A 54,512-nucleotide genomic window follows, 5' to 3' on the forward strand; every position below is an offset into this window, starting at 1 on the left:
CGCACTCAACGCCGCCATCTGGCACAACTGGAACACCGGCGCACCCGTAAAACGGTCCCTGACCGCCTACGACCACTAACCCGAATTTCACATCAGCGATCTAGGGGTGCGTAGGTACACCCACCCCACATGGAACACCTACCGGGCGCTGCTCTCTGAAATTCACGCCATCCAGGCCGGTCTCTAGCGCTCCCCTGCCCGTCCTCGATGGCAGCCGGGCCCGACGTCAACGAGAAGCGGGTCCACGAACGAGCATCCACACCGCCACCATCTCGCACCAGACCTCACGCAGCCGAAGGCCCCAGCCAAGATCGAAGGTTGTTCAACACCCACTTGCTGCCGAGGTGGGCTGCTGCCTGGTCTATCGGTCGAAGCCCTGGCCCAGCTGCGGGCCGTGTTCGTGAGCGGGTGGCGGCCGGTAGGCGACGGGCCCGGTCCGCTCGGTCCGCTCGCGCGGCGTTTGGCCGGTGATTGATGCGAGCCGGGCCGCGGCCGCTGGGGTGCAGGATGCGGGCGGCGTGTTCGCTCTCGCGCTGGTCGGGGGTCAGGTCCAGGCGGTGCAGCTTCTCGCGCTGGAAGGCGATGCCGTACCGCTCGGCCGCCACGCGCCGGATGCGGGCCTTGGCGAAGGCGTCGGCGACGTGCGCGTGCCGGTGCAGGTCCTTGCCGCCGGCGACCGCCGACCAGCGGCCGTCTTCGCGGCCGCGCGACCTTTTCCGCGGTCCCTCATGCCGTGTGTTGGCCAGGGCCGGGCTGTCGGTGGTGGCGGACGTCGCCCGGGTCTGGGCGCTGTGTCGGCCGCTCTGGCGCGAGGTTGCCGCGACCGCGACCCGGGTCGTGAGGAGAGCTGCCCGCGCCGCGGGCGCCCTTGACTATGTGAAGAACCTTGGCGTTCGGCGCATGTCCCGCCGGTCGTCAGTGGTCATCGTCATCTTCGTCTTCGTCGTCCTGGTGCTCGTTCTTGTCGGCCTGTGACTGCGCCTCGCGGTCCAGGCCGTCACGCGAGCTGGGGCTGTCGGGGTTCCTGGCGGCCGCTGACTGCACTCGGGCGGCGGATTCCTTGTCCCAGGGAGTGTGTTTGCTCATGACTCCGGACTACCCCTGCGACATTCGGCAACGGGGCAGCCTGGGACCATCCGGACGTCAAATCAGCGGCGTGGTTTGAGGCGGTCGAGGCCTCCGGGGTGGGCGTTGCCGAGCGCGACGACGGCGTCCAGGAGTGCGCCGTACAGGCGGGCGTGCTGCCAGTGCTGGCGGCCGAGGGTGTCGTCATCGAGTTGGCGGGCGAGCTCGCGCAGGTGCTCGATCCATGCGGCCGCGGCGGCCGGCGGCCGGGTTTCGGCGGGCGTGACGGGCGGCGGGGGAGCAAGGCGTGCGGCGGGCGGGGGGGTGGCGTGGCCATCGGGCGGGGCAGGCCGGCATCGATGTCGCGGCCCATGCGGCCTACCGCGGTGCGCACTTCCCAGGCGCGGTTGCGGCAGCTTTTGCCGCAGTAGGTGGGGGGCCGGTCACGTCCGCTGTAGGTCAGGTCCGCGTGGCACCAGGCGCACGTGCGGTTCATGGAGAACGTCATCGGGGACACCGTGCCGGCGGCTCTTTTCGTCCCGGACGAATGGGTGAATACCTTGGCATACGCCCGTGACCCGCGTGGTCCGCTGTGCTGGAGAGGTCAGGAGCACACGGTGGCCGCCGAGCGGCGTGTCACCCCGGAATCGATGAGGAAGCAGTGCACATTCTGGATCTTCTCACCAGCGTCTTGCAGCTGGCAGCCGCCGGAGCCGGCCTGTACGCCGGCGCGGTGCTCGCCCTGAAGGCCGCCGCGGCACTGCCGCTCGGCCCGCCGCGACCCGGAACCCGGGGGCCGATCGCGGTGGTGAGCCGCCCAAGCACGATATGGACCTACTGTGACAGCCGAGCCGAAGACCCCTGGCCGCAGGCTCAGGCCGAAGTGAGCGCGGAATCCGCCGGACGGCGGGTCAGCGCCCAGGCCGTCAGCGACACCCCCGGTTGAGGTACGCGCCTGAGATTCGCGCCAGCACCACGATGAGCACCGCCAGCACGGCCGCGGTCGCCACGCTGTTGGCCAGCAGCTGCGCCCCGACGTCGGGCGAGAGGCGGGTGGCCATGACGCCGGAGCAGACGACGACCGTCACCAGGGCGCCGGTGCTCAGCAGTGCAACCAGCGCCCGCCGCGCCAAACCCTGCGGCGCGAGCGTCACGAGGTAACGGCCGGAGCCGGGGGCCGCGAGACTGGTGGCTCGTCCTGTTGGGGGGCCGCCAGCGGGCGCCAGCCGGCATCACCAGCGCCACGGCCAGCGCGGTCACCGGCGCCCACCACGACGGCGCGGTGAGGCAGGCTTGCCCGGCGCGCCAGACCCCCAGCAGGACCGTCTCGCCTTCCGGGGTGGGCACGCCGAGCGCGGAAGGGATCTGCTGCAGGCCGATGACACAGGCGATGCCGATGGTGAGGCCCTCCACCACCGGAGCGGGCACCAGCGCCATATACCTGCCCGCGCGCGCCAAGGCCAGGGCGATCAGCATCAGCCCGGCCAGCAGCCCGACCGTCAGCACCCCGCTCGCGCCGTGCGCGTGCACGATCGGGAACAGGACCACGGTCATCGCCCCGGCCGGGCCGGAGACGGGGTAGGACCTGCAACGGAACCGTTTCGTACGGTATGCGCCTTCCCCCAGGTCAAGACGGGCGCGTCACAGGGGTCGGCGAGAGTCGTTAGCGTTCGTTCCGGTATCCGATCCGGCCGTACACGGAGAAAAGATCTTGGCCGCTGTCAGGTGATGACGACGGCGGGAATCATCGCAGTGGCGCGCGTCACCGAGCTGCGCACCGGAGAGCTGTCGCTCTAGGTTCGGCCGTGAACGTGGTGTCCTCGGGTGATGGGAGGAGGGTTGGTGGGCGGCGGGGTTCCAGGCGGGCCGTCACGGTGGTGCCACACCGTCAGCCGGTCACGAGGGCTGGCCTGCAGTAGTGCGGTGCCCAAGGGGGTTCGTGTGTGCAGCACCGATTGCCCGCGCCGCTGGGTGGTGATGAGCCCGGCCTCGCGCAGTGTGGCGGCGTGGCGGCTGGCGGTGGGCGCCGATAGGTGGAGTGCTTCGGCGAGCTGGGTGGTCGTCAGGGGATGGTCGGGGGCTTGGAGCGCGGTTGCCCGTGCGTTGCCGATGAGTCGTGCCAGGGGGCGTGGTTGCTGGATGGCAGGGCGTCTTGTCCGGGTGGGTGTGGTAGCCAGCCGAGGGGCGGTGGCGCGGGGTAGGCAACGATCAGAGGGTTGACCGGATCGGCGGTCGCGGTCGGCTGGCGTGCGCAGAAAACCGATGGCTGCAGCGTCAGGGGGCGGCCATCGGGCCGGAAGTCGAAGTCGAAGGCGGAGGGCATGGCCAGCCTTCCGTTGTGCCAGTGCAGGTGATGGCGTGGGTAGCTGGCCAGGAGCCCTTCGATGCCGCCGTTCAGGACTGCATCGGCCCGGCGGCCGCGTTCAGTGGTGAAGGCGTCGTGCAGTTGCCCGGTGTAGGGGGCGAGCGCGATGCGGTGATAGCGGTACAGCAGGTCGCCCAGTCGTTTGAGTGTGGCGACGTCGCCGTTGGCGATGTCGCTCGCATCCTGAGGGACGGTTCCGTTGAGCTGGGCCATCAGCCTCATCTGGTGGCGCAGGGTGGTGCGAGGTGTGGACAGCACCTGATCCAGGCCAGTGCCCAGATCGACGACTTCGTTCGTGGGGCTGAGGAAGTCGGGCCAGTAGCCCTCGGCCGGAAACAGCCCGGTTAGCGCGGCCATGCTTGGACCCAGCCCGGCGCGGGTGAGCGCTCGGCGCACCGCGTGCCGCCAGGGATCGAACAGGATGGGTGCCTCACGGGTTTGCAGCAGATGCAGGCTGAAGGAGATCTCCCAGAACGGGTGAGGACCGCCGGCCAGCCGAAGCCGGGTCGGGTCCTCGGCTGTCAGGTGGAATCGCAGCATCCGGATCTCCCTGCGAGGCGTCGATAGCCGGGCAAAGACGGCAACGACGATCACAGTAGAGGACTTCACGGGCCGGCGGACCTGTTCGGTGGTGGTGGTCCGGTCCTCGGTAGGGTCGGCCATTGTCAGGCTGCCCGGGTGACGCGCAGACGGTGATCGGGGGGTTGCCGCTGCTCCTCCGATTTCCCGACATCGTGATGAAGGGATCATTTGTTCAGAAATTCTGTCCACTATCCGGGGAGATCGAGGAGCTCCACGGCCCGCTCCCTCATCTCGACCTTCCGGATCTTGCCGGTAACCGTCATCGGGAACCGTTCGACCAGGTGGACGTAGCGGGGGATCTTGTAGTGGGCCAGGCGGCCAGCGCAGAACTCCCTGACCGCCTCGGCCGTCAGCGGCTCCGCGCCGGGGCGCATGACGATCCAGGCCATGAGCTCCTCGCCGTACTTGCTGTCCGGCACGCCGATCACCTGCACGTCCGCCACGTCGGGATGGGTGTAGAGATACTCCTCGATCTCGCGCGGGTAGACGTTCTCGCCGCCGCGGATGACCATGTCCTTGATCCGGCCGACGATGTTGACGTAGCCCTCCTCGTCCATGGTGGCCAGGTCGCCGGTGTGCATCCAGCGGGCGGCGTCGATCGCCTCGGCCGTCTTCGACGGCTCGTCCCAGTAGCCGAGCATCACCGAGTAGCCGCGCGTGCACAGCTCGCCCGCCTCGCCGCGGGGCACCACCAGCCCGGTCTCCGGGTGCACGATCTTGACCTCCAGGTGCGGCATGACCTGCCCGACCGTCTCGGTACGCCGGGCCAGCCCGTCATCGCGCCCGGTCATCGTGGACACCGGGGAGGTCTCGGTCATGCCATAGCAGATCGCCACCTCCTCCATGTGCATCTCGCCGGCCACCCGCTTCATCACCTCGACCGGGCAGGGAGAGCCCGCCATGATGCCGGTGCGCAGGCTGGACAGGTCGAACTCGGCGAAGCGCGGGTGGCCGAGCTCGGCGATGAACATGGTCGGCACGCCGTACAGGGAGGTGCAGCGCTCGCTCTCCACGGCCCGCAGCGTGGCCTCGGGGTCGAAGCCGGGCGCGGGCAGCACCACGCACGCGCCGTGCGAGGTGGCCCCGAGGTTGCCCATGACCATCCCGAAGCAGTGGTAGAGCGGCACCGGCAGGCAGACCCGGTCGGCCTCGGTGTAGCCGAGGCCCTCGGCGACGAAGTAGCCGTTGTTGAGGATGTTGTGATGCGAGAGCGTCGCGCCCTTGGGGAAGCCGGTCGTGCCCGAGGTGTACTGGATGTTGATCGGGTCGTCGAAGGAGAGCGTGGCCGCGCGCTCGCGCAGGGCGGCGCGGTCGGCGCCGCGGCCGCTCGCCACCAGCTCGTCCCAGCCCGGCTCGCCGATGAAGACCACCTGGTCGAAACCGATCTCGGCGAGCATCGCCCGGTAGTCGCTGGTCTTGAACGCCACCGCGCTGACCAGCAGCCGCATCCCCGACTGGCGGACCACGAAGTCCAGCTCGTGACCGCGGTAGGCCGGGTTGATGTTGACCAGGATCGCGCCGATCTTGGCGGTGGCGTACTGCGTCAGCACCCACTCGGCGCAGTTCGGCGCCCAGATGCCGACCCGGTCGCCCTTGGCGATGCCCCTGGCCATCAGGCCGAGCGCGACCTCGTCCACGGCGGCGTCGAACTCGGCATAGGTCCAGCGCCGTCCGCTCGCCACGTCGACCAGGGCCTCACGGCCGGCGAAGCGGGCCGCGGCGCGCTCCAGATTGTCCCCGATGGTCTGGCCCAGCAGAGGAAGCGCGGAGACGCCTGACGCGTGTGAGTCACCCATGACGGAAGCATCCGGCAGGCTCCTGCCCGGCGCTACCCCCGTTCGGGGGTGGCCGTGCCATGCTGGAGTAATGGTGGCACTGCGGGCGGCGCTGGCCCGGATGCGGCACGTCACCGGTCTGCCCGTGCTGTTCGGCGGCACCGTGACGGCGGGCCGTACCGTGCGGCTGACCGAGCTGGCCGGGACCACGACCGGCGCGCTGCGCGGGCTGGCCATCCGGGCCGGCAGCGGCCTGGGCGGCCGGGTGCTGGTCACCGCACGGGCGGGCAGCGTCGAGGACTACGCCACCGACACGCGCATCAGCCACGAGTACGACCAGCCGGTCGGGGCCGAGGGCCTGCGGGCGATCGCGGCCGTCCCGGTGGTCGTGGGGGAGAGCGTCGGCGGGCTGCTGTACGGCGGCATCCGCGAACCGCTCACCCTCGGTACCCGCGTGCTCGACGCCATGGGCGGGATCGCCGCCCGGCTCGGCGTGGAGCTGGCCGTACAGGCTGAGGTGGAACGGCGGATGGCCGAGCTGGAGACTGCCGCGATCACCCGCGCGGCCCGCGAGCGGCCCACCGGGCCGGAGCGGGAGAACCTGCGCGAAGCGCACGCGGAGCTGCGCTCCATCGCCCAGGAAATCACCGACCCGGCCCTGCGCGAGCGGCTGCGGGACGTGTGCGAGCGGCTGAGCGCGCCGGACGGGCCGCCGCCCGCGCACAACCCGCTCTCGCCCCGCGAGATCGACGTGTTGTCGCTGGTCGCGGTGGGTTGCGGCAACGCCGAGGCCGGCGAGCGGCTGGGCTTGCGGCCCGAGACGGTCAAGAGCTACCTGCGCGGCGCGATGCGCAAGCTCGGCACCCACACCAGGATGGAGACCGTGGTGGCGGCCCGGCGCGCGGGCCTGCTCCCCTAAGGGCTCAGGGACCAGCGTAGCGGGCTGTCCCCGATGGTCTCCGCGACCTCCTCCACCTCGAAGTCGATCATCCGCTGCTCGCCGCTCCAGTCGGCGCGGGCGCGCCCGGCCAGCCGCAGCGTGTGCCCCCGCTCCCAGTCCACGAACAACAGCCCGGCGGCCGGTTCCAGCTCCAGGTTCCCGAGCGTCAGGAACATGAAGTTGCCCCGGTAGTCGGCCCAGCGCAGCCGCCCGGGCTCCGGCACCTCCACGAAGCCGGGCGGGCCGCCGCGATGCGAGACGTCCGCGCCCTGGCCGTCCGCGCGGGTGGCGATGAAGAAGGTGTCGGCGCTCTCGATCCACCGCCGGTGCCCGTCGGTGAGCGCCGCGTGCTCCACGGTACGGCGCGCCGCCGGCTCGGCCACCGAGGTGATCTCCCTGGTCACGATGTACTTGGGGCAGTTCGCGATCACCTGGTCGGTCTCGATGACCAGCCGGTCACCCTCCTGCCTGGCCGTGCCGTTGACCCGCATCCGCCGCCGTGTCCATGGCTCGATCGCCAGCGTCCCGATCTCCCCGCCGGCCTCGAACGGCGGCTCTCCGTGTACGGCCAGCGAGGTCGCCCCGAGCGGCTCGATGAACCCGGGCAGGCCCGTCATCAGCCCGACCCGCGTGCCGGCCCCGACGACGAGCATCCGCTGGCGGCGCAGAAACTCCCTGGCCACCTCGGGCAGCTCGGGACGGGCGCGGGCCGAGCCGAGCAGCTTGGTGATGCCCGCGCGCCGCTGCGCGCTCACCTCACCGGGATGAATGCCCATGGCTAGAAGAATCCGCAGGTCGGGGCGTCCTCGTGCGGGGCGGGGGCGGTGACGCCCTCGGTCACGTAGATCTCCAGCCGGGTGCCGTCGGGGTCTTCGAAGAACAGCCCGCCGGACTCGCGGCCCGTGCCGTGCGGGACGATTCCGTCGTGCCGGATGGCCACGCCGAGCTCGCGCAGCCGGGTCTCGATCGCCTCCAGTTCCTCGATGCCGGGCGCCTCGAACGACAGGTGGTGCAGCCCGGGACGGCCGCCGTCGAAGCGTCCCGAGCTCTGCTCCCACAGCGTGAGCACGAGTTCCTCCGGCCTGCCCAGCCGCGCGTAACGCCAGTCGCCGCCGTCGGTCTTGCCGTAGAGGGCGAGGCCGAAGACCTGGCAGTAGAAGTCGATCGAGCGGTCGAGTTCGGTGACGTTGAGCCCGACGTGCCCGGTCTGGAGTGCGGTCGCCACAGAGCGACTCCCTTCTAATGGTTGTGCCGCAATTCAAGCATTAGCCGCTAATGGGTGCAAGTGCGGGGTAGCATTAGCAGGGTGGTGCACATCGCCGTCGCCTTCGCCAACACCGTCCGCGTCTCCACGGGGGACGCGCTGGCCACCGCCGCCGGTCTGACCGCGTGGCTGCGTGAGCGGCGCTCCGAGCTGGAGGTACGCCTGGACGAGGCCGACCTTCTGGCGATCGGTGACGAGGAGGCCGCCGCCGCCCGGCGGGCCCGCGACGCCGTACGCGCGCTGATGGGGGGCGCGCCGGAGCCGGACGAGCACGTCCGCGCGCTCAACGACGCGGTGCGGGCGGCGCCGCGATGGCGTGAGCTGACATGGGGGGAGCCGCCGTCGGTCACGGCTCGTTCGGCCCAGCCGCCCGTCCTGGCGGCCGTCGCCGAGGTGGCCGAGCAGGCGATCCTGCTGCTGTCCGGCCCCGACCGCGACCACGTACGCCCCTGCGGGGCGCCCGGATGCGTGCAGTTCTTCCTGAAGGAGCACCCGCGCCGGGAATGGTGCTCGACCGGCTGCGGCAACCGCGTGCGGGTGGCCCGCCACTACGCCCGCACCAAGGGCGCGTAATGCGCGTGGGAGTCCTGGGCCCGCTGGAGGTCACCGACGGCGCCGAGACAGTGGAGGTCGGGGGCGCCCGGCTGCGCGCGCTGCTGATCCGGCTCGCTCTGGACGCGGGCAGCGTGGTCGCGGTCGAGGCGCTCACCGGTGCGCTCTGGCCGCAGGACGGCCCCGCCGACCCCGTGCACTCCCTGCACTCCCTCGTCTCCCGGCTGCGCCGCGCCCTGCCGGCGGCGGTTCTGCAGGTTCCCGGCGGGTACCGCCTGGACCTCCCGCCCGACGCCGTCGACGCCCTGCGTTTCGAACGGCTGGCACGTCAGGGCAGGCGGGCGCTGCGCGAGAACGACCCGGAACCGGCCGCGGAACGGCTGCGCGCGGCACTGGCGCTCTGGCGCGGCGACGCGCTGACCGACGTCGCCGAGACGCCCTACGCGCTGGCCGCCGCCGCGAGGCTCCACGAGCTCAGGCTGGCCGCGACGGAGGACCGGATCGCCGCCGAGCTGCGGTTGAGCGGCGACCACGCTCCCCTCGTGGCCGAGCTGGAGGAACTCCTCGCCGCCCACCCCCTCCGTGAACGGCTGCGCGCCCTGCTCATCGAAACCCTGCACGCCTCCGGCCGCCGGGCGGAGGCGCTCGCCGCCTTCGAGTCCTTCCGTGTGACGCTGGCCGAGGAACTGGGCGCCGACCCCGGACCGGAACTGAAAGAGCTCCACCTCGCTCTCCTGCGCTCCGAACGGCCCGTACGCGGCAACCTGCGCACGCCGCTGTCGAGCTTCGTCGGCCGCGTCGAGGAGCAGGCGCACCTGGTCCGGCAACTGAATGAGCGGCGGCTGGTCACGCTCCTCGGCCCGGGTGGCGTCGGCAAGAGCCGGCTGGCGACGCGGGCCGCGAGCGAGTTGGCCGCCGGGTTCCCAGGCGGCGCCTGGCTGGTCGAGCTGGCCTCGGTGACCGACCCGGCGGCGCTGCCGCAGGCCATCGTCACCACCCTGGGCCTGACCGGCCCGGGCAGGCCGGGCGACCAGATGGGACGGCTGGCCGACGCGCTGCCCGCGAGCCCGACGCTCATCGTGCTGGACAACTGCGAGCACCTGATCGACGCCGCCGCCCGCCTCGTCGAGGACCTGCTCGGCCGGTGCCCGCAGCTTCGTGTCCTGGCCACCAGCCGCGAGCCGCTCGGTCTGCTCGGGGAGGCGCTGAGCCCGCTCGCGCCGCTGCCCGCCACCGACGGCGTGCGGCTGCTCGCCGACCGGGCGGCGGCCGTGCGGCCCGGGTTCACGCTGAGCGAGGAGGACCGGGCGGCCGCCGAGCGGATCTGCGCGCGCCTGGACGGGCTGCCGCTGGCGATCGAGCTGGCGGCGGCACGGCTGCGGTACGCGAGCGTGGAGCAGGTGGCCGCCGGGCTGGGCGACCGCTTCCTGATGCTGACCGGCGGCAGCCGTACGGCGTTGCCGCGCCATCGCACGCTGCGCGCGGTCGTGTCGTGGAGCTGGGACCTGCTGACGCGGGAGGAGCGGGCGGCGGTCGAACGGCTCGCGGTCTTCCCCGGCTCGTTCACGCCCGAGGCGGCGGCCCGCGTGTCGGGGTGGACGGCGGTGGAGGACTTCGCCGACCGTTCGCTGCTGCAGTTCGTGCCGGGGCCGCAGCCGCGCTACCTGATGCTGGAGACCATCAGGGAGTACGGGCTGGAACGGCTCGCGGAGTCCGGGCGGCTGGCGGCGGCCAGGGCGGCGCATGCCGCGTACGTCGCCGAGCTGGCCGAACGCGCCGAGCCTGGGTTGCGCGGGGCCGATCAGCTCGCCTGGGTGCGGCGGCTGCGGGCCGACCGGGACGATCTGCGGGCCGCGGTGCGGTTCGCCGCGGATTCCGGGGACGCGGCCACGGCGGCGCGGCTCGGGGCCGGGCTGCGCTTCTTCTGGACGATCACGGAGGATCCGGGCGAGGCGGCCGCCCTGTTGCGCGGGGTGCTGGACGTGGCGGCGGATCCGGGTGTCGCGGCGGCGTACCTGCTCAATCTGGTTCTGGCCGCGGACGGGGGCCGCGCCAAGGGCGAGGCCGACGGGCTGCTCGCGCTCGCGGCCGGGTGCGAGCAGCCCGCGACCAGGGCGGTGATCGAGGCCCTGGTCGCGCTGATCACCGGTGATGCCGCGCCCGGACTGGCCGCGATCGACGCCGGTCTGCCCCGCTCGGCGGCGTGGGATCGCGGGGTGTTGTGGTTCGTGCGGTCGTTCCTGGACGGCAGCCTCGGTGACATGGAGGCGATGCGCACCGATCTCGGGCAGGCGGCGACGGCGTTCCGCGCCTGCGGCGAGCACTGGGGACAGGCGAGCGCGCTGAGCTATCTGGCCTTCGCCCGCACCACGCTCGGCGAGTTCGAGGCCGGCGCGGCGGCGCTGGAGGAGTCGATCCGGCTGGCCGGCGACCTCGGGACCGGCGACGGACAGCGGGTCTGGCTGGCCATGGTCCGCAGCCACACCGGGCAGACGGCCGCGGCCCGCGCGGAACTGCTCGACGTCCTCGGCGGCAACCCGCCCGCGAGCCAGCTCGGGCTCGCCCGAATCCAGCTCGCCAACCTCGCCCGCCACGACGGCGACCTCGACGCCGCCGGGCGGCACCTGGCCGAGGCGGCCGAGAGCCGGGATCCGCTCTTCCTCCTGGCCCGTGCCGAGCTGGCGGTGGCCAGAGGCGAGGACGCCGGGACCGACCTGGCCGAGGCGTTCGCGCTCGCCCTGGAGCTCTGGGACATGCCGCTGGTGGCCATGGCCGCGGTCGCCGTGGCCTCCTGGCGGCTGGCCACCGACGCCACGGAGGCGGCCGGGGTGCTCGGCGCCGCGCACGCGTTGCGCGGCGGCCCCGACGCCCGCCACCCCGACGTCGAACGGCTGGCCCGCGCCCTGCGCGCCGAACTGGGCGAGCCCGCCTTCCACGCGGCGTACGAGCGTGCCCGCCGCCTCGACCGCGCGATCGCGATCGCCCGCGTCAAGGCCGCGCTCGCTCACCCGGGCTGAGCGCTCCTGCGAGGGATCTGTGGGGGGTCTGCGAGGACCGCCCGGCACGGTGGTCCCCATGACGTACGCGTTCCAGGCGGAAGGCCTGGTCAAACGGTTCGGGAAGACGACGGCGCTGGCCGGCGTCGACCTGGCGGCCCCGCCGGGCACGATCCTGGGCGTACTCGGCCCCAACGGCGCGGGCAAGACGACGGCCATCCGGGTGCTGGCCACCCTGCTGCGCCCCGACGCGGGCCGCGCCGAGGTGGGCGGCCTCGACGTCGTCCGGCACGCGCCGCGGGTCCGCAAAATGGTCGGCCTGACCGGCCAGTACGCCTCGGTGGATGAGGACCTGACCGGCACGGAGAACCTCGTCCTGCTCGGCCGCCTCCTCGACCTGCGCAAACCGGAAGCCGAACGGCGCGCGAGCGAGCTGCTCGAACGCTTCGGCCTGACCGAGGCCGCCGGCAAGCGGGCCGCAACCTACTCCGGCGGCATGCGCCGCCGCCTCGACCTGGCCGCCGGGCTCGTCGGCGAGCCGAGCGTCGTCTTCCTCGACGAGCCCACCACCGGCCTCGACCCCGGCCGCAGGGAAGACCTGTGGCGCATGATCCGCACCATCGCCGACGGCGGCGGCACGGTCCTGCTCACCACCCAGTACCTGGAGGAGGCCGACGCCCTGGCCGACGAGATCTGCGTGATCGACCACGGCCGGGTCATCGCCCACGGCACCCCGGCCGAGCTCAAGCAGATCGTCGGCGGGCAGACCATCGTGGTGCGCCCCAAAGACCCGGCCGAGCTGGCGCGGGCGGCGGAACTGACCGCCAAGGCCACCGGCCGCGAGCCCGCGAACGTGGCCGCCGGAGTGCTGACCGTCGCCGTCGACGGCGGCGCCGCCTTCACCGCGGTCGTCGGGGCGCTGGCCGAGGCCGGCGTCGAGGTCGCCGAGCTGTCACTGCGCCTGCCCAGCCTGGACGAGGCCTTCTTCGCGCTCACCGGAGCCGCGTGATGCCGTTCGCCCTGCTCCGGCACAGCCTGCTCCTGGCCGGGCGCGGCCTGCGCAAGACCCGCCGCAACCCGGGCATCCTGTTCGACGCGTTGTTCCTGCCGATCGTGTTCCTGCTGATGTTCGTCTACCTGTTCGGCGGCGCCGTGGCCGGGTCGCCTGAGGCGTACCTGCAGTACATCTTCCCCGGCACGCTGGTGATGTCGACGCTCATGGCCGGCCTGCTGTCCACCGGCGTCAGCCTCAACGTCGACATCAAGAAGGGCGTCTTCGACCGGTTCCGCAGCCTGCCCATCGGCCGCTCCGCGCCGCTGATCGGCTCCGTCGCCGGCGATCTCATCAGGTACGGCGTCGCGCTCGTCACCCTGTTCCTCCTCGGCTACCTCCTGGGCTTCCGGGTCCGGACCGATCTGGTGTCGGCGCTGGCCGCCTGCGCCCTGGCGGTCACCCTCGGCTTCTGCATGAGCTGGATCAACGTGCTCGTCGGAGTGCTCATCAAGGAGACCTCGGTCGTGCAGAGCGTCGGCTTCCTGGGGATCTTCCCGCTGGCCTTCGGCACCAACATGGTCGCCCCCACCGAGACCCTGCCCGGCTGGCTACAGGCCTGGGTCAACGTCAACCCCGTCACCCACGCCATCGACGCCACCCGCGGCCTGCTCCTCGGCGGCCCGGTCGCCACCGCGGCGAGCACCACCCTCATCTGGTCGGCCGGTTTCCTCGTCGTCTTCGTCCCCCTCGCCGTCATCGCCTTCAGGAGGCGCAACCAGTGAACGTCATCGAATCCCGCTCCCTCGGCCCCATGGACCCCCTCGACGACCTCGACCCCCTGCTCGACCTGGTCGGCGACGCCCGGGTGGTGGCGATCGGCGAGAGTTCCCACCACGTGCGCGAGTTCTACCTGCTGCGCCACCGCCTGCTGCGCCTCCTCGTCGAACGCCGCGGCTTCACCGTCTACGCGCTCGAAGCCCCGTTCACCGACGCGCACACCATCGACGCGTGGGTACGCGGCGGCCCCGGCACCGTCGAGCAGGTCGCCTCCGCCGGGATCGACCACGGCATGGGCGACTGCCGGGAGATGCACGACCTCCTGAGATGGATGCGCGACCACGAGCGCCCGCTGCGCTTCGCCGGCTGCCTGGCCGGCGTCCCGCGCACCGCCCTGCGCGCGGTCGCCGCGTACATGAAGGAGGCGGACCCCGACGCGTTCCCCCTGGCCGAACGGGCCTTCCGGCTGGCCGGCGGGGACCGCGAGGTACCCAGCATGAAGGCCATGATGGACCACGCCCGCCGCCCGATCGAGGTGCAGGACGAGCTGACCGTGGCGATCAGCCGCCTGCTTGTACGCATGGAGACGATGGCCGCATACCAGCGCGGCCAGGGCCGCGCCGCCCGGCACGCGGCCGCGTTCCAGCATCTGCGCAACGCCTGGTACCTGGACCACGGCGGGCGCGACCTCGCTGGGCGCGGCATGGCCGTGGGCACCGCGTGCCTGGACGCCTTCGGCGCCGAGAGCGTGCTGCGCCTCGTCGAGGACGGCGCCCGCGTCGTGGTGGCGACGCACAACACCCACATCCGCAAGACGGTGATCGAGCACGAGGGCGACTTCGGGCTTTTCCCGCAGGGCTACCACCTGGCCGAGGCGCTCGGCCCTGACTACGTCTCCATCGCCGCCACCAGCCTCGGCGGCCGTACCTCCGCCGGGCGGGTCGCGCCCGAGCACCCGCTCGGCTTCGAAGCGGTCGACGTCGACCTTCCCGCTCTGGCCGAGGGCAGCGTCGAGACGATCTTCGACGGCCGCGCGCCCCTGGCCATCGCCGACCTGCGCTGCCACGACCCGGAGGCGTTCACGCGGATCAGGATGCTGGACCACTTCATGGACGTCCCCGTCGTCCGGGCCTACGACGCGGTCGCCTGCGTCCCGGAGACCCGGTCCGTCCAGACCTTCAGGCAGGCGTGAAAGTCATCGAGCGCCCGCGGCGCCTCCGGCCAGGCTGATCCCGAGCGTTCAACCAACCTCTGGAGTGCCGATGACATCGCGACAACGCCGGCTGGCCGTCGGCGTCATGCTGGCCACGTTATGCACGTCGCTGCTGCAGGCCCTGCCGGCCACGGCGGGCACGCCCACGATCGACAGGCGACCGGTGTCACCCGGGATCGTGCTCGCCGCGGCCGACTGGGATCGGATCCGCGCGGACCCGTCCCTTGCGGCGAGCCCTTCAAAGGAGATGGTCCCGCTGCTGCCGAAGCGCGGCATCGCCGCCGTGGCAAGGGAGTCGCGGCTCAACGCCGCCCGCATGGAGGCGAACGGCCCACGAGCGGCGGCGATGCCGCTGGCACCCCCACCGATCCGCGAGAGCCCTGACCCCAAGGCGCTGGCCGACTGCTTCACCCCGGCGGCGGAGCGCAGCGGCGGCCACATCCTGAATCGCTTCGTGTTCTGCCAGCGCATCAAGGCGGAGATGCCGGTCGACGTCTTCCAGAACGGCCGGGTGGTCCGCCTCGGAACCACGAAGTTCACCTACGAGTTGATCACCCAGGGCGACAATCACCAGCGCAGGACCCGTATGTTCGGCCGCATCCAGAAGGGTTCGGTCCGTCACGAGGGGACGTTCGCGTGGCGGGTGATCGCGCCCGCCTGGCCGTTCTACCTCGTCGGCAGGTGCGAGCAGAGCGGCGTCGCCTGCCCGGTCGCCCACGCGCCGGTGGTGTTGCCGTTCCGCCAGTGGGACGACGAAACCGTCTGGTGGAAGTGGGACACCATCAACCAGGCCGGCAACGCCGAGGGCCGGGACCGGATCACCCTGCACGACGCGTGGCTGGAGTTCGGCTCCGCCATTTCCGGCGGCATCGTGACCCGGCCAGGCCACAGCGCCCCCCGCATCGTCCGCTGCGACTCGGCGGACTACTTCCGGCTCGGCGGCGGCCACTACGAGGCGGCGTGCGTCTTCGCCGAGACGACTCCGCGCCTGACGTGGGAGATCGGGAAGGCTCCCCACGCGGAAGTGGCCCTTCACATCGCCAACGCCCAGGACTTCCCCAACGCCACCTGGCCCCGCCTGGTGCCCGATGGGCAGCCCCCGCCCCGAGACAAGATCATCCCCGGCAAGTACAAGCCCGGCGACCCTGACGCGCCCGGCCTGCACCGCATCAGGACCGAGCAGTCGGGGACGATACCGCCCGACCCCGAGCACAGGAGAAACGGCGAGCGCAAGACCGGCGCCTGCTACGGAGAAGGTCCATACGCCGCCGAGTACTTCGGCCTGGGCCTGCCCGTCCCGCCGCGCCCCGGAGAGCAGTGTGACGAGTACCCTCCGGCCTCCACGTTGGAAGGCGCCGACCATCCTGAGTACGACTTCTCCGTCCGGGCGGTGCTCACGGACGGCAACAGCCGTGCCGGCATCGCGCTTCGCGACTACTACGTCCATGACCGGATGCTCCTGTGGGACGTCAGCCTTCCCCTGGAGCGAAACGACCGCTTCTACTTCGAGATCCTGATCCAGCGGCCTCATTGATCCAGCCAGGACTTCCAGTCGATGCCGGGGTCCTCGGTGAACAGGTGGTGGGAGGCGATCATGGGGCCGTGGAAGCCGCGGATGAAGCGGTACAGGGCGGTGGGGGTGCGGACGGCGACGTTCTGGGAGTTGACGAAGTAGACGACTCCGTCCTCGCCGGCCAGCCGTACCCGATCGCCCTTCTGCGCCGGGCGGGGCAGGCCGAGCTTGGTGGCGAGGGAGCGCCAGGCCTGCTCCCAGCCGGGCACGGGCGGGCCGAAGACGGTGAGGGGGGTGGCGGTGCGGCCGGGGAAGTGGGTCAGGTACTCCACCAGCGTGGCGAAGAACAACTCCAGGCCCGCCGACATCGCCTCGAACTCGTCCTGCCAGTCGTCGCCCGGCAGGAAGCCGCTGGTGACGGCGCGCAGGACGGTGGTGCCGCCGGACTGGGCCTCGATGAGGAACTCGTAGGCGACGAAGCGCCCGTCGGGGGCGATCTCGGTGCCGTGGGCGAAGCGGGCGCCGGGATCGGCCCCGGTGATGTGGGTGGTGGGGGAGTAGTCGCCGAAGACGGTGGTGACGGCGCCGCCGGCGACCTCGTTGCGGCCCATGAACCAGGAGTCGATGCCGGGCCCGGTGGAGATGGCCGCCCAGATCTCCTCGGGCGTCGCGGGCACCTCGGCCAGGTGCTCGATCTCGAACTCGTGGCCCATGCTCACGACTCCCTCATGCTGGGGTGGACGGCGACCACGATGCGATGATCCCGCCCTGATTCGGCCTCTTCATCGTGGTATTTCGAGACCAGCGTGGTGACGGCCTGCGTGAGCTCCTCCGCGAACGCCGCCCGCGCGGCCGGGCTGGCGAAGCGCACCTCGCCGTCCAGCGCGAACGTCGCCACCCGCTTGCCCGCCCTGGCCGAGCCCGTGATGAGCGCGCCCACGTCACGGACCAGCCGCGCGGCCAGCGCCAGCAGCCAGCGCGCCGACAGCCGGTCCGGCGACTGGGCCGGATCGGGCTGCACGGCGGCCAGCGCGACGGGGGAGATCACGTAGGAGGCCGCGGTGGCACGCAGCAGCCGCTCGGTCGCGTTGCCCTTGCGCCGTTCCTCGACGAGTTCGACCAGGCCGTGCCGTTCGAGCGTGCGCAGATGGTAGTTGACCTTCTGGCGCGGCAACCCGACACGGGCGGCCAGCATCGCCGCCGAGGCGGGCTGGGCGAGCTCGGCCAGGAGCCTGGAACGCATGGGATCCAGCGACACCTCGGCGGCGGCCGGGTCCTCGATCACGGTCACGTCGAACATGCCTCTACGATCTCACCGACAATTAAATCTGACAAGACGGTGAAGATTGTCGGTGCTACCAGGCGTACGCCTCCGGCGCCGGCCCGCCGGGACCCGGGAAGATGGCGTCGAGCGCGGCCAGCCGTTCCTCGTCCAGCCGGATCGTCAGCGCCTTGAGCGCGAGCGTCAGCTGCTCGACCGTCCGCGCGCCCGCGATCGGAGCCGTCACGCCCGGCTGGTGCAGCAGCCACGCCAGGCCGACGGCCGCGGGATGCTCCCCGATCTCATCACACAGCCGCTCGTAGCGTTCCACCCGGTCCCGGTCCTCGCGCAGACCGGCCTCGGCGCGGCCCGCCTTCCCCCGCGCGATCTCCTGCTTGCGCAGAATGCCGCTGAGCAGACCGCCGTGCAGCGGACTGTACGGCAGGACGCCGATCCCCAGCTCACGGCAGGCGGGCAACACCTCAAGCTCGACCGTGCGCCGCATGAGGCTGTAGATGCTCTGCTCGACGACGAAGCCGAACTCGCCCAGCCGTTCGGCCACAGACTGCCCGCGGACGATGTGCCAGGCCGCGTGGTTGCTGGTGCCGAAATACAGGACCTTGCCCTGCCGGCGCAGCAGCGACAGCGCCGCCCAGATCTCCTCCCACGGCGTCGACCTGTCGACGTGGTGCAGCATGAAGATGTCGAGGTGGTCGGTGTTGAGCCGGCGCAGCGACTCCTCGCACGCCCGGCGCAGGCGCCGCGCCGACAGCCGGATGTCGTTCACGCCCGGCCCCATCGCGCCGTAGGCCTTGGTGGTCAGCACGATCTGGTCACGGCGGGACGGCGTCTTGGTCAGCCAGGTCCCGATGATCTCCTCGGTCCTGCCCTTCTCCGGCTCCAGCCCGTACACCTGCTTGTTGGCGTCGGCGCCGTAGACGTCGGCGGTGTCGACGAGGTTGATGCCGCTGTCCACGGCCAGGTCGAGCAGCCGGTGGGAGGTCGCCTCGTCGGTGAGCGGGCCGAAGTTCATGGTGCCGAGGGCCAGCCTGCCGACCTGGAGACCGGAGCGGCCGAGGTTCGTGTATTCCATGGTCAAGCTCCGAAACGGGTGGGGGAGAAGGCGGACAGGTCGAACTCCGAGCCGCCGTCGAGGGCGAGCTGGGCGCAGATCTGGCCGACGGCGGCCGCGTGCTTGAAGCCGTGACCGGAGAAGCCGCCGGCGAACACCACCCGGCCACCGGCGCCGACCGGGCCGATGACGAAGTCGCCGTCGGGACTCTTGGAGTTCATGCAGGCCATCGCCTTGCTGACCTGCGGGACGAGGCCGGGGAAGGCGGTCGCGCAGTACTCCTCGATCGGCGCCAGGTCCTCGGGCGCCGGGTCGCGCCAGTTGTCCTCCGGCCGGTCCAGCCACGCCTTCTTCGCCTGCGGGCCGCTGATGCCGACCTTGACGCCGGCGCCGTCCACGTCCGGGATGCCCCAGCCGTGCGCCTCATGGCTCTCGCGGACGAACGTGGGGAAGCGGCCGGGCCGATACTCCGCCGCGTCGCCGCGCGCCCTGAACCACGACAGGCACGAGCGCTGGGTTCGCAACGGCAGCGACACCTCCGGCAGGAGATCGAGCGTCCAGGCGCCGGAGGCGAGGATCACCTTGGCCGCCGTGAACCGTTCGCCGCCCACGGTCACCGCGACCCGCCCGTCCTCCACGCGCAATGCCGAGACGGGCACCCCGGTGCGGATGTCGGCGCCGGCCCGCCGGGCGGCCCGCACCGCCGCCGTGACGCACGCCTCCGGCCGCAACACGCCCGCGCCCGGCTCGAAGATCGCCACGTCGTCGTCCAGCACGGCATGCTGCGGATAGCGCCCGCGCATGTCGTCGGGCGTCAGCCACTCGTAGGCGACCTCGCCCGCGGCGGCGCTGGCCAGCGCGTCCTCGATGAGCTCGCCGCCGTCGGTGCCGATCACCAGCCCGCCGGACGGCTCGAACAACCGCTCGCCGTCCCGCTCAAGCTCCTTGATCAAGTCGAGGGTACGGCGGGCCAGCGGCACGTACTCCTTGCCCTCGAAGAGGATCTGCCGGTAAATACGGGACCCGCCGTGCGAGGACCCGCGCGCGTGGCCGACGGTGAACTGCTCGACGCCGAGCACCGAGGCGCCGCGCGCGGCGGCCTGCCAGGCGGCCATGGAGCCCATGGCGCCCAGCCCGATCACGATGACGTCAGTCATGGATGTGCTCCCATCTGTCACAACACCTTGGACAGGAATGTCTGGGTACGCAGATGCCGCGGCCTGGCCAGGACCTCGCGCGGGTCACCCGACTCGACCACCACGCCGTCGTCCATGAAGACGAGCGTGTCGCCGACCTCCCGGGCGAAGGCCATCTCGTGGGTGACGACGATCATCGTCATGCCCTCGCGGGCCAGGCCCCGCATGACGTCCAGGACCTCGCCGACCAGCTCGGGATCCAGCGCGGAGGTCGGCTCGTCGAACAACATGAGCCTGGGCCGCATCGCCAGCGCCCTGGCGATGGCCACGCGCTGCTGCTGGCCGCCCGACATCTTGGCCGGATAGCTGTGCAGCTTCTCGGCCAGCCCCACCCTGCGCAGCAGGTCCTCGGCGTGCGCGGTGGCGGCCGCCTTGCTCTCCTTCTTCACCAGGCAGGGGCCGAGCACGACGTTCTCCAGCGCGGTGAAGTGCGGGAACAGGTTGAAGCTCTGGAAGACCATGCCGATGCGGGCGCGCTGGCGGCAGACCTCCTTGTCGCCGAGCTCGTGCAGCGCCTCGCCGCTCTGCCGGTAGCCGATGAGCTCGCCGTCCACCCAGAGCCGGCCTCTGTTGATCGTCTCCAGGTGGTTGACGCAGCGCAGGAACGTGCTCTTGCCCGACCCCGAGGGGCCGACCAGGCACATCACCTGCCCTTCGTCCAGGGACAGGTCGATGCCTTTGAGCACGTGGTTGCGCCCGAAGTGCTTGTGCACCCCCTCGGCGCGGACCAGAGCGGACATCAGCGGTCCTCCTTGACGTGGGCGCGGCGGGCGGCCAGGTTGCGGCGCAGGCGGGAGCCGTACGAGTCGCCGGGGTCGCGGTCGGGAGAGAAGCGGCGCTCGATCCGGGTCTGCACGGAGGTCAGGATCGAGGTCGCCAGCAGGTACCAGATGCTGGCCACGAGCAGCAGCGGGATGGTCTGGAAGTTGCGCCCGTAGATGATCTGGACGCTGTAGAGCAGCTCGGGGATGGCCAGCACGCTGATCAGCGAGCTGGTCTTGAGCATCGCGATCGTGTTGTTGCCCGTGGGCGGGATGATCACCCGCATGGCCTGCGGGAGCACGATCCTGCGCATCGTCATGCTCTTGGACAGGCCCAGCGAGCTGGCCGCCTCCAACTGCCCCTTCGGCACGGACACGATCCCCGCCCGGACGATCTCGGCCATATAAGCGCCCTCGTTGAGCGCCAGCCCGAGCACACCCGCGATGAACGGGGTGATCAGCGTGTTGGCGTCGAGGGTGGCGAACGTCGGCCCGAACGGCAGGCCAAGCTGGATCGTCGGGTAGAGCGCGCTCAGGTTGAACCAGAAGATGAGCTGGACCAGCAGCGGCGTACCACGGAAGAACCAGATGTAGGCCGCGGCCGTCCACGACAGCACCTTGTTGTCCGAGCCGCGCATGACCGCGAACAGCACGCCCAGCGCGATGCCGAGAACCATGGCGATCGCGGTGAACTGCAGCGTGAGCAGCAGCCCGTTGAGCACGCTGCCGTCCAGCAGGTACCTGGCCACGATCTCCCACCGGTAGCGGGGGTTGGTGACCAGGGACGTCACGAGCAGCGCGAGCAGGCCCAGCACCACCACCGTGGCGGCCCACCGCCACGGGCGCCGCACCGGGATCGCCTTGATGTCGGCGTCGGGCCGCCGGCTCTTCGGCACGGTGCCGGTCGCCATCGCTAGGCACACCCTTCCTTGATCGCCTGCGGGAAGATCTCGTCGCCGTCCTGCACCTGCGCGGGGTCGGTGAAGATCTCCGACTTCTCGATCGCGCCGTCCACGACGCCCCACTTGCCGGCGATGCGGGTGTAGTGGCCCTGCTGCAGCAGCCTGGTCATCGCCTCCTGCAGCACCGCGTTCATCGCGGAGTTGCGCTTGGGTACGGCGATGCCGGACAGGCTGTGCGGCGTCCGGTAGGTCCCGGTGACACAGAGCGCGCCTTCCGACTGCTTGGCCGCCCACTCCACGGCCGGCTTGTCGGCGCTCACCACGTCGGCGCGTCCGCTGGACAGCGTCAGCACCGCCTGGTTCTGGTCCGGGATCCTGATGATCTGGACGGGCTTCTTGCCCGCGCCCTTGCAGTAGGCGTCGGCCTTCTCCAGCCGCTCCACCTGCGAGGTGCCGCTCTGGACGCTCACCCGCAGGCCGCAGACGGTGTCCTTGAAGTCGTTGACCTTGATGCCGCTGCCCTTCTTCACCAGGAAGCCGCCGCCGTTGAGGTAGTTGGAGACGAAGTCGACGACGCCCAGGCGTTCCTTCTCGATGCCGAACCCGGCGATCCCGATGTCGTACCTGCCCGCCTCGAGGCCGGGGATGATGTTGTCGAAGGAGGTGTTGCGCCACTCCACCTTCAGGCCGAGCAGCCTGCCGATGGCGTCGCCGGTGTCGATGTCGAAGCCGACCAGCGTCTTGTTGTCCTCGGCGAAGAACTCCAGCGGCGCGTAGGGCGCGTTCGTGCCGATGATGAGCGTCCCGCGGTCGCGGATCTCCTTCGGCACTCCGGCGGCGAGCTTGTCGTCCTTGGCGATGTCGACGGCTTTTTCCGCCAGGTCCGGCGCTGCGTTGACGCCGCAGGCGGTGAGCGGCAGCAGGGTCACGAGGGCGACGACGAAGATGCGGTTGTTCATGGTGTCACCAACTTGCTGTGCGCGGTTCAGGGGCTGGGTGTGCCGGCCGACGGCGCCCGCCGTACGGCGGAGTCGTGGCCGGTCAGTGAGAGCGCGCTCGCCGTGCGAACCGTGAGGTCGCCCCCGATCAGGACCAGCTCCGCGGCGTGGATGGCCGACGACTGTCCCGACGTCGGCACCTCCTCGCCGAAACTGTCCCGTCCGGTCTGCGCGTAGTAGAGGATGGCCGCCCGGTCGTGCGCGACCGGATGGATGTACGGCTGCCGCGGTGCGTGGCCGGGCACGGTCAGGGCGCCCCGGTGTTCCCACCGGCGCAGGTCGGGCGAGCGGTAGACGGCCGGGCCACCGCGGGTCTCGGCGACCATCCACCCCTGGCCGCCCAGCGTGAACACCGCCGGGCCCTCGTGCCAGCCGGCCAGCGCCTGCTCCTCGACCTTCCACCCGTCGAGGTCGTCGCTGACGGCCAGCCAGACGGAGCCGCCGCGGTTCTCGTCCTTGAACCAGAGCCCGAAGCCGCCCTCGAGCAGCGGGTGCACGTACGGGTCGACGGCGTGGTCGGTGCCGAGGTCCACGCGTCCCGCGTGCGACCAGGTCCACAGGTCGGGGCTGGTCAGGTGGTGGATCTGGCGGTGCCACGGGCTCGGCCTGCCGTGAGTGTCCCAGGCGGGGTCGTCGGGCACGCCTCTGATGAACGTGACGAACATGTGGTGCAGGCCGTCGTGCCGGATCACGTCGGGGCCCCAGAAGGTGTTGAGACCCGGTTCGACCGGCAGGTCCAGGGTGCCGCGGTAGAGCCAGCTCGTACCGCCGTCGGCTGAGCTGGCGGCGGCTACCCGGCCGCCGTGGCAGCGGCCGATCCTGGGCGCTCCGCCGATCCGGGTGTTGGCCCTGCGGTGGACGAACACGCACCACCAGGTTGACTCCGCGCTGTTCCAGACGAGCACGGGATCGGTGGCGCCGTCGTGGATCGGGTCGGTGATGAGGGTCATGGGGTGCCTGCCGGGTGGTTCGGGTCGGTGACGGGTGAGGGTTCCAGGGGGAAGTGGGTGACGGCGTAGGCGTGGCCGTGCTCGACCGCCGACTCCACCGCCTCGCGCAGGGAGCCGCGCAGGTTGTCGCGGACCGCGTCCTCGTTCCACGCCATCCCGTCCAGGCACCGGGTGGCGAACAGCAGGGCCACGCGTTCCAGGCGGCGCAGGCCGCGCAGGAGTTCCGCGGTGACCACCGGGCCCCAGGGGGTGACCTCGAGCTCGCCTGCCGCGCAGGCCAGGTGGACGGTGTGGGCGCCGCCTTCCAGCTGGAAGGAGACCTGCATGACCAGTTCCGGGATGACCGGGTTCACCTTGCCCGGCATGATCGAGGAGCCTGCTTGCATGGGCGGCAGCCGTACCTCCGCCATGCCGCCCACCGGGCCAGAGGACAGCAGCCGCAGGTCGCTCGCGACGCGGGCGAGCACCCGTCCGCCTCTGGCCATGGCGTCGGCGACGGAGGCCAGAGCCTCCAGCGAGGCGATGCCGTCGGACAGGTTCGCTGCGGGTTCGAGGGCGAGCCCGGTCTCCTCGGCCAGCCGTTCCAGGGCCGGCGCCGCGTAACCCGGCGGGGCGCCCAGGCCGGTGCCGATCGCGGTCGCGCCGAGCGGCACACCCCTCAGTTCACCGGCCGCCGACTCCAGCAGCCTGGCGGCCGACAGCACCGCGCTCGCCTGCCCGTCGTGGACAAGTCCGGCCGGTACGGGCACCGCGTCCTGCAGGCAGGTGCGTCCCAGCCTGTCCAGGGACCGGTACCGCGCGGCCTGCCTGCGCAGCGACTCGGCGACTACGCGCAGGGACCGCACGGTCGCCTGGGCGGTGGTCAGGACGGCGATGTTGAGCGCGGTGGGCATCACGTCGTTGGTCGACTGCGACCTGTTCACATGGTCATGCGGATCGACCCGCACATCTGGGGTGGTTGCTGGTGCCGTGGCGAGGAGTTCGGTGGCGCGGGTGGCCAGGACCTCGTTCATGTTCATGTTGGTCGAGGTGCCGCCGCCCCCCTGCACCACGTCGAGCGGGAAGTGCTCGTGCAGGTCGCCGGCGGCGACCTCCGCGGCCGCGGCCATGATGGCGTTTCCGATCTCCTCGGGCAGCACGCCGAGCTTGACGTTGGCCCATGCCGCCGCGCTCTTGACCTGCGCGAGCGCGGTCAGCAGGGCGGGGAACTGGCGCAGCGACTCGCCGCCGAGACGGAAGTTCTCGCTGGCCCGCGCCGTATGGATGCCGAACAGGTCGCTCGAGGAAAGTCTGATCTCGCCGAGGAGGTCATGTTCGACACGGTTCTGATCCATAGCATCACCCCTCACTTGAAAGGTTGCCTGGTAGGTAGACAGCCAGACTCCATGGGGAAAGAGAGCGTGTCAATCCCTAAATATGCAGACAACAGACACTCTTGACAGGATTTCGGGCGTGAGGCAACCTGCCAGGCAACCTGACCTGTTCGCCGAAGGAGTGCCTGTGACCTTCCAGACGTTCGAGCTTGAGAACTGGCAGTCCGACCACGAGCAGACCGTGCGCTTCAACCTCGCCGACTCGACCGTCGACCCCGTCACCGTGGCCGACCTCGTCGAGGACGGCGACGACCTTGAGCGGATCATGTCCGTGCCGCTCTACTACCCGGAGGTCAACGGCGAACGGTCCCTGCGCGGCCTCATCGCCGGTCTCCACGACGGCATCGGCACCGACGACGTGCTGGTCACCGTGGGCGCGTCCGAGGCCAACGCCGCGATCGTGGACGCGCTCTGCGAGCCGGGGGACCGCGTCGTGGTCATGGAACCCGGCTACCGCCAGGTCTGGGGCCTGGCCCGCAACCGCGGCTGCGACGTGGCCGCGTTCGAACTGCACGCCGACCGCGGCTGGGCGCCCGACCTGGAGCGACTCCGCCAGGTCGCCACCCCCGGCACCAGGCTCATCTACGTGTGCAACCCCAACAACCCGACCGGCTACATCCTCACAAAAGAGGAGATGGCGGAGATCGTGCGGATCGCCGAGGACTGCGGCGCCTGGCTCGTGGCCGACGAGGTCTACCGGGGCAGCGAACGCCTGACCGACGACGAGACGCCGTCGTTCGTCGGCATGACCGACAAGGTCATCGGGGTGGGCAGCCTGTCGAAGTCCTATGGCCTGTCCGGACTGCGCATCGGCTGGGCCGTATGCACCCATCCCGAACTCGCCGACCTGTGGCGCCGGCACGAGTACGTCGCGATCGCGACCGGCCGCCTCGACAACCTCCTCGCCGAGTGCGCGCTCAGGCCCGCGGCCAGGCGACGGCTGTTCGAGCGCAACCGCGCCTGCGTGCGCAGAGGCTACGACCTGTTCGCGGCATGGGCGAGGCGGCAGGACGGCAAGCTCACCGCGCTCCCGCCGATGGCCTCCGCGCTGGCGTTCGTCCGCTATGACAGCGACCTGTCGTCCGTCGAGGTCGGCGACCTGTTCCGGCGCGAGGCGAGCGTGCTGGTCGCGCCCGGCGTGTTCTTCGGCAGGGAAGGATGGTTCAGGATCAACATCGGCATGGACACCGGCTACCTGGCCGAGGCCCTCGACGCGCTCTCACCCGTCGTGGCCGCCCTGCCGCCCGCCTCAGGAAGGTGAAGACGTGGAACTGCTCCTGCTCGCGAACGAGTACTCCGTCTGCCGGCTGCCCGCCACCTCCGCCCCACCCCCGCCGCCGGTGGCGGCCGAGTTCTACACGCTGACGGTCACCGCCGAGGAGGTCTCGGTGGTGTGCCGCTCCGGTGCGGAGCCGCCCGGGGCGAAGGTGGAGAACGGCTTCAGTGCGCTGCGGGTGGCCGGCGCGCTGGACTTCTCGCTCGTCGGCATCCTGGCGTCGCTGACCGCGCCGCTGGCCGAGGTGCGGGTTTCGGTGTTCGCACTGTCCACGTTCGACACCGACTATCTGCTGGTACGCACCGCCGACCTGCCCGAGGCCAGGGCGGCGCTGGAAGCCCACGGCCACGTGATCGGCACCGGCGCCTGATCGCGCTCCGGCCTCGGCCGGCGGCTCAGGTGAGATCGGTGGGCGGCCTGCCGAACCAGCGGGTGAGGCGCTCGTCCAGGTCCTGCTGATCGTCGCCGATCCAGGCGACGTGCCCGTCGGGACGGAGCAGGACGCACGGGACATCCAGTTCCGCCGTGGGATCCGCGAGGTAGTCGACCCGGTCCGACCAGCCGCCGACGGTCAGGCGTTCGGTGCGGTCCAGTAGCAGGCCGCGGCCGCGATGCAGCAGGCCGTAAAGGCGGCCCTGTTTCACGTCGATGTCGCGCATGCGGCGGCCGAGCAGATCGGGGCCCTCGCCGAAGTCGTAGCGGATGCCGGTCGCGGTGATCTTCTCGATCAGACGGCGGTTCACCTCGTCGAAGTCCATCAGTTCGGTGAGCAGCCTGCGCACTGCCTGCGGGCCCGGTTCGGCGGACAGCAGTTCCGTCTGGGCGCGGGTGTTGTCCAGCACGGCCTCGGCGACCGGATGGCGTTCGGCGTGGTAGGTGTCCAGCAGTGATTCCGGCGCCCAGCCGCGGACCTGTGCGGCCAGCTTCCAGCCGAGGTTGAACGCGTCCTGAACGCCCAGGTTGAGGCCCTGACCGCCGATGGGCGGATGGATGTGCGCCGCATCGCCGGCCAGCAGCACCCGACCGGCCCGGTAGCGTTCGGCCAGCCGGGTGGCGTCTCCGAAACGGGACAGCCAGCGCGGAGAATGCACGCCGAAATCGGTGCCGGCGATGGCGCGCAGCCGCTGCTGGAAATCCTCGAGGGTGGGCGGTTCCGCGCGGTCACTGACTCCCGCGGCGGGAACCACCACGCTGTAGACCCCTTCGCCGAAGGGCCTGAGCCAGAATCGCTGATGGGTCCGGCTGATCTCGGCTACCTTGGCGGCGATCTCCTCCTGCGGCACGCCTGCTTTCATCTCACCCATGAGCGTGTCGGCCCGTGAGGGCTCGCCGGGGAAGCCGACGCCGAGCAGCTTGCGCACCGTACTGCGCGCGCCGTCACAGCCGACGAGATAGCGCGAACGCAGCCGTTCCCCGCCGGCCAGCTCGACGGTCACACCCTCGTCGTCCTGCTCGAACCCGGCCACCACGCAACCGCGCCGGACCTGTGCGCCCAGGCCGATCGCATGTTCCTCAAGCAGGTTCTCGATGACCGGCTGCGGGATGCCCAGCAGATAGGCGTACGCGGAATCCAGGCCCTTGGGCGCGGGTTTGGGGATGGCGGCGAAGATACCGCCGACCGGACGCTGTCTTCCATGCCGGAGCATGCGATCCAGCAGTCCGCGCATCGCCATCAGTTCGAGACTGCGGATATGCAGGCTGACTATGCGGACGTAAGACGTGGGTTCGGTTTCCTTCTCCAGAACGAGTACCCGTACGTCGTGCAACCGCAGTTCGGCGGCCAGCATCGCACCGGTCGGCCCGCAACCGGCGATGATGACGTCGTAGGCGATGACCTGCTGAGAGTGCATAGGTGTTGCCTTTCGGGAGTGCCTTGTTGGCGCGGCGCTCCCGGCGACACCTACGTCAATCGCCCGACCGTGACGGCAGGGGGGAGCACCCACATCGCTACAGCGTTCATGGGTCTCACCTCCTCGGGCGGCGTCACGATCAACAGCAAGCTACCGGCCCGGGGATGATCCCGTCCAACCCTTTTCCGGCGCCCCCAAGGGGGCGGCGATACTGGGGGTGTGAAGTACGTGTCCAGAGTGCCGCGACCGCCGCTGGACGGGCTGATCGACGACCTTTATTACCTGGAGGGTGCGTCGCCGTACGCCCGGCTGATGTTGCCGCCGATGCCGGCGGCGTTGCTCATCGTCAACCTCGGGGCGCCGTTCCGCATCCGCGCCGGCACCGAAATCGAGACGGCCGAATACGCGGACGGGTGCGTGGTCACGATGCCCACCCGCGCCTTCGAGTTCGGCTATCCGCCGGGGACCCGGTCGGTCGGCGTGCACTTCAAGCCGTGGGGGCCGGCGCCGTTCCTGCCGATGCCCGCGGCCGAGCTGTGTGACCGGCCGGTGACGTTGGAGCAGGTGTGGGGCCGCCCCGCCGTCGCCGAGTTGCGGGACCGGCTGGCGACGGCGGCCGGGCCGTACGAGATGCTGACGTTTCTTGAGGAGGAGCTGATGCGACGGCTGCGCGAGAGCGCCGGCCTGGGGCTGGTCCGCCATACGAGCGGCGTCATCGCGGCGGCCGGCGGGGCGGTGGCGATCGGCGACCTGAGCACGGCAGCCGGTGTCAGCAGCACACATCTGGCGCAGCGGTTCAAGGAGCTCATCGGCGTCACGCCGAAGCGGCTGGCCCGCACCTGGCGCTTCACCACCACCGTGTTCGCGATCGACCCCGCCGGACCGATCGACTGGGGCGAGCTCGCCGGTGGCGCGGGCTACTTCGACCAGGCCCACTTCGGCCACGAGTTCCGGGCGTTCACCGGGCTCACGCCGACCCGGTACGTCGAAGTCCGGCGGCGGTTCCTGCGCGAACATCCCGGCCACGTGCTGAACGGCTGGCCGCTGCCGGCCGATTGATTTCTTACAAGAGCGGCGGCTCACGACACGCTAATTTTGGGGGCACCCCAGAGCAGAGGAGAGCCCCGTGGGCAAGGTGGTCATGTACAGCTCGGTGTCGGTGGACGGTTTCGTCGCGGACGAGAATGACCAGCCCGGACCGCTGTTCGACTGGTTGACCAGCGGTGACGTCCCGCTGGACGAGAGCGGCGAGGTGAAGGTGTCGCAGACGTCCCACGACTACACCCGGCCGTACTGGGACCAGATCGGGGTGACGATCGTCGGCCGCCACGTCTTCGACATGACGGACGGCTGGGACGGGAAGCCTCCGGGCGGGATCGACCACGTGGTCGTCGTGACGCACCGGCCGGCGCCCGAGGGCTGGGACCCCGAGGCGCCGTTCCACTTCGTCGACGGCGTCGAGGCGGCCATGGCCAAGGCGCAGGAGCTCGCGGGTGAGCGTGTGGTCGAGGTCGCCGCCGGCGACGTCGGTGGCCAGGTGCTCGCCGCGGGCCTGATCGACGAGGTGCGCATGGACGTCGTACCCGTCGTGTTCGGGTCCGGCAAGCGCTACTTCGGGTCGGTCCACGCGCAGCACCTGCTGGAGGACCCTGACGTGGTGATTCAGGGCAACCGGGTGCTTCACCTGCGCTATCAGGTGCGCCGTTGAGCGGCTGCGTCATGTACGCGTCGTAGGCAGCACGGGCCTCCACATACTCCAGCGCTTTCGAGGGCGGCACGGCAGTTTCCGCCAGCGGGGCGGGCACGTCCACATCGATGCGCCAGGCCGCCGCCGAGCCGGCTCGCGACCGGCTGAGCTCCGGCCTGGGCGGGATCGATCAGGGCCAGCAACGCATCGGACGTGCCCTGAACGATCGCGTGCGGCGCATTGGCTGGAATGAGCGCCGCCGTGATGGCGTGCGCCCGGCCGTCGGCGCCGGCCAGGATCAGATCCTTCCCCATGAGGAACTGCACGGCGTGGTGGGCGTGCAGACCTCCAGCGCCGAGCATGCCGCCGTAATACAACCGGCCCGGCTTGATCGCCGCCCACCGGTCTGGAACCTGCGGCATGGCGCACCTTTCGAAGCTCAGGAGAAATCCAGGCAGGGCTGCTGAGGGATGGACCTGCCTTGAGTCGGCCCGCACCTGCGAGACCTGTCGCAGCCGCGCCGGCTGGTGCTCATTGGTGTCGCCCGTTTCGCTCTGGCGGAGCTACGCGGCAGGCGCGTCCGTTCGCCTTCGGCTGTGGTCGCGCCGCCGTAGGTGGGGCACAGCTGGGCCGCTTGCCCGGTCGCTGCGAGTAGCTGCTCGGCTGAGGTGAGCAGCTCCATCAGCTCGGGGCGGGTCCGCCGCCGTGATGTCGGCACTCACGCACGATCCACCATGCCAGGGGCACCCACACCCAGAACCCAGCGGCGAAGGACACCAGAAGCGATGAGAGTCTCGACGTTGCGGCTGCTGGCCGACGCCCGCCGCACCAAGAAAGGCGGTGAGCGGGCAGCTGCGGCCGGTCGACGGCAGTCTCGTCATCGGCCCGGTGGCCAAGCGCCGTTCATACCCCACATCCGGTATCACCCGGACAGTGCGCCCACGTCCGTCAGTAGTGGGTAGGACGCTGGCCAGTGAGGGGTTACGGCCCTTGTTCTTGCCGGCGGGAATGACCAGCTTGCGCGCGATCTCCGTCAGGTTCATTCCCGGCGCCGGCAATCAGGTATGCCAGGATCACTCAAAGGGACGGAGGGTGCGCCGTCGACGGCGGACCGATCCAGCACGTTCTCGATCTCTGATGCGGCGCCGTCGAGATACCTGGTCGTGAATGGTGCTTGGAGATGGTCAGGCGGACGGGGAGCCGATGATCTCGCTGCGATAGTGGAGGAGGTGCTGGCGCCATACGTCCGCCGCCTCTTCAGCTCGGCCGGCCGCGATGTGCTCGAACACCAGGCGGAACTCGGCCACATGCCCGCCTCGCGCACCCGGCGCGGACAGGGCGCGGCGGCGCAGCTCCGACCACAGCGGGCCGTCGAGGTGACGAAGCGCCTCCTCCAGGGACTTTTCGAGGATCGGGTTACGGGCCGCGCGGGCGATGGCGCGGTGTAGGGGCAGGTCGCTGACGTACGCGCCGGTCCGCGCGTATTCGTCCTCCAGCTCGGCCAGCGTTGACTCCAACGCGTCGAGGTCCTCGGGGTAACGCTTCTCGGCGGCCAGTGCCGCCAGGGCCGGTTCGATGGCCAGCCGGGCCTCGAACACCTGTGGCGGCAGCACCTCAACGCCCCAGGTGGCCACGACGGCGGACGATCCGGTGACGATCGTCCCCCTGCCCTTGTGCGACTTGGCCAGCCCGGCAAGCTCCAGCGCGGCCAGCGCTTCCCTGATGGTCGGGCGGCTGACGTCGAAGTTCTGTGCGAGCTCGCGTTCGGGCGGTAGCTTGTCGCCAGGCTTGAGGTGCCCGTCGCGGATGGCCACGACGAGCTGGTCGGCCACCTGCACCGCCGCGCTCTTCTTGACCACAGGGGTCACCTCGAACTTCGAGCCGCCCGTCGCCATCGCCTGGAACCCCTCGTCGTGTGGTCGCTGTTGTTTGATCGCCATCTTAGCGTGCGGCTAGGCAACCTGACACCTTCTTGACGAGCTGACCCTCCCGGCCGGTCCGATGCTGCGGGCCGGACGCACCCATTCGATGCTCGGCATCCCGGGGTCCGGGCCCTTGTGTGGCGGCGATCTGAGGCCTGGAGCGCCGCTCGGTGCGCGGCCAATCTCGGGTCCGCGCCGGACCGAAGGTTGCCTGGCCGCACTCGGTCGTGTGGCTGTGCACGTTGTGTGGCCAGGCAGGCAGGCCAACGCACCTGCTTGGCCCGCTACTGCTTGTGCCACGGTGCCGGGCCAAAGCCGGCCACGGGGTTGCGGCGCGGGGTGGTGGGTTGGGTGGTTGAAGCCGAGGGACCGAGCCGGGGCAGCAGGCGCATGTGTCGGAGCGTGGCACGGGGCGGGCCGGGACCGGTGGTGGCTTGGGCGCGAAGTCCGATCAGGATGTGGCGACGAGGCTCGGGTTGGGATGTGGGGGTTCTGGCTCAGGCCGGGTGCGCGGGCAGTTCGGGTGGGTGTGGGCGGGCAGGGCTGTTTGAGCAGGGCCTCAGCGGTCCAGGTTGGTGAGCATGGTGCGGGTGATGCGGTCGAGGGTGGCGGTGTCTTCGGGGGAGAGGGTGGTGGCCAGGCGGGCCAGGGTGGCGGCGTGTTCGGTGAGGGTTTCGTCGATGACGCGGCGGCCCTCCTCCGTGAGCGTGATGCGGAAGCTGCGCCGGTCGGCGGCGTCGAGGGTGCGCTCGACGAGGCCCGCGGCCTCCAGGCGGTCGAGGCGGTTCGTCATTCCGGCGCGCGACATCATCAGCACCGCCGCCAGTTCCGACGGGATCAGCGTGTACGGCGGGCCGGATCGCCGAAGCGCCGCCAGCACGTCGAACTCGCCCTGCCTCAGCCCGTGCCGCGCGAACACCTCCTCGACCGCCGCCTCGATCCGCCGCGTCACCCCGGCGAGCCGCCCGAACACCCCGATGGGCGAAAGATCCAGATCGGGCCGTTCCCGTTGCCACGCGGCGAGGATGCCGTCGAACACGTCCATGCCGCGCAGTTTATTCGAGGCCCGATAGTCGGAAGCCGAAGCGTTGAGAGACTTTGCGGCTTGTTCTGAGAGAGGGCCGGGCATGAACGTCCAGGGCGCTGCTGAGGCGAGGTTTGAAAGGGATGTGCCCGCGTGGGGCGTCCGGGCGAACGACGCCCCGCACAACGCGGCGGCCTGACGACAGCGATCACCCCGCCGCACGCGGGTACCCCGCACGCGCGTCCTTCTCCCGCAGTCCCGCCATCTCGGCCCGCGACAACACCGCCGTGAACACCCCGGGACCGCTGGCCGCCTGGGTGAGCCGGGTCCCGTCCGGATGCCAGGCGCCGCTGCCCCCGCACGACACCCACCCGGGCCCGCTCCCGGCGTGATTGGCCACCACGGCGAACATCCGATGATCCATCGCCCGTGCCCCGAAATGCAGATCGATCCGCCGCGTCTCCTCCAGGAGGTACAACGCCGAACCCGCATAAACCTCCGCACCCCGCCGAGCCGCGTCCTACGCATGTGCAGGCACACCGGCGTCGTAACAGATGGCCAGCCCGACCCGCCACCCGTCCACGTCGAGCAGCGCACCCGGCCCGGCGGCCCGGAACAGCTCCCGCTCACGTCCGTGCAGATGGCACTTCCCGTGCACGTGCACCCGCCCGTCGGGAGAGAACGCCAGCGACGCGAGCCACGGCGTCCCGTCGGGGTGCCGGTAGGCCGCACCGGCGACCGCCGTCAGCCCACCTTCCCGTACGGCCCCGCGCACGACCTCCAGCCGAGGGTCATCCTCACTCACCCAAGCGCCAGAATCGTGAAGAAGATCCAGGTCATAGCCGATGAGAGAGAGCTCGGGAAACATGATCAGGCTCGCACCGGACGCGGCGGCGCCCTTGATCGCGGCAGCGGCGTCACTGGCGTTGGCGGTCACGTCGCCGGGTACCGAGGAGGTCTGGGCGAGCGCGACGGTCAAGATCTCATAGGACACGCGGGCATCCTACTTGCCGCCTTGGAACGGTCCATAGGCGAGATTTCGTGATCCGTCCTACCCTCACCAGGTGACTCCAACGATGCCCCAGAACGAGACCACCGTCCCGGTCCTGCCGTGCGTGTCCCTCGACGAGACACTGGAGTTCTACCAGGCGCTCGGGTTCGAGGTCACCTACAAGATGACCAAGCCGTACCTGTACCTGGCACTGCGGTGGAGCAACGTCGAGCTCCACTTCGGCAAGCCGCCCGAGGGCATGGATCCGGCCAACGAGGACGGCGGCGGCTGCCTCGTGATGATCGACGCGGCGGCGCCGTACCACGCACATTTCAGCGCCGCGATGCGCGGCGCCTACGGAAAGGTGCTGGCGTCGGGACGGCCGCGCATCACCCGCTACCGCAAAGGCGCCACCCGCTTCACGCTCGTCGACCCGTCGGGCAACTCGATCATCTTCATCCAGCGTGACGAGCCCATGGAGCTGGAGTACGGCGGCGACAAGAGCCTGCCCCGCCTGGCCAAGGCGATCGACAACGCGCGCATCCTGCGGGAGTTCAAGAACGACGACCGGGCCGCCTTCCGCGCCCTGACCTCCGCCCTGCGTCGGCACGCCGACGACGCCCCGGCCGTGGACCGGGCGCTGGCCCTGGCCACGATGATCGAGCTGGCCATCGCCCTGGACGAGCGCCACAGGGTCGACGACCTGGTCATCGACCTGAAGGCGCTGTCGCTGACGCCGGAGGAGCAGGCCCGCGTCGCCGCCGAACTCCAGGAGGCCGACTCCCTGGACTCCTGGCTGGGCGATTAGAGGCGTGGTCGCACGCGGCTGTTGTGGAAGCTGGTGAACAGCCAGCCCTCGTCCGTCCGCACGGCCACGCGGGTCTGCTGGGACAGATCCTCGGTCCTGCACTGGGTGGCACCGTCGCGCAGGACGCAGTTGCCGACCGTGATCATGATGGCGGTGCCGGGGGCGGGGAAGCGGATGTGGGTGTGCTGGGCCTCTGACATGCGGGTGCCCTTCATGAAGCCGTCGAAGCCCTCCTGCATGCTGAGCGCGAGCGCCTCCCGGGTCTGGATCAGTTCGCCGTTGGCCGCTATGAAGTCGGCGTCGTGGGTGAAGGTGCGGGCGAAGGCCTGACCGTCGCCGTCGGCCCAGGCGGTCAGCTGCCGGCGTGCGAGGTCCTTGATCGCGTTCTCGTCGTCCATCGTCATGAACCCGACCTTGCCGGGTGGCGCTCTCAGATCGCTCTCAAACGGCTTCCGCCCACGCCTGCCGTACCTGATCGGTGATGTTCAGATCGTGGGCCAGGGCGAGGGCCTGGGTGCGGGCGGCGTCGGCCTCCTGGTGGTGGCCTGCCCTGGTGTGTTCGGCGGCGAGGTAGGCCAGGGCCATGGCCGCCTCCCAGCCGCCTCCGGCCTCGCGGAACGCTCGCGCCGCCGCGGCCAGGTGGTGGCGCATCGCGGGGGCCTCGCCGGCGCGGTCGTGCAGCATGGCCTCCACCACCGCGAGCCTGCCGCGCAGCCACGGATCGGGATGCGGCCGCCCGCGCACGAGGGCGGACAGGTCGCCGGTGGTCAGCGCGTGGATGATCGTGTCCTCCACCCGGCCGGTCGGGGGCGGGGCCGGGGGGAGGTCCGCGGCTCTGGCGGGTTGTTCACACAGGTGGGCGTGGAACAGGCACCAGGCCGTCGCGGCCGCTCGCGCGCCCTCCGGCGCCGGGCCCGGCACCAGCAGGGCGGCGCGCAGGCGCGTGGCGGTCTGGGCGTGATCGTCGTGCCCGGCCCAGAACGCCTCGAGTGCCAGCGCCAGGCGGAGCGCGGTGGCGGCGTCGCCGTGTTCGCGGGCGTGGTGGAAGGCCAGCAGCAGGTTGTCCCGGTCGGCGGCCAGGTCCGCCGTCCACCGCCGCTGTGCGGGGCCGCGGAGGTGCGGGGCGGCGCGTTCCGCCAGGTCGAGGAAGCAGGCGGCGTGCTCGCGCCGTGCCTGCTCCAGCTCGCCGCGCTCGTCCAGGCGCTCGCGGCCATAGGCGCGGATCGTGTCGAGCATCCGATAGCGGCCGGCGTGCGCGCCGATCAGCGAGCGGTCGGCCAGCTCGGTCAGCGTCTCCCCGGGCACGCCCAGCCGCGCGGCGCTCGGCTCGGAGAACGTCCCGGCGAACACCGCGAGCCTGGCCGCGTGCCGGCGCTGGGGTTCGTCGAGGAGGTTCCAGCTCCAGTCGACGACCGCGCGCAGCGTGCGGTGCCGTGGCGAGCCGGTACGGCTGCCGCCGACCAGCACCCCGAAGCGGTCGCCCAGGCGGGCGGCCAGCTGCTCCAGGCTCGCGTACCGCAACCGGGCGGCGGCCAGTTCGATCGCCAGTGGCAGCCCGTCGAGCTCCCGGCAGATGCCGGCGACCGTGGTCAGGTTGCCTGGCGACAGCGTGAAGTCGGGGTCGGCCTCCGCGGCCCGCTCGGCGAACAACCGTACGGCGGGCCCGGCCGCCGCGTCCTCGCCCGGCCCGGTAACGGGCAGGGGACGCACCGGCCACAGCGCCTCCCCGGCCAGGCCGAGCCGTTCCCGGCTGGTCGCCAGGACCGTCAGCCGGGGACAGCGCCCGAGCAGCTCACCCGCCAGCCGGGCGGCACCGTCGACCACGTGCTCACATCCGTCCAGCACGATCAGCGCGGGCGGGCCGGCGAACGCCTCGGCCAGGCGCGCGACCACGTCGCGCACCGGGTTCGGCGGCAGAGACTCGCGCAGCCCGGCGGCGGTCGCCACCGCCGCGGGCACGTCGTCGTCACCGGCCACGGCGCCCAGATCCGCCCACCACACGCCGCCGGGAAAGTCCGTGCGGAGGTCCCCGGCCACGGCGGCGGCCAGTCTCGACTTCCCCACCCCTCCGGGTCCGGCCAGCGTGACCAGCCGCGCGCCCGCCAGCCGTTCACCCACGCGGCGCCGGTCCTCCTCCCGTCCCACGATCGCGGTCAGCGGAGCCCGCAGGTTGCCGCGCGCCCGCACCTCCGCGGCGCCGGGCGAGCCCCGCAGCAACGCCGCGTGGATCGCCACCAGCTCGGGGCCGGGGTCGGCGCCGAGTTCGTCCGCCAGCCGTACCCGGAAGCGCTCGTAGGCGGCCAGTGCCTCGCTCGGCCGCAGGGCCGCGCGCAGCGCCCGCATCAGCAGCCCGTGCGCACGCTCGCGCACCGGGTGCGTGGCCGTGTGCTCCTCCAGCAGTGCCACCAGCCGGGACGGCTCCGCCCCTGCCACGAGCCCGGCCTCGATCCAGTCCTCCGTGGCCGTCAGCCGGGCCTCCCGCAGCCGCCGGGCCGCCGCGGCGACGAACGGGGAGTCGGCCACGTCGGCGAGCGCGTCACCCCGCCACAGCGCGAGCCCCTCACCGAGGAGCCTTTGCGAGGTCTGCGCCCGGCCCTCCCGCAGCGCCCGGCCGCCTTCGAGGGCGAGGCGCTCGAACAGGTGCGCGTCCACCGAGGACGCCTCGACGTTCAGCCGGTACCAGCCCTGCCCGGATTCCAGGCCGTCCGGCAGCGCGCCGCGCAACCGCCACACCAGCGACTGCAGCGCCCGCACGGGATGGTCCGGCAGCCTGCCCGGCCACACCGCCTCGGTCAGCGCGTCGACGGCCACCTGGCGGCCGGCGTCGAGCGCCAGCCGGGCCAGCAGCGTCCGTGGCCGTCCGGGCAGGGATACGGTCCCGGACAGGGTGGTCGGCCCGAGCAGCCCGATCCGGATGCCGGTCATCAGTAGGCGAGCGCCGCGGGGTCGCGTTCCGGTGCTCCGGAGGGCCACCACTCGCCCTCGCGCAGCGTGAACGGATACCAGCGGCCGTCCTTGCCCAGGCGCAACTGCAGGGAGCCCAGGGTCCAGCGGTTGCGGGCGGCCTGGACCGGGGGCAGTTCCTCACGCTGCCAGGCGGCCTCGGCCCTGGCCAGTTCCTGCCTGCCGGGGGTCCAGGCGTGTTCCAGCACCTCCAGGCCGGACGGCCCGCCGTACTGCCAGGCGAGGACCGCGGGCGCGTCGCCGATGTCCAGGTCGTGCTCGGCGGCCAGCCGTACGCGGTCCTGGCGTTCGGTGAGGACGGCGGGGCTGCCGCCCGACAGCAGCTCGCGCGCCCGCGCGGACGCCGCGGCGGCCAGGACCTTCAGGGCCGCGACGTCCACGCCCGCGGCCGCCTCCAGCTCCAGTGGGACGTACTCCACCGCGACGGGCGGCGGCGCGGGCAGCGGCGGGACGCCGAGCGAGAACGCCGCCAATGCCGATATGCCCGTCGCGGCGGGCGTGGGGGCGTCGCGCAGCTGAAGGGCCTCCAGCAGTTCGGTACGGCCCCGCCCCCGCAGCAGAAGCAGCATGAACGGATCGCCGTCCAGCAGCCAGGACGTCTGGTAGCACAGGGCGGCCGCGTGCTTGCACGGATGACCCCAGTCGGGGCAGTCGCACTCGGGCTCCAGGTCGCCGACCGTCGGCAGCAGCGGGACGGCGGCGTCTTCGGCCGCTTCGACCAGGGCGTGCGGCACCTCCCCGTCCAGGAGCGCGGCGATGTGCCCGGACTGGGCGGCCACCTGGTCGAGGAAACGTTCCCATTCGGCGTCGGTGAGCTGGGCGACGCGTACGACGGTGTCGTACTCGCCCTCGGTCGTGGCCGCCAGCCGTCCGGGCGAGACGGCGATGGGCCCGACCTGCCCGGTCTTGGCGTAGGCGCGGCCCTTGCGCAGGAGTGTGTGGTCCAGGGAGGTGTCCTCCATGGCCTTGACCCACGCCAGGCCCCACCAGGAGGTGGCGAAACGGGCCCCGGCGCGTTGCGGCGGGAAGGCGGGGAAGCCCTTGACGGCGGTCATCTCAGCTCCACCAGGGTCGCGAGTTCGGCGTCGGTGAGTTCGGTGAGGGCGGCCTCGCCGCCGGCCAGCACGGCCTCGGCCAGCGAGCGCTTGGCGGCGAGCATCTCGGCGATGCGGTCCTCGATGGTGCCTTCGGTGATCAGCCGGTGGACCTGGACGGGCCGGGTCTGGCCGATGCGGTAGGCACGGTCGGTGGCCTGGTCCTCCACGGCCGGGTTCCACCAGCGGTCGAAGTGGATGACGTGGTCGGCGCGGGTGAGGTTGAGCCCGGTTCCGGCGGCCTTGAGCGACAGCAGGAAGACCGGGACCTCGCCGTCCTGGAAGCGCCGGACCATCTCCTCGCGCTTGGGCACCGGGGTGCCGCCGTGCAGGAGCTGGGTGGCGACGCCCCGTCCGGCCAGGTGCTTCTCCAGCAGCCTGGCCATGGCCACGTACTGGGTGAAGACCAGCACGGCGCCGTCCTCGGCGGTGATGGTGTCGAGCAGCTCGTCGAGGAGTTCCAGCTTGCCCGAGCGGCCGGTGAGCTGGGGCGCCGCCTCGTGCAGGTACTGGGCGGGGTGGTTGCAGATCTGCTTGAGCCCGGTCAGGAGCTTGACGATCAGCCCGCGCCTGGCCATGCCCTCGGCGGACGCGATCTGCGCCATGATCTCGCGCACGACCGCCTCGTAGAGCGCGGCCTGCTCGGTGGTGAGCGGCACGGGCCGGTCGGTCTCGGTCTTGGGCGGCAGCTCGGGCGCGATGCCGGGATCGGACTTACGGCGCCGCAGCAGGAACGGCCCGACCAGCCTGGCCAGCCGCTCGGCCGCCACGGAGTCGCCGGACTCGACCGGCTTCGCCCAGCGGGCGCGGAAGCGGGCCAGCGAGCCCAGCAGGCCCGGCGTGGTCCAGTCGAGGATCGCCCACAGCTCGGACAGGTTGTTCTCGACCGGGGTGCCGGTCAGCGCGACGCGGGCCGCGGCGGGGATGTCGCGCAGCGCCTTGGCGGTGCTGGAGGCGGGATTCTTGACATGCTGGGCCTCGTCGGCGACGAGAAGGTCCCACGGATGGGCGGCCAGCTTCTCGGCATCCAACCGCATCGTCCCGTAAGTCGTGAGAACAAAGCCTTCGTCCGACAAATCGCGATTTGTCCCGTGATAGCGGCGCACCTGGACCCCCGGCGCGAACCGGGTGATCTCCCGCTCCCAGTTGCCCAGCAACGAGGCAGGGCAGACCACCAGCGTGGGACCACCGCCCCGGTGCAGGTGGAGAGCGATCAGCGTGATCGTCTTGCCCAGGCCCATGTCGTCGGCCAGGCACGCGCCCAGGCCCAGCGAGGTCATCCTGGCCAGCCAGCGCAGGCCGCGGAGCTGGTAGTCGCGCAGCGTCGCGGCCAGCCCGGACGGCACGCCGATCTCCTCGGGCTCGGCCAGCCGGTCACGCAGCTCCAGCAGCCAGGCGCTCGGCTCGACCTCGACCTGCTCGCCGTCGACCTCCACCGTGCCGGTCAGCGCGGCGCCCAGGGCGTCGATGCCGCTCAGCGGCTTGAGCTCGCGCTGGCGGGCCTTGAGCGCGACGTCGGGGTCGATGAGCACCCATTGGTCGCGCAGGCGGACGACCGGGCGGTGCGCCTCGGCGAGCTGGTCCATCTCGGCCGCCGTCAGCCGCTGCCCGCCCAGCGCGAGCTGCCAGTTGAAGCTGGTCAGCTGGGCGCCGCCCAGGTAGGACGGCAGGTCGGAGGGCGCCTGCTCGCTCTCGCCGAGCACGGCGCGGGCACTGAGCCCGCGCACCATCGACCTGGGCCAGTGCACGTCCACGCCGGCGCCGGTCAGCCGGGTGGACGCGCCGGCCAGCAGTTCCTCGACGTCGCCGTCGGTCAGGGTGAGCTCGTCGGGGACGGCGCTCTCCAGCAGGCGTTCCAGCCGGGTCCAGGCCTTGGCGGCGCGGCGCACGGCGATGATCGTCTCGATCCTGGCGCGGGCGCCGAAGCCGGGGTCCTCGCCGGCCCACAGGTCGGCCGCGTCGACGACGAGTGAGGGGTCGGCCAGGCTGTGGAGCTGGACCACGGCGCGAAACTCCGATCCGGCCGGGTCGTCGCACTCCAGGCGCAGCGACAGCCGTACCCCGGAGTCGAGACCCGCGGCGACCTCCTCCGCCCACGGGCGCAACTGCGGCACCTTCACCGGGCGCATCGCCGCGAACGTGGAGGTTCCCGTCGCGCGCACCGCGCCGGGCGAGCGCGGCATCGCGTCGGCGACCGCGTCGAGAAAGGCCCGCACGTGGCTGTCCGCGTCGGGCAGCACCGGCCCGTCAGGGCCTTCCTCCAGCGGTACGGCTCGCGCCGCGGCGGGCATGGCGTCGGCCAGTTCCCTGATCCTGGCCACGTCGGCGGCGTCGAACGGCCCCGCCCGCCACGCGTCGTGGTCGCCGGCCGACACCCCGGGCAGAATCCGCCCTCTGGTCACCAGCTGGAGCGCCACCAGCGCCGCGGCGCCCCAGAAGCGGGCGGCCGGGTGCGCCTCGTGGTCGGTCCTGGCCCTGGCGAGCACGGCGACCGCCTCCGAGACGGGAATTCTGCGCACCGGAACCCGGCGGGTACGCACCGCGCCGCCCTCCTGCTCGGCCACCGTGACGCCGTCCTCGCCGTCGGGGGCGAGGAAGGCCATCGTCCCTGCTCGTGGTGGATCACCGGGCTCGAAGACGACGGCATGCCGTACCAAGGAAGTCACAGCCGTACAGTGTACGGTACATGAACCTGTGGTTTACCCCACCACGATTCGGGAGTAGGCCTCATTCTCGCTTTACCCGGATCTTGCCTAGCCTTCATGACATGACGGACTGGGTGGTTGACCTCATGGAGACCCTGGGCGCGCCAGGGGCGGGCCTCGCGATCGCGCTGGAGAACCTTTTTCCCCCGCTGCCAAGTGAGGTGATCCTGCCACTGTCCGGTTTCACCGCCAGCCGAGGTGAGATGGATCTCATCGACGCACTGGTGTGGACGACGCTGGGCTCGGTGGTGGGGGCGCTGGCGCTGTACTGGGTGGGCGCCATGCTGGGCCGCGAACGCACGCTGCGCCTGGCGGGCAAGCTGCCGCTGGTGAAGATCTCCGACATCGAGAAGACCGAGGCCTGGTTCCAGAAGCACGGCAAGAAGACGGTCTTCTTCGGGCGGATGATCCCCATCTTCCGCAGCCTCATCTCGGTCCCGGCCGGTGTGGAGCGGATGCCGCTGCCCACCTTCACCCTGCTCACGCTGGCAGGCAGCGCGATCTGGAACTCCATCTTCGTGCTCGCCGGCTACTACCTGGGGGAGAGCTGGCACCTGGTCGAGGCGTACGTGGGCATCGGGAGCAAGGTGGTGCTCGGCCTCGCGGTGCTCGCCGTCCTGGTCTTCATCGGCATGCGGCTCAGCGAACGGCGAAAGGGCAAGCATGGAGCGCGCCGCTGACGCGCTGCGCCTGCTCTGGGAGATCGCGCTCGGCGCCCTCACCGCGGTGGCCGAGCTCGTCTTCCTGATCGTCGCCGCGCCGGTCCACGCCCTCCGGAAGGCGGGCGGGGCCACCTCGCCCACCGCGCTGGACCGGGCGGCGCTGTGGCTCGCGCGGACCGAGGCCCGGCGGCTGCGGGTGCCGGTGGACGAACTCGCCGACGCCGGGCGGGCCATGGCCTACCTGGCGGCGCGGGTGCCGCTCGGCCTGCTCGGCGGCCTCGTCCTGTCGCTGCTGGAACTCGGAATCGCGGCCGGAACCCGCGCGAGCTGGGCGTGGATGCACAACGAGCCGTACGACGGGATGATGCCCACGGTCCCGCTGCTGCTCTACCTCGGCCTCATCGGCATCGTCCTGCTTTTCCTCGATATTTCAGGACTTGTGGGCGTACGCGTGGTCGAGCGCCGCCTGGCCCGCAGAATGCTCGCCCCCGACCCCACCGCCGCGCTCATCCGGCGCATCGAGCAACTGGCCGAGACCAGGGCCGGCATCGTGGCCGCCGTCGACGCCGAGCGGCGCAGGATCGAGCGCGACCTGCACGACGGGCTGCAGCAACGCCTGGTCGCGCTGTCCATGCTCATCGGCCGTGCCCGCCGGGGCGGCAAGACCGAACTGATGGTCCAGGCGCACGAGGACGCGCAACGGGCGCTGGCCGAACTCCGCGAGGTCGCCTGGCGCGTCTACCCCAGCGGGCTGGACACCCTCGGCCTGGCCGAGGCGCTGGCCGGGGTCGCCGAACGCTCGAGCGTCCCCGTGCACATCCGCTGCGACCTGGCCGTGCGCCCGCCGATGGCCGTCGAGACCGCCGCCTACTTCGTGGTCTCGGAAACGGTGACGAACGCCGCCAAGCACGCCGCGGCCACCGGCGTGAGCGTGGAGATCCGGCAGGACGGGACAATGGTCGTCGTGCGTATCGAAGACGACGGATGCGGCGGAGCCGTACCCACGGGCGGGGGACTGTCCGGGCTGGCCCGGCGGGTGGCCGCGATCGACGGCAGGCTCCTCGTGGACAGCCCGGCCGGCGGCCCCACCGTGATCACCGCGGAGCTGCCATGCGGGTGATCCTGGCCGAGGACTCGACGCTGCTGCGCGAGGGCCTCGTACGGCTGCTGCACGAGGAAGGCCACGAGGTGCCCGCGGCCGTCGGCGACGGGCAGGCGCTCATCGAGGCCGTCGAGGCGCACGAGCCGGAGATCGTCGTCGTGGACGTGCGCATGCCGCCCACCCACACCGACGAGGGCCTGCGCGCGGCGCTGGAGATCCGGCGCCGATGGCCGTCGGTCAAGGTGCTGGTCCTGTCGCAGTACGTGGAGAAGAAGTACGCCACCGAGCTCATGACCGGCAGCGTCGACGGCGTCGGTTACCTGCTGAAGGACCGGGTGGCGCAGGTGGCCGACTTCCTCGACGCGCTGGAACGGGTGGGGGAGGGCGGCGCCGCCTTCGACCCGGAGGTGGTCCGCCAGCTTCTGGCCCGCACCAGCCACACCGACCCGCTCTCGCGCCTGACCGCGCGCGAGCGGCAGGTGCTGGAGCACATGGCCCAGGGGCTGACCAACGCCTCGATCGCCCAGGCGCTGCACGTCTCGCAGAGCGCGGTGGAAAAGCACGTCAACGCCGTCTTCGACAAGCTCGGCCTCTCCCACACCACCGGTTACAGCCGGCGCGTGCTGGCCGTACTCAGCTATCTGCAGTCGTGACGGGCAGGCTCGCCCGCACCTCGTAGCCGCCGCCGGGCAGCGGACCGGCCTCGACGCTGCCCCCGGCCCTGGCCAGGCGTTCCGACAGGCCGCGCAGGCCGCCGCCCGGCGGCCGGTCCCGATGCTTGGGCGCGCCGTCGTCGCGGACCGTGAGCGCGGCGCCGGCCACCTCGAAGACCGCGTGGGCGGCCGTGCTGTGGCGCAGGATGTTCGTGGCCGCCTCGCGGGCCACCCACGACAGCAGCGCCTCGGCCTGCGCGGAGCGCGTCGCGCCGTCGCGGCGCACGACCACCTCCACGCCCGCCGCCTCCAGCGCCTCGCGGACGCGTTCCAGCTCCACCGCCAGGCTGACCTCGCGGTAGCCGGTCACCGCCTCGCGTACCTCGGTCAGCGCCTGCCTGCCCACCGACTCGATGTCGGACGCCTGCCGCGCCGCCTGCTCGGGATCGCGTACGGCCAGCCGCCGCACCGCCTCCGCCTTCACCACGATCACCGAGAGCGTGTGGCCGAGCAGGTCGTGCAGATCCCGGGAGAAGCGCAATCGTTCCTCGGCCACCGCCGCCTCGGCCAGCCGTTCCCGGGTGCGGTTCAGCTCGGCGATCACGACGTGCAGCCGCAAAAACGCCGCCATCACCACGCCCGTGCTGAACGACCCCCAGGCGAAGCCCATGATCGGCCCGATCCCCTCGCCGCCGCGCCACACCGCGAACGCGGTCACGGCCGCCAGCGCGCCCAGCGCGAGCTGTACGGCCCGGCCCTGAAGCACCAGCGCGCAGGCCAGCGCGAGCAACGGGAACAGGTAGAACCAGCCGTTCGCGTAGACCAGCGCCATGCCCGTCACCACGGCCGCCATCGCCGCCACCACCCAGCGGGCGGCGGCGACCGGCAGCGGGGACAGGATCAGCATCGCGTACAGGCCGAGCGTGAGCGCCAGCCCCGCCCAGGCCGGCCACACCGGCTGGTAGACCCCGGCCAGACAGTCCCAGAGCACGCCCACGCCCAGCAGGCCGAAGCCGAGGAAGCCCTTGAGTCCGGGCCGGGCGTGGCCGGGGCGATCACCTTGCATCCGTCCACCGTAGGCTGGGTTGATGAGCCTCAGGTACGCCGCCGTGGCCGTCGAGCTGGACGCACCGGCCGAGGACGTCTTCGCCCTCATCACCGACTGGCCCCGCCACCACGAGTGGATGTTCATGACCGACGCCTGGCAGGCCGGGCCTGACATGATCGAGGCTTACACCGGGATCAGGCCGTTCGGCTTCCTCGACACGATGACGATCACCCACTGGGAGCCGCCGCGCCGGGTGCGGGTGGAGCACACCGGCGCGATCGTGCGCGGGGAGGGCGCCTTCCGGGTACGGCCGCTCGGCCCGCGGTGGTGCCGGGTGGTGTGGGCCGAGCGGGTCGAGGTGCCCCGGTGGGCGCTGCCGGGCTGGCCGGTGGTGCACGCGGCGACCGTGTTGCTGGCCCGGCGGTCGCTGCTCAGGCTGGGGGAACTCGCTCAGCGCTGAGGCGCGTCCTGTTCGTCGTTCGGCAGCGCTTCGTCGTTGAAGGGCGGCTCGTCGTCGTTGGGTGGCGCCTCTTCGTCGCTCGGGGGCTCGTCTTCGCTGGGTGGCGGCTCGCCGCCGCCGAAGCGGGCGGTGTTGAGCGGCGTGAACGGCGTCTGCGGCACGCCCTTCAGCGCGTCCGTCATCGTCTCCTGCCAGATCGGCCCGGCGATCGTGGCCCCGGCCACCAGGCCGTAGTACCGGCCGCCGATCGTGACGCCGGTCAGCTTGTAGCGCTGCGCGCCGCGCAGGTCGCCGATGCTGACCGCGGCCGCCAGATCCGGGGTGAACCCGGCGAACCAGGCCGCCGCGTAGTCGTCGGTCGTGCCCGTCTTGCCCGCGGCCGGACGTCCGATGCCGCCCACCCCGCGCATCGTGCCCTTGGTGAACACCCCCGACAGCACGTGCGCGGTCGCGTCGGCCACCTCGGGGTCGATCGCCTGGCGGCATTCCGGCTCGTAGGCGGTCTTCTTGCCGTCGCGGTCGGTGATCGCGGTGATGGCCATCGGCGCGCAGTACCTGCCCCGGGCGCCCAGCGCCGCGTACGAGGCGGCCACCGTCACCGGGTCGCTCTCGTTGATCCCGAGCGTGAACGTCTGGTACTCGCCCAGCGGCTTGCCGTCGGCCCGCTTGCTGCCGAGCGCCTTGGCGGTCTTGACCGTCTCGCAGAGCCCGACCCGCTGCTCCAGCTCCAGGAAGAACGTGTTGACCGAGCCCCAGGTCCCGGTCTGCAGCGTCTTGTACCCGCCGGAGCCCTCGTCGTTGGTGACGGTGTGCGTGGGGTCGCCGACGTTGCCGCCCTTGCAGTTCTTGAACGTGGAGTAGCCGGGGGCGCGGTATCCGGCTCCCACGGTCATCCCGTCGTTGACCCGCATGCCCTGCTGCAGCGCCGTGACCAGTGTGAACGTCTTGTACGTCGAGCCGGGCTGGAAGCCGGTCCCGCCGCCGTGGGCGACGTCGGCCACCAGGTTGTAGGACATCTGGTTCTTGCCGCTGCCGTACTCGCGGCTGGCCGCCATCGCCTTGATCTTGCCGGTGCCCGGCTGGACGAGCGCCTCGGCGGCCACGGGGTTGTCGGTGGCGTACACCCGCTTCTTGATCGCGCGGTCGGCCGCGGCCTGCATGCGGCGGTCGAGCGTGGTGCGGATCGTCAGCCCGCCGCGCTCCAGGAAGTGCTTGCGGGCGGTCCTGGTCTTGCCGAAGGAGGGGTCGTTGAGGATCTCGTTGCGCGCGTACAGGCAGAAATAGGCGTACGGGCTGGACTCACAGCCGCCGGGCAGCGGCACGCCCTTGTAACCGAGCTTCTTGGCCTTGGCGGCCTCCGCGTCCTCCTTGGAGATCCTGCCGAGCCCGGCCATCCGGTCCAGGACGACGTTCCTGCGCTCCAGCAGCCGCGCGCGGTGGGCCTTGCTGACCGAGGGGTCGGTGTTGCTGGGCGACTGTACGGCTCCCGCCAGCGTGGCCGCCTGCCCGAGCGTGAGCTTGGCCGCCGGGACGCCGAAGAACCGTTTGGCGGCGGCTTCGACGCCGTTGGCACCGGCGCCGAAGTACGCGATGTTCAGATATTTCTCGAGGATCTGGTCTTTGGTGTACTTCTGCTCCACGGACATGGCGTAGCGGAGCTCGTTGAGCTTGCGGGCGTAGCTGGTCTCCAGGGCCTTGGCCTTCTCCTCCTTGGTCCGGGCCTGGGTCAGGAGCACCTGCTTGACGTACTGCTGGGTGATCGTGGAGCCGCCCTCGCTGACCCCGCCCGCCGACAGGTTCTTGGCCAGCGCCCTGGCCATGCCCTGGAAGTCGATCGGGCCGTGCTCGTAGAAGCGGAAGTCCTCGATCGCGATGATCGCCGTCTTCATCGTCTCGGCCACGTCGGCCAGAGGGACGATCTCGCGGTACACCTCATAGAACTGCGCGATGGGCTTGCCGGCGGCGTCCAGAAGCGTGGACTTCTCCGCCAGCGGCGGCTCCTTGAGCTCCACCGGTTGCAGTTCGCCGGTAGCCGCCATGATCGCCATACCCGCGCCCCCGACGGGCAGCGCCCCCATCCCCGCCGCGACGACTCCGGCCGCCAGTCCCACCCCCGCCAGCTGCGCGACGCTCCGACCAGCCCGCTTCCCCACCCCGTGCCCCCGTTCCCCGAAATTTCGCATCAAATAAGACCAGATCGGGCAGGGACATGTCCAAGACCGATATCCGCCATCCGGCGATGATGAAACGGCTATCGTCGCAGGTCTTTTAGCCCTTCCCGATGCCTCGATGGAACCTTGGCCCGCGAATGCCGGCAGGTTACCCAGCCCCACGAGACCCACCAACCCGCCCCTGTCGGATTACCCAGCACCCGCCTCTGCCAGGCCGCCCGGAACGCGGTTGGCGTGACGGCTGTCCGGCAGACAGGTTGTCAGGCTGCCTGGTTGGCGGATTGCTGAGAGGCAGTTGCCCGGCAGGCGGCTTCGAGGCGGGGCTGTTGGGTCTCCCGGGCGCGTGGTTGTCTCGGCAGAAGCGCTGTCAGGCCATCCCGGTGGTGGTTGCCAGGTTGCCTGGGAGGTCGGTTCGGCCTGTCGATTGCCGGGCCGTTCGCCCATCGGACAGGATGCGAGGATGCGCTTTTCGATCAACATCCCGAACTTCGGGGAGTTCGCCGACGCCAGGAACGTGGCCAAGGTCGCCGCGGCCGCGGAAGAATCCGGCTGGGACGCGTTGTTCGTCTGGGACCACGTGGTACACCGCAAGCAACGCACCCCCTTCGGCGACCCCTGGATGTTGTTGACCGCCGCCGCGCTGGCCACCACCCGTCTCCGGCTGGGCACGCTGGTCACCCCGGTGGCCAGGCGCCGCCCCCAGCAACTCGCCCGCCAGGTCGCCACCCTCGACTCCCTCAGCGGCGGCCGGGTCATCTTCGGCGCGGGCCTGGGCGCGCCGATCGAGGAGGAGTACGGCGCGTTCGGAGAGAGCACCGACCCGATCGAACTGGCCGCGCGCCTGGATGAGGGCCTCGACCTGATGGCGCGCTACTGGAGCGGCGAGCCGGTCACCCACAAGGGCCGCTTCTTCGAGGCCCATGACGTGGCGCTGCTACCGGCCACCGTTCAGCAGCCACGCCCGCCCGTGTGGGTGGCCGGATACTGGCCGAACCGCCGCCCCATGCGCCGCGCGGCCCGCTGGGACGGCGCGGTCCCGCTGTTCGAGTCCGCCAGGCACGGACAACCCCCACACGTGGAGGAGGTACGCGACCTGATCGCCTTCACCCGCGAAGAACGCGCCCGCCTGGACCGGACCGACCCCTTCGACATCGTCGCCGGCGGCGTCACCCCCACGGACCCCGCGCAGGCACGGGCCATCATCGCGCCCCTGATCGAGGAGGGCGTCACCTGGTGGGACGAACGCCAGCACATCGGCGGCGACACCCTGGACAAGCTGGTCCCAGTCCTGCGCCGCATCGAACACGGCCCACCGGCCACCTGAAAAGAGACGGCAACCTCGCACAGCCGGTCGATGAGAGAGGCCACCAACCCCGTTGCGGCCGGCAGGAAAGGCGCGGACCCCTCGCGGCCGGGTAGGCGCCGAACCTTTCGTGGCCGGGCGGTGTAGGGCTGGTGTGAGGACGACGCGACGTGAACTGCTGGCCGGGGCGCTCGCCCTGGCCACCCTGCCCGCCCTGTCCGCCTGCGCCGGAACCCAGGCGGAACCAGCAGCCGCCAGACCCGCGAGCCCGCCGCCCACCCGGCCGGTCGGACTCGCGGGGACGCTGTATGCCAGGACCGCGTCCGGGCTGGTCGCGGTGGACCTGGCCACCGGCAAGCAGATCCGCGAGTACGGCGAGGCCGTACCGGATGCCGGATGGAAGCGACTGCACCAGCTGAAGGACGGGCGCCTGCGCGTGCTCGACCTCCCGAGCGGCAAGGTACGGCGCGAAACGCCCGTCAGCGGCGCGCAGGTCAAGGCCGTGTCCCGCTCGGGAGAGCTCGTCGCCGCCGGCTCCACTCCCTCCGCCACGCCGCCCTGCGGTGACAACCGCCCCTTGCCTGCCCGGATTGGCCAACGGGGGAGACCTCACCTCGGCGTAGCGGCGGGCGGCTCCGGGCTGCTACACCATGCCACCCGAGAACCCGCGCAATCCTGATCCGCACCGCCGAGGAGCGCGATCCACCCGGCGGTCCCGAGTTCGAGGCCGCTGTCCAAGGTCAGGACGGAACCGGCCGCAGCGGTTGACGTATGCCCTGGACCGCGGCATCAGAGGTCGGCGTGTGCGCGGGTCTGACAGCGATCTGTGCGGGATCTGCCAGGGCCGCCGAGCACGCTGGCGGTCATGAACGCATTCGAAGCAGAAGGGCTGGTCAAACGCTTCGGCACGACCACCGCCCTGGCCGGAATAGACCTGGCCGCCCGCCAGGGCAGCGTGCTGGCGGTGCTCGGTCCCAACGGCGCGGGCAAGACCACGCACGGAATGTGACCTATTTGTGCCTTTGGGGGTGTCGGTTCGGGTTCGCTGGGGTTGGGTCATGTCTGTGTGTGTTTCCGGCTCGGTGGGCGGGTGGCAGGGGTGCGGCTACGGGCCGGGCTTGCTCGGGGGACGTGGGAGGGGTTGGCGGATCGTTGCGGTGGTGCTGGCCGGTGGGGCAAGATCAGAATTGTGGGGCCATACGCTGTATAGCAAGGAGGGGGGCTTGCACCCCGGACCGGTACCACCCTCCTGGCCCCACGATTGTGATCTTGGAGGGGTCCCCGCCGGACGGCTCCGAAACGATCCGGCAACGCCTCTGCAGTAGGTGTGCTACGGGCCTGCTGTTCCGGTCTGGTGGGTGTGCTGTTGGTGCCGGACGTGAGCGTGCGGGCCGTCTGAATGGCCGTAGGCCACCCCGTTGGGGCGAGCCTTTAGCGAGTTCAGCCGGCGCGGACGCGACCCCATTGACCTGGGCAGTCATTAGTACGGGCAGGGCGAGCGGCGGCAGGCGAGGTTTGGCAATGCTTCTCCTGGTTCAACGTGCGGCTAATCAGGGAAACCATCCGTAAAGGGCTAGTTCGGTTAGCCTGAAGGCGTCACGGTCCCTTTAGGAAGGCGGCACGTCATGTCGGCTGACGAATCAATGGGTAACCGGTTGAGAGACAAGAGACGCCTAAAGGGGTGGACTCAGGAGGATCTGGCGCACGCGGCGAATCTCAGCGTGCCCGTGGTAAAGAAGATCGAACAAGGTGGGAGTGCGCGCCTCGAAACACTCCATCAGCTTGCGCGTGCTCTAGGTGTTGTGACGCTTACCTTCGTCACTCCACGTTCCCCTGAACCGCGTGACGAAGATCATGACGCGGCTGTACTGGCAGAAATTCGAGCGGCGATCAATCCTCCGATCGGACTCCAGGGAACGCCTCTCTACGGTGGAGCTGATGACGATCTGGACTTGACGCGGCTCGATCAGGCAGTGGGGGCGATGACTCGCGCCTACCAAACGGATCGGTACGACGCCCTGGCGGAGATCCTTCCGGCGCTGGTCCGTTCGGCTCATCATCACGTTAACGGGCTCCCTGAGCGGGTGCGTTCGGATGCGTTGCGGACGCGGGCGAACATCGTGGGGCTTACCGGGCGCTACCTGATTCAGATTCGGGCCCATGACCTGGCGCTTACCGCGCTTCACGCTTCCTTGCGTGATGCTCTGGAGATCGACGACAAGCCGCTTGCAGCGGCAGCTATCAGCGGGCAGGCCCATGCGATGCTTCGACAAGGGCGGTTCGCGGAGGTTGAGCGACTGTGCTCGGATGCAGCGGACTCGCTCGAACCTCGGGTGTCGTCTGCGTCGGCTGATCAACTCGCGGCTTGGGGCTGGATGCTCCTGAGGGCTAGTGCGGCGGCAGCTCGTAACAACCGGCCTCAGGAAGCTCGGGAGTATCACGGGATGGCGGCTGCGGCGGCCGGGCCTCTCCAGAGAGAACACTGGACAGTAGACGCGAAGACGTTCGGGCCTCTCACTGTGCAGATGAAGCAGGCAGAGAACGCGCTGGTCGGCGGTGATCCGGGGGCTGCGCTCGAAATATCGGCAGGTCTACGGCGAAGCAGTGACATGACGGATGAGGAATGGGACCGCCACATGCTTGATGTGGCGCGAGCGCACAGTCAGACAAATGGTGCAGACCAGGCAGTAGGTGTATTGCTTGATCTACGTTCCAGTAGTCCTCATTGGCTGCGATATCAGCAGATGGCTCGCGATACGTTCCGTGACGTCATAGATTCCAGCTCGCGAGTACTCACAGATGATCAACGGTCGCTAGCTGACTACCTGGGAATTTACGAGTAAGGGCTACGTAGCATAGCCCCTCAGAAGCGCAGTACAGCGAAAGGGCTGTGCTGCGCTTCTGTTGTGTCTGGCCAATCGTTCTTACATTCACCAGTAAGTGTTCTCCGGGAGGTGAAATAAAGTGCGACCGGAGCGGCAGAGAGCGGAAACGCTCCACGGTCCATGGCCAAGCACACTCGAAGAACTACAAGCAACGCATGCTGGCCAGTGGGAGATCTGGCGGGAAGTTCTCGATGATCGGAGCCACGGCGACTGGTGCGCGGAGCGGATCAGTGACGGCGCTGTCGTGAGAAGTCCCTATTGGGAGCTGCTGTCACCGTCGATTGATCAGTATGACCGGCAGCACTTGAGTCTTCGGTGCCTGCCGGAGGCGGAGAGGCTCGCCGACAGCCCGGAACAGGGCAACGGATCTGGCGAAGCAATCGTGACCTAGAAGTAGGACGGCCCCGGAATCGCGGTGGTTGGACACCGGCCGGGGCCTTGATCGCACATCAGGAGGTGCGACCCGTGAACAACTCTAAGACCTACAAGACCCGTCTCACCCCGTGGCAGGAGGCCCGGATAGCGGAGGGCGCGGACTACGTGGTGACGTTGCGGTACACGTTCCTGATGCACCTGGCGTGGGACCTTCAGAATTTGGGTGTCGGGGTGTCGGTGCATCTGCCGTTCGGGCAGGAGATGTATGTGCGGGTTCCGGGGGCGGCGAACGACAAGCGGATCACGGCGGATCTGGAGAGCGGCGAGTGGTGGTTTAGCTGGGGCCACAACCGGAAGCGGCGGGTGGCGGCGGGCGCTGAGAATGCGGCTATGACCGTGTTGAGCGGGGTCGTGTGATGGGCGGCGTCGGGCCTGGGTTGCGCGGTGTCCGGCTGGTGAAGGTGACCCTTCTCGGACAGCCGTGGGCGGTGGGGGTGGCGCGTCGGTGTGTGGCGGGTGCCCTGGCGGGGAGGGGTCACGGGGATGCGGGGCGGGAGCTGGCGGAGCTGCTGACCTCGGAGGTGGTGACGAACGCTCTGGTTCATACGGCGTCGGGGGCGGGCGGGGAGTTCACGCTTGAGGCGTTTGAGGGGCGGGAGAGGGCGGGCGGGGCGCTGTCGGTGGTTGTGGTGGTCATCGATCAGGGGGCGGCTTCGTCGGTGCCTCGGCCACGTTCGGCAGATGCGTATGAGTGCACGGGGCGCGGGCTTGCCTTGGTGGCGGACCTGGCGGCGGCGTGGGGCTTCTGGCTGGATGAGGTGCGGATGCGGGGTGCGGTCTGGTTCGTGGTGGAGCTGGAGTCGGACGGCGCGGCGGTGGAGTCGGCGGCCGGGCGTGAGCTGGTGGCCGGGGGTGTGCGGTGAGCGGTGGCGCGGTGCAGGTGGGCGAGTGGGCGAAGATCATCGATGTACGGCATAGCCCGGAGGAGACGCAGCGTCACGAGGCGGTGCTGATGGGGTGTTTGGCGCTGGTGACGGGGGCGGTTGTGGGTGACTCGTTCGCGTATGTGCGGCTGAGTGAGGCGGTGCTGGACGGGCGGGCGGGGACGCCTCGGCGGCGGTGGGTGGTGGCGTGGGAGGACCTGACGTATGAGGCGGAGCCGGTGAAGCTGGTGCCGCTTGAGCAGCGCTACCAGCTTGGTGCGCAGGGCGGCGGGCCGGGGCGGGTGAGTCACGCGGTCGAGTACGGCTCGCCTGAGGGGGCGGAACGCGCGCTGGCGGTGTGCGGGGTCGGGGTGAAGCCGCTGTTTATCGACGACTGGGCGTTGCCGTTCTCGGCGGATGATCAGTATGCGTGCGAGGCGTGCGTGGCGGTGTATCGCAGGGGTTGAGCTGGGCGGCGGCGCGGTGAGCGAACATCTCACAAGAAGGGGTGTGAGTGTATGTGATCTCCCGCGTCGTCGCCCTCGGGTCGCGGATGGCGGGCTCATGGCGTCGCGCCTGCCATCCGCGTTAGATGTCCGGTGCCACGCTGTTTTACCCGACATAGGCAGCGTGGTACCGGGCGGGTCGGAGTGGTGGCATGCTCCTCTACCGCCGTAACCGGTGGGGATGACGGGCCTCAAGGAAGGCTCGGCGTCATCGCTTCGGCGAGGTGCGGCAGTGCGGTTGGTTTCCTGGATGGCCCCCAGAGACCGGGTCTCAAAGACCGTGGTCCCAACCGCGCTGCCGTACCGGCATGTTCGGAAGTGGTCAGAGAGGAGCGAACTATGCACGGTGCAAGGTTCAAGCTCTTAGCGACGGCGGTCCTCGTCCTCGGCGCGGCCCCGCAAAGCTGCGGCGGTAGCACGACCGATCCCCCGCCACCGCCCCCGGCTGCGGCGGTCGGCTGCTTTCAGGAGGTGGCCATAGAGGCGGTCAGGTTCGGCAGTGCGGCCCCCCGGGTGCGGGTGCAGGTCCATCAGAAGTGCTCGAACGCGTCAGTAATCGCGACTCAGGCCACGCACATCAGGGTGTCGTACAAGGAAAGCAGGTTCGGCGGGGAATGGCTCGACGTGGGTTCGCAACCGTTCACGGAGTTGCCGGGGCGGGAGCACACGTACTCCTACGCGCTGTCGCCGTGCAAGTCAGGGCGGTACAGGGCGCGGGTCGAACAGGCGGGCACGTTCGACACAGGCAAGGAGTTCCGTGCGTCGGACGAACAGACGGCGTCGGTGGACTGTGAGAACGCCCGGGACATCTCGTAGGTGGTCTAGAAAAGCCAGAGTCGGCGGCGGCGTCGGCGTCGGATCGCGCGCTGTTCCTCGATCCATTTCTCCCACTTGGCTACGCCATCGGGGTCTCCGCCGAACTGGCAACGCACCGATCCTGAACCGTGCGGGATCACGCCCAGCGCCCAGTAGGTGGCGGCCTCGGATGCCACGTGCGGAAGGTTCAAGGTGGTGTAGGCGGGGTCAGTCGTGAGGTCGGGTTCTTCGCCTGGCCAGACGCCCCAGCCGGATTGCCACCATGCGACGGTCCACACCTGCTCTGTCACAGCTTCGATGATACGGCGGGCGCCTGTTGGATGTTCGGCAATGTGGCAGGTAGGGGGCAATGGCGGGAGCGTCGCCCGCCTGCCGTCTGAATCGCCGTAGGCGACCCGTTAGGGCAGCGGAGCGCATGCGGAGCTAGTTCGGCCGGCGGGCGGCGCGGCGCGTCCAAGATCACGTTAGCCCGTCCCGCGGAATGGCGTCTGTTGATCTTGATGGTTGTTCGGCATTGGGAAGGATGGCTGTGTGCGTGCGCCCCGGTCGTGCCGGGGCTTGGCCGCTCGCCGGAGTCCGCCGCGCCGCGAACGGCCGCCAGGCCGCATGCGCAAGGCGCGGCGGACTCCGGCGCGGTTGCGGCCGGTTTGCCCCGGCACGGCCGGGGCGGGGGGCCGGGGGGGGCCCCCCCATCGAGAAGTAAGAAAAAAAAAGGGAAGTCAATGGGGGGCGGGCGGC

53 protein-coding genes and 2 pseudogenes are annotated in these 54,512 nt (G+C 70.8%); 26 read left to right on the forward strand and 29 right to left on the reverse strand.

Features of this window, described 5'->3' with window-relative positions:
- Positions 1 to 915: 915 nt before the first annotated feature.
- Positions 916 to 1,086 carry a hypothetical protein gene (locus ACFWYW_RS53270; RefSeq protein WP_379624651.1) on the reverse strand — a complete coding sequence of 57 codons (171 nt, stop codon included), beginning with the start codon at positions 1,084 to 1,086 and terminating at the stop codon, positions 916 to 918.
- Positions 1,087 to 1,726: 640 nt separating this feature from the next.
- On the opposite strand from ACFWYW_RS53270, the gene ACFWYW_RS53275 reads away from it, so the two are divergent.
- On the forward strand, positions 1,727 to 2,011 hold the full coding sequence (locus ACFWYW_RS53275) for a hypothetical protein (RefSeq protein ID WP_379624657.1): 285 nt from the start codon (positions 1,727 to 1,729) through the stop codon (positions 2,009 to 2,011).
- On the opposite strand, the gene ACFWYW_RS53280 is transcribed toward ACFWYW_RS53275, so the two are convergent.
- From ACFWYW_RS53280 to ACFWYW_RS53300, 5 genes and pseudogenes are all read right to left on the reverse strand, one after another.
- Complete coding sequence (locus ACFWYW_RS53280) at positions 1,992 to 2,219, reverse strand: hypothetical protein (RefSeq protein ID WP_379624655.1); 228 nt, start codon at positions 2,217 to 2,219, stop codon at positions 1,992 to 1,994. The genes ACFWYW_RS53275 and ACFWYW_RS53280 overlap by 20 nt on opposite strands.
- Positions 2,220 to 2,355: 136 nt before the next feature.
- Positions 2,356 to 2,619 (reverse strand): annotated as a pseudogene (locus ACFWYW_RS53285) (SulP family inorganic anion transporter); the annotation flags it as partial.
- 239 nt (positions 2,620 to 2,858) lie between these two features.
- Positions 2,859 to 3,242, reverse strand: coding sequence for a winged helix-turn-helix domain-containing protein (locus ACFWYW_RS53290; protein WP_379641363.1), 384 nt, complete (start codon positions 3,240 to 3,242; stop codon positions 2,859 to 2,861).
- Positions 3,128 to 4,093 (reverse strand): hypothetical protein, encoded by a 966-nt coding sequence (locus ACFWYW_RS53295; protein ID WP_379624649.1) that lies wholly within the window; start codon positions 4,091 to 4,093, stop codon positions 3,128 to 3,130. Before ACFWYW_RS53295 ends, ACFWYW_RS53290 begins: the two co-directional genes overlap by 115 nt.
- Before the next feature lie 107 nt (positions 4,094 to 4,200).
- Positions 4,201 to 5,808, reverse strand: a complete 1,608-nt coding sequence (locus tag ACFWYW_RS53300) for an AMP-binding protein (protein WP_379624647.1) — start codon at positions 5,806 to 5,808, stop codon at positions 4,201 to 4,203.
- A gap of 70 nt (positions 5,809 to 5,878) precedes the next feature.
- On the opposite strand from ACFWYW_RS53300, the gene ACFWYW_RS53305 reads away from it, so the two are divergent.
- Positions 5,879 to 6,706 carry a LuxR C-terminal-related transcriptional regulator gene (locus ACFWYW_RS53305; RefSeq protein WP_379624645.1) on the forward strand — a complete coding sequence of 276 codons (828 nt, stop codon included), beginning with the start codon at positions 5,879 to 5,881 and terminating at the stop codon, positions 6,704 to 6,706.
- Here ACFWYW_RS53305 and ACFWYW_RS53310 read toward each other — a convergent pair.
- Together ACFWYW_RS53310 and ACFWYW_RS53315 are read right to left on the reverse strand one after the other, a co-directional pair.
- Positions 6,703 to 7,503, reverse strand: coding sequence for a pyridoxamine 5'-phosphate oxidase family protein (locus ACFWYW_RS53310; protein WP_379624643.1), 801 nt, complete (start codon positions 7,501 to 7,503; stop codon positions 6,703 to 6,705). The two genes, ACFWYW_RS53305 and ACFWYW_RS53310, sit on opposite strands and share 4 nt — an antisense overlap.
- Before the next feature lie 2 nt (positions 7,504 to 7,505).
- On the reverse strand, positions 7,506 to 7,952 hold the full coding sequence (locus ACFWYW_RS53315) for a VOC family protein (protein WP_379624641.1): 447 nt from the start codon (positions 7,950 to 7,952) through the stop codon (positions 7,506 to 7,508).
- A gap of 81 nt (positions 7,953 to 8,033) precedes the next feature.
- Between ACFWYW_RS53315 and ACFWYW_RS53320 the strand changes: the two genes are divergently transcribed.
- The 6 genes from ACFWYW_RS53320 to ACFWYW_RS53345 all read left to right on the forward strand — a co-directional run bounded on the left by ACFWYW_RS53320 (position 8,034) and on the right by ACFWYW_RS53345 (position 16,057).
- A complete protein-coding gene (locus ACFWYW_RS53320; RefSeq protein ID WP_379624640.1) occupies positions 8,034 to 8,564 on the forward strand; it encodes a CGNR zinc finger domain-containing protein in 531 nt (176 codons plus the stop codon).
- A complete protein-coding gene (locus ACFWYW_RS53325) occupies positions 8,564 to 11,560 on the forward strand; it encodes a BTAD domain-containing putative transcriptional regulator (protein WP_379624638.1) in 2,997 nt (998 codons plus the stop codon). The genes ACFWYW_RS53320 and ACFWYW_RS53325 overlap by 1 nt, the downstream gene beginning before the upstream one ends.
- 58 nt (positions 11,561 to 11,618) lie before the next feature.
- Positions 11,619 to 12,548, forward strand: a complete 930-nt coding sequence (locus tag ACFWYW_RS53330) for an ATP-binding cassette domain-containing protein (RefSeq protein ID WP_379624636.1) — start codon at positions 11,619 to 11,621, stop codon at positions 12,546 to 12,548.
- On the forward strand, positions 12,548 to 13,315 hold the full coding sequence (locus tag ACFWYW_RS53335; protein ID WP_379624634.1) for an ABC transporter permease: 768 nt from the start codon (positions 12,548 to 12,550) through the stop codon (positions 13,313 to 13,315). Before ACFWYW_RS53330 ends, ACFWYW_RS53335 begins: the two co-directional genes overlap by 1 nt.
- Entirely contained in the window at positions 13,312 to 14,502 is a 1,191-nt protein-coding gene (locus ACFWYW_RS53340) for an erythromycin esterase family protein (protein ID WP_379624632.1), read from the forward strand. Before ACFWYW_RS53335 ends, ACFWYW_RS53340 begins: the two co-directional genes overlap by 4 nt.
- Before the next feature lie 70 nt (positions 14,503 to 14,572).
- Entirely contained in the window at positions 14,573 to 16,057 is a 1,485-nt protein-coding gene (locus ACFWYW_RS53345) for a hypothetical protein (RefSeq protein ID WP_379624630.1), read from the forward strand.
- Here the strand turns inward: ACFWYW_RS53345 and ACFWYW_RS53350 are convergent.
- Genes ACFWYW_RS53350 through ACFWYW_RS53390 form a run of 9 tightly spaced genes read right to left on the reverse strand, consistent with a single transcriptional unit; the run spans position 16,051 to position 24,510 of the window.
- Complete coding sequence (locus ACFWYW_RS53350) at positions 16,051 to 16,749, reverse strand: SRPBCC domain-containing protein (protein ID WP_379624628.1); 699 nt, start codon at positions 16,747 to 16,749, stop codon at positions 16,051 to 16,053. The two genes, ACFWYW_RS53345 and ACFWYW_RS53350, sit on opposite strands and share 7 nt — an antisense overlap.
- A 2-nt stretch (positions 16,750 to 16,751) precedes the next feature.
- Entirely contained in the window at positions 16,752 to 17,336 is a 585-nt protein-coding gene (locus ACFWYW_RS53355) for an ArsR/SmtB family transcription factor (protein WP_379624626.1), read from the reverse strand.
- A gap of 55 nt (positions 17,337 to 17,391) precedes the next feature.
- Complete coding sequence (locus tag ACFWYW_RS53360; RefSeq protein WP_379624624.1) at positions 17,392 to 18,390, reverse strand: aldo/keto reductase; 999 nt, start codon at positions 18,388 to 18,390, stop codon at positions 17,392 to 17,394.
- Positions 18,391 to 18,392: 2 nt separating this feature from the next.
- Positions 18,393 to 19,526 carry an N-methyl-L-tryptophan oxidase gene (gene solA, locus ACFWYW_RS53365; RefSeq protein WP_379624622.1) on the reverse strand — a complete coding sequence of 378 codons (1,134 nt, stop codon included), beginning with the start codon at positions 19,524 to 19,526 and terminating at the stop codon, positions 18,393 to 18,395.
- Between the two features lie 17 nt (positions 19,527 to 19,543).
- Positions 19,544 to 20,305: an amino acid ABC transporter ATP-binding protein gene (locus tag ACFWYW_RS53370; RefSeq protein ID WP_379624620.1), complete on the reverse strand. Its 762-nt coding sequence runs from the start codon at positions 20,303 to 20,305 to the stop codon at positions 19,544 to 19,546.
- The gene (locus ACFWYW_RS53375; protein WP_379624618.1) at positions 20,305 to 21,237 is read right to left on the reverse strand and encodes an amino acid ABC transporter permease; all 933 of its coding nucleotides are present in this window, start codon (positions 21,235 to 21,237) and stop codon (positions 20,305 to 20,307) included. Before ACFWYW_RS53375 ends, ACFWYW_RS53370 begins: the two co-directional genes overlap by 1 nt.
- A 2-nt stretch (positions 21,238 to 21,239) precedes the next feature.
- A complete protein-coding gene (locus ACFWYW_RS53380; RefSeq protein WP_379624616.1) occupies positions 21,240 to 22,187 on the reverse strand; it encodes an ABC transporter substrate-binding protein in 948 nt (315 codons plus the stop codon).
- 26 nt (positions 22,188 to 22,213) lie between these two features.
- Positions 22,214 to 23,176, reverse strand: a complete 963-nt coding sequence (locus ACFWYW_RS53385) for a hypothetical protein (RefSeq protein ID WP_379624614.1) — start codon at positions 23,174 to 23,176, stop codon at positions 22,214 to 22,216.
- Entirely contained in the window at positions 23,173 to 24,510 is a 1,338-nt protein-coding gene (locus ACFWYW_RS53390) for a lyase family protein (protein ID WP_379624612.1), read from the reverse strand. Before ACFWYW_RS53390 ends, ACFWYW_RS53385 begins: the two co-directional genes overlap by 4 nt.
- Positions 24,511 to 24,676: 166 nt before the next feature.
- On the opposite strand from ACFWYW_RS53390, the gene ACFWYW_RS53395 reads away from it, so the two are divergent.
- On the forward strand, positions 24,677 to 25,810 hold the full coding sequence (locus ACFWYW_RS53395) for an aminotransferase class I/II-fold pyridoxal phosphate-dependent enzyme (RefSeq protein WP_379624610.1): 1,134 nt from the start codon (positions 24,677 to 24,679) through the stop codon (positions 25,808 to 25,810).
- Between the two features lie 4 nt (positions 25,811 to 25,814).
- Positions 25,815 to 26,195: an ACT domain-containing protein gene (locus ACFWYW_RS53400; RefSeq protein ID WP_379624608.1), complete on the forward strand. Its 381-nt coding sequence runs from the start codon at positions 25,815 to 25,817 to the stop codon at positions 26,193 to 26,195.
- A 25-nt stretch (positions 26,196 to 26,220) separates the two neighbouring features.
- Here the strand turns inward: ACFWYW_RS53400 and rox are convergent, their stop codons facing one another.
- Entirely contained in the window at positions 26,221 to 27,675 is a 1,455-nt protein-coding gene (gene rox, locus ACFWYW_RS53405; RefSeq protein ID WP_379624606.1) for a rifampin monooxygenase, read from the reverse strand.
- A 219-nt stretch (positions 27,676 to 27,894) separates the two neighbouring features.
- On the opposite strand from rox, the gene ACFWYW_RS53410 reads away from it, so the two are divergent.
- The 3 genes from ACFWYW_RS53410 to ACFWYW_RS53420 all read left to right on the forward strand — a co-directional run bounded on the left by ACFWYW_RS53410 (position 27,895) and on the right by ACFWYW_RS53420 (position 29,829).
- The gene (locus tag ACFWYW_RS53410; RefSeq protein ID WP_379624604.1) at positions 27,895 to 28,734 is read left to right on the forward strand and encodes a helix-turn-helix domain-containing protein; all 840 of its coding nucleotides are present in this window, start codon (positions 27,895 to 27,897) and stop codon (positions 28,732 to 28,734) included.
- A 67-nt stretch (positions 28,735 to 28,801) separates the two neighbouring features.
- Positions 28,802 to 29,383: a dihydrofolate reductase family protein gene (locus tag ACFWYW_RS53415; RefSeq protein ID WP_379624602.1), complete on the forward strand. Its 582-nt coding sequence runs from the start codon at positions 28,802 to 28,804 to the stop codon at positions 29,381 to 29,383.
- Positions 29,384 to 29,490: 107 nt separating this feature from the next.
- Positions 29,491 to 29,829: a hypothetical protein gene (locus ACFWYW_RS53420; protein WP_379624600.1), complete on the forward strand. Its 339-nt coding sequence runs from the start codon at positions 29,491 to 29,493 to the stop codon at positions 29,827 to 29,829.
- Between the two features lie 717 nt (positions 29,830 to 30,546).
- On the opposite strand, the gene ACFWYW_RS53425 is transcribed toward ACFWYW_RS53420, so the two are convergent.
- The 4 genes from ACFWYW_RS53425 to ACFWYW_RS53440 form a co-directional block, all read right to left on the reverse strand.
- The gene (locus ACFWYW_RS53425; RefSeq protein ID WP_379624598.1) at positions 30,547 to 31,302 is read right to left on the reverse strand and encodes a FadR/GntR family transcriptional regulator; all 756 of its coding nucleotides are present in this window, start codon (positions 31,300 to 31,302) and stop codon (positions 30,547 to 30,549) included.
- Between the two features lie 541 nt (positions 31,303 to 31,843).
- Positions 31,844 to 32,329 (reverse strand): MarR family winged helix-turn-helix transcriptional regulator, encoded by a 486-nt coding sequence (locus tag ACFWYW_RS53430; RefSeq protein WP_379624596.1) that lies wholly within the window; start codon positions 32,327 to 32,329, stop codon positions 31,844 to 31,846.
- A gap of 187 nt (positions 32,330 to 32,516) precedes the next feature.
- Positions 32,517 to 32,720 carry a hypothetical protein gene (locus ACFWYW_RS53435; RefSeq protein WP_379624594.1) on the reverse strand — a complete coding sequence of 68 codons (204 nt, stop codon included), beginning with the start codon at positions 32,718 to 32,720 and terminating at the stop codon, positions 32,517 to 32,519.
- Positions 32,721 to 32,828: 108 nt separating this feature from the next.
- Positions 32,829 to 33,302 (reverse strand): carbon-nitrogen hydrolase family protein, encoded by a 474-nt coding sequence (locus ACFWYW_RS53440; RefSeq protein WP_379624592.1) that lies wholly within the window; start codon positions 33,300 to 33,302, stop codon positions 32,829 to 32,831.
- Between the two features lie 70 nt (positions 33,303 to 33,372).
- Here ACFWYW_RS53440 and ACFWYW_RS53445 point away from each other — a divergent pair, with 70 nt between their 5' ends.
- Entirely contained in the window at positions 33,373 to 34,107 is a 735-nt protein-coding gene (locus tag ACFWYW_RS53445; RefSeq protein WP_379624590.1) for a glyoxalase, read from the forward strand.
- Here ACFWYW_RS53445 and ACFWYW_RS53450 read toward each other — a convergent pair.
- The 4 genes from ACFWYW_RS53450 to ACFWYW_RS53465 are packed head-to-tail and all read right to left on the reverse strand — an operon-like array spanning position 34,104 to position 40,831.
- Positions 34,104 to 34,511: an SgcJ/EcaC family oxidoreductase gene (locus ACFWYW_RS53450; RefSeq protein ID WP_379624588.1), complete on the reverse strand. Its 408-nt coding sequence runs from the start codon at positions 34,509 to 34,511 to the stop codon at positions 34,104 to 34,106. The genes ACFWYW_RS53445 and ACFWYW_RS53450 overlap by 4 nt on opposite strands.
- A gap of 37 nt (positions 34,512 to 34,548) precedes the next feature.
- Positions 34,549 to 37,032, reverse strand: coding sequence for a BTAD domain-containing putative transcriptional regulator (locus ACFWYW_RS53455; protein WP_379624586.1), 2,484 nt, complete (start codon positions 37,030 to 37,032; stop codon positions 34,549 to 34,551).
- Positions 37,032 to 38,126: an SWIM zinc finger family protein gene (locus ACFWYW_RS53460; protein WP_379624584.1), complete on the reverse strand. Its 1,095-nt coding sequence runs from the start codon at positions 38,124 to 38,126 to the stop codon at positions 37,032 to 37,034. The genes ACFWYW_RS53455 and ACFWYW_RS53460 overlap by 1 nt, the downstream gene beginning before the upstream one ends.
- Entirely contained in the window at positions 38,123 to 40,831 is a 2,709-nt protein-coding gene (locus ACFWYW_RS53465) for a DEAD/DEAH box helicase (RefSeq protein WP_379624582.1), read from the reverse strand. The genes ACFWYW_RS53460 and ACFWYW_RS53465 overlap by 4 nt, the downstream gene beginning before the upstream one ends.
- A 101-nt stretch (positions 40,832 to 40,932) precedes the next feature.
- Here ACFWYW_RS53465 and ACFWYW_RS53470 point away from each other — a divergent pair, with 101 nt between their 5' ends.
- From ACFWYW_RS53470 to ACFWYW_RS53480, 3 genes are read left to right on the forward strand one after another with little or no spacing between them, the layout of a single operon-like run.
- Entirely contained in the window at positions 40,933 to 41,550 is a 618-nt protein-coding gene (locus ACFWYW_RS53470; protein WP_379624581.1) for a DedA family protein, read from the forward strand.
- Positions 41,534 to 42,652, forward strand: coding sequence for a sensor histidine kinase (locus ACFWYW_RS53475; RefSeq protein WP_379624580.1), 1,119 nt, complete (start codon positions 41,534 to 41,536; stop codon positions 42,650 to 42,652). Before ACFWYW_RS53470 ends, ACFWYW_RS53475 begins: the two co-directional genes overlap by 17 nt.
- The gene (locus ACFWYW_RS53480) at positions 42,643 to 43,287 is read left to right on the forward strand and encodes a response regulator (protein WP_379624578.1); all 645 of its coding nucleotides are present in this window, start codon (positions 42,643 to 42,645) and stop codon (positions 43,285 to 43,287) included. The genes ACFWYW_RS53475 and ACFWYW_RS53480 overlap by 10 nt, the downstream gene beginning before the upstream one ends.
- Here the strand turns inward: ACFWYW_RS53480 and ACFWYW_RS53485 are convergent.
- Positions 43,268 to 44,353: a sensor histidine kinase gene (locus tag ACFWYW_RS53485; RefSeq protein ID WP_379624576.1), complete on the reverse strand. Its 1,086-nt coding sequence runs from the start codon at positions 44,351 to 44,353 to the stop codon at positions 43,268 to 43,270. The two genes, ACFWYW_RS53480 and ACFWYW_RS53485, sit on opposite strands and share 20 nt — an antisense overlap.
- A gap of 22 nt (positions 44,354 to 44,375) precedes the next feature.
- Between ACFWYW_RS53485 and ACFWYW_RS53490 the strand changes: the two genes are divergently transcribed.
- Positions 44,376 to 44,795, forward strand: coding sequence for an SRPBCC family protein (locus tag ACFWYW_RS53490; protein ID WP_379624574.1), 420 nt, complete (start codon positions 44,376 to 44,378; stop codon positions 44,793 to 44,795).
- Here the strand turns inward: ACFWYW_RS53490 and ACFWYW_RS53495 are convergent.
- Complete coding sequence (locus ACFWYW_RS53495; RefSeq protein WP_379624572.1) at positions 44,786 to 46,948, reverse strand: transglycosylase domain-containing protein; 2,163 nt, start codon at positions 46,946 to 46,948, stop codon at positions 44,786 to 44,788. The genes ACFWYW_RS53490 and ACFWYW_RS53495 overlap by 10 nt on opposite strands.
- A gap of 478 nt (positions 46,949 to 47,426) precedes the next feature.
- On the opposite strand from ACFWYW_RS53495, the gene ACFWYW_RS53500 reads away from it, so the two are divergent.
- The 8 genes and pseudogenes from ACFWYW_RS53500 (at position 47,427) to ACFWYW_RS53535 (ending at position 53,774) form a co-directional block, all read left to right on the forward strand.
- Positions 47,427 to 48,290: an LLM class flavin-dependent oxidoreductase gene (locus ACFWYW_RS53500; RefSeq protein ID WP_379624570.1), complete on the forward strand. Its 864-nt coding sequence runs from the start codon at positions 47,427 to 47,429 to the stop codon at positions 48,288 to 48,290.
- Positions 48,291 to 48,423: 133 nt separating this feature from the next.
- On the forward strand, positions 48,424 to 48,948 hold the full coding sequence (locus ACFWYW_RS53505; protein WP_379624568.1) for a hypothetical protein: 525 nt from the start codon (positions 48,424 to 48,426) through the stop codon (positions 48,946 to 48,948).
- Between the two features lie 186 nt (positions 48,949 to 49,134).
- Positions 49,135 to 49,266 (forward strand): annotated as a pseudogene (locus ACFWYW_RS53510) (daunorubicin/doxorubicin resistance ABC transporter ATP-binding protein DrrA); the annotation flags it as partial.
- 628 nt (positions 49,267 to 49,894) lie between these two features.
- The gene (locus ACFWYW_RS53515) at positions 49,895 to 51,112 is read left to right on the forward strand and encodes a helix-turn-helix domain-containing protein (RefSeq protein WP_379624566.1); all 1,218 of its coding nucleotides are present in this window, start codon (positions 49,895 to 49,897) and stop codon (positions 51,110 to 51,112) included.
- 507 nt (positions 51,113 to 51,619) lie between these two features.
- On the forward strand, positions 51,620 to 51,946 hold the full coding sequence (locus ACFWYW_RS53520; protein WP_379624564.1) for a hypothetical protein: 327 nt from the start codon (positions 51,620 to 51,622) through the stop codon (positions 51,944 to 51,946).
- Positions 51,947 to 52,305: 359 nt separating this feature from the next.
- On the forward strand, positions 52,306 to 52,452 hold the full coding sequence (locus tag ACFWYW_RS53525; RefSeq protein ID WP_379624562.1) for a hypothetical protein: 147 nt from the start codon (positions 52,306 to 52,308) through the stop codon (positions 52,450 to 52,452).
- The gene (locus tag ACFWYW_RS53530) at positions 52,449 to 52,919 is read left to right on the forward strand and encodes a hypothetical protein (protein WP_379624560.1); all 471 of its coding nucleotides are present in this window, start codon (positions 52,449 to 52,451) and stop codon (positions 52,917 to 52,919) included. The genes ACFWYW_RS53525 and ACFWYW_RS53530 overlap by 4 nt, the downstream gene beginning before the upstream one ends.
- 378 nt (positions 52,920 to 53,297) lie before the next feature.
- Positions 53,298 to 53,774 (forward strand): hypothetical protein, encoded by a 477-nt coding sequence (locus tag ACFWYW_RS53535; RefSeq protein WP_379624558.1) that lies wholly within the window; start codon positions 53,298 to 53,300, stop codon positions 53,772 to 53,774.
- A gap of 5 nt (positions 53,775 to 53,779) precedes the next feature.
- On the opposite strand, the gene ACFWYW_RS53540 is transcribed toward ACFWYW_RS53535, so the two are convergent.
- Positions 53,780 to 54,064, reverse strand: a complete 285-nt coding sequence (locus tag ACFWYW_RS53540; RefSeq protein ID WP_379624556.1) for a hypothetical protein — start codon at positions 54,062 to 54,064, stop codon at positions 53,780 to 53,782.
- Positions 54,065 to 54,512: the final 448 nt, after the last annotated feature.

Source organism: Nonomuraea sp. NPDC059023, assembly GCF_042740095.1.
Lineage (GTDB): Bacteria > Actinomycetota > Actinomycetes > Streptosporangiales > Streptosporangiaceae > Nonomuraea.

Excerpts from the sequence above, each read along its gene's own strand:
- ACFWYW_RS53360 (WP_379624624.1), bottom strand. The coding sequence starts at position 18,390 with ATGGAATACACGAACCTCGGCCGCTCCGGTCTCCAGGTCGGCAGGCTG.
- ACFWYW_RS53515 (WP_379624566.1), top strand. The coding sequence starts at position 49,895 with ATGTCGGCTGACGAATCAATGGGTAACCGGTTGAGAGACAAGAGACGC.
- ACFWYW_RS53485 (WP_379624576.1), bottom strand. The coding sequence starts at position 44,353 with ATGCAAGGTGATCGCCCCGGCCACGCCCGGCCCGGACTCAAGGGCTTC.
- ACFWYW_RS53475 (WP_379624580.1), top strand. The coding sequence starts at position 41,534 with ATGGAGCGCGCCGCTGACGCGCTGCGCCTGCTCTGGGAGATCGCGCTC.
- ACFWYW_RS53470 (WP_379624581.1), top strand. The coding sequence starts at position 40,933 with ATGACGGACTGGGTGGTTGACCTCATGGAGACCCTGGGCGCGCCAGGG.
- ACFWYW_RS53420 (WP_379624600.1), top strand. The coding sequence starts at position 29,491 with ATGCGCCAGGCCGCCGCCGAGCCGGCTCGCGACCGGCTGAGCTCCGGC.
- ACFWYW_RS53455 (WP_379624586.1), bottom strand. The coding sequence starts at position 37,032 with ATGACCGGCATCCGGATCGGGCTGCTCGGGCCGACCACCCTGTCCGGG.
- ACFWYW_RS53380 (WP_379624616.1), bottom strand. The coding sequence starts at position 22,187 with ATGAACAACCGCATCTTCGTCGTCGCCCTCGTGACCCTGCTGCCGCTC.
- ACFWYW_RS53270 (WP_379624651.1), bottom strand. The coding sequence starts at position 1,086 with ATGAGCAAACACACTCCCTGGGACAAGGAATCCGCCGCCCGAGTGCAG.
- ACFWYW_RS53490 (WP_379624574.1), top strand. The coding sequence starts at position 44,376 with ATGAGCCTCAGGTACGCCGCCGTGGCCGTCGAGCTGGACGCACCGGCC.
- ACFWYW_RS53375 (WP_379624618.1), bottom strand. The coding sequence starts at position 21,237 with ATGGCGACCGGCACCGTGCCGAAGAGCCGGCGGCCCGACGCCGACATC.
- ACFWYW_RS53450 (WP_379624588.1), bottom strand. The coding sequence starts at position 34,511 with ATGACGATGGACGACGAGAACGCGATCAAGGACCTCGCACGCCGGCAG.
- ACFWYW_RS53330 (WP_379624636.1), top strand. The coding sequence starts at position 11,619 with ATGACGTACGCGTTCCAGGCGGAAGGCCTGGTCAAACGGTTCGGGAAG.
- ACFWYW_RS53430 (WP_379624596.1), bottom strand. The coding sequence starts at position 32,329 with ATGGACGTGTTCGACGGCATCCTCGCCGCGTGGCAACGGGAACGGCCC.
- ACFWYW_RS53350 (WP_379624628.1), bottom strand. The coding sequence starts at position 16,749 with ATGGGCCACGAGTTCGAGATCGAGCACCTGGCCGAGGTGCCCGCGACG.
- ACFWYW_RS53335 (WP_379624634.1), top strand. The coding sequence starts at position 12,548 with ATGCCGTTCGCCCTGCTCCGGCACAGCCTGCTCCTGGCCGGGCGCGGC.
- ACFWYW_RS53295 (WP_379624649.1), bottom strand. The coding sequence starts at position 4,093 with ATGGCCGACCCTACCGAGGACCGGACCACCACCACCGAACAGGTCCGC.
- ACFWYW_RS53390 (WP_379624612.1), bottom strand. The coding sequence starts at position 24,510 with ATGGATCAGAACCGTGTCGAACATGACCTCCTCGGCGAGATCAGACTT.
- ACFWYW_RS53305 (WP_379624645.1), top strand. The coding sequence starts at position 5,879 with ATGGTGGCACTGCGGGCGGCGCTGGCCCGGATGCGGCACGTCACCGGT.
- ACFWYW_RS53460 (WP_379624584.1), bottom strand. The coding sequence starts at position 38,126 with ATGACCGCCGTCAAGGGCTTCCCCGCCTTCCCGCCGCAACGCGCCGGG.
- ACFWYW_RS53435 (WP_379624594.1), bottom strand. The coding sequence starts at position 32,720 with ATGTTCGCCGTGGTGGCCAATCACGCCGGGAGCGGGCCCGGGTGGGTG.
- ACFWYW_RS53300 (WP_379624647.1), bottom strand. The coding sequence starts at position 5,808 with ATGGGTGACTCACACGCGTCAGGCGTCTCCGCGCTTCCTCTGCTGGGC.
- rox (WP_379624606.1), bottom strand. The coding sequence starts at position 27,675 with ATGCACTCTCAGCAGGTCATCGCCTACGACGTCATCATCGCCGGTTGC.
- ACFWYW_RS53425 (WP_379624598.1), bottom strand. The coding sequence starts at position 31,302 with ATGGCGATCAAACAACAGCGACCACACGACGAGGGGTTCCAGGCGATG.
- solA (WP_379624622.1), bottom strand. The coding sequence starts at position 19,526 with ATGACTGACGTCATCGTGATCGGGCTGGGCGCCATGGGCTCCATGGCC.
- ACFWYW_RS53345 (WP_379624630.1), top strand. The coding sequence starts at position 14,573 with ATGACATCGCGACAACGCCGGCTGGCCGTCGGCGTCATGCTGGCCACG.
- ACFWYW_RS53325 (WP_379624638.1), top strand. The coding sequence starts at position 8,564 with ATGCGCGTGGGAGTCCTGGGCCCGCTGGAGGTCACCGACGGCGCCGAG.
- ACFWYW_RS53355 (WP_379624626.1), bottom strand. The coding sequence starts at position 17,336 with ATGTTCGACGTGACCGTGATCGAGGACCCGGCCGCCGCCGAGGTGTCG.
- ACFWYW_RS53310 (WP_379624643.1), bottom strand. The coding sequence starts at position 7,503 with ATGGGCATTCATCCCGGTGAGGTGAGCGCGCAGCGGCGCGCGGGCATC.
- ACFWYW_RS53370 (WP_379624620.1), bottom strand. The coding sequence starts at position 20,305 with ATGTCCGCTCTGGTCCGCGCCGAGGGGGTGCACAAGCACTTCGGGCGC.
- ACFWYW_RS53500 (WP_379624570.1), top strand. The coding sequence starts at position 47,427 with ATGCGCTTTTCGATCAACATCCCGAACTTCGGGGAGTTCGCCGACGCC.
- ACFWYW_RS53535 (WP_379624558.1), top strand. The coding sequence starts at position 53,298 with ATGCACGGTGCAAGGTTCAAGCTCTTAGCGACGGCGGTCCTCGTCCTC.
- ACFWYW_RS53480 (WP_379624578.1), top strand. The coding sequence starts at position 42,643 with ATGCGGGTGATCCTGGCCGAGGACTCGACGCTGCTGCGCGAGGGCCTC.
- ACFWYW_RS53385 (WP_379624614.1), bottom strand. The coding sequence starts at position 23,176 with ATGACCCTCATCACCGACCCGATCCACGACGGCGCCACCGATCCCGTG.